Source organism: Actinacidiphila sp. bgisy145 (assembly GCF_057708125.1).
In genome coordinates, this window is record NZ_JBYIRL010000027.1 from 57,298 (window position 1) to 111,573 (window position 54,276).

57 protein-coding genes (2 of these 57 cut by a window edge) are annotated in these 54,276 nt (G+C 73.0%); 35 read left to right on the plus strand and 22 right to left on the minus strand.

Annotation, left to right across the window (positions count from 1 at the left end):
* From AC3ERT_RS23650 to melA, 6 genes are all read left to right on the plus strand, one after another.
* A protein-coding gene (locus tag AC3ERT_RS23650; RefSeq protein ID WP_435134443.1) for an endo alpha-1,4 polygalactosaminidase crosses the window boundary here: on the plus strand, positions 1-735 show its 3' portion. It extends 84 nt beyond the left edge of the window; 735 of the gene's 819 nt are visible here — the last part of the coding sequence; its start codon lies beyond the left edge, outside the window; its stop codon occupies positions 733-735.
* A 374-nt stretch (positions 736-1,109) separates the two neighbouring features.
* Positions 1,110-2,447, plus strand: coding sequence for an ABC transporter substrate-binding protein (locus AC3ERT_RS23655; protein WP_435176642.1), 1,338 nt, complete (start codon positions 1,110-1,112; stop codon positions 2,445-2,447).
* A gap of 9 nt (positions 2,448-2,456) precedes the next feature.
* Entirely contained in the window at positions 2,457-3,419 is a 963-nt protein-coding gene (locus AC3ERT_RS23660; RefSeq protein ID WP_335980397.1) for a carbohydrate ABC transporter permease, read from the plus strand.
* A complete protein-coding gene (locus AC3ERT_RS23665) occupies positions 3,416-4,309 on the plus strand; it encodes a carbohydrate ABC transporter permease (RefSeq protein ID WP_335980395.1) in 894 nt (297 codons plus the stop codon). Before AC3ERT_RS23660 ends, AC3ERT_RS23665 begins: the two co-directional genes overlap by 4 nt.
* A 4-nt stretch (positions 4,310-4,313) precedes the next feature.
* Entirely contained in the window at positions 4,314-5,306 is a 993-nt protein-coding gene (locus tag AC3ERT_RS23670) for a carbohydrate kinase family protein (RefSeq protein WP_435176644.1), read from the plus strand.
* Positions 5,303-6,619: an alpha-glucosidase/alpha-galactosidase gene (gene melA / locus AC3ERT_RS23675; RefSeq protein ID WP_435176646.1), complete on the plus strand. Its 1,317-nt coding sequence runs from the start codon at positions 5,303-5,305 to the stop codon at positions 6,617-6,619. Before AC3ERT_RS23670 ends, melA begins: the two co-directional genes overlap by 4 nt.
* 97 nt (positions 6,620-6,716) lie before the next feature.
* On the opposite strand, the gene AC3ERT_RS23680 is transcribed toward melA, so the two are convergent.
* The 5 genes from AC3ERT_RS23680 to AC3ERT_RS23700 all read right to left on the minus strand — a co-directional run bounded on the left by AC3ERT_RS23680 (position 6,717) and on the right by AC3ERT_RS23700 (position 12,326).
* Positions 6,717-7,673 (minus strand): spherulation-specific family 4 protein, encoded by a 957-nt coding sequence (locus tag AC3ERT_RS23680; protein ID WP_435176648.1) that lies wholly within the window; start codon positions 7,671-7,673, stop codon positions 6,717-6,719.
* A gap of 44 nt (positions 7,674-7,717) precedes the next feature.
* Positions 7,718-8,551 (minus strand): carbohydrate ABC transporter permease, encoded by an 834-nt coding sequence (locus AC3ERT_RS23685; RefSeq protein WP_335980387.1) that lies wholly within the window; start codon positions 8,549-8,551, stop codon positions 7,718-7,720.
* A complete protein-coding gene (locus tag AC3ERT_RS23690; protein ID WP_435134302.1) occupies positions 8,544-9,527 on the minus strand; it encodes a carbohydrate ABC transporter permease in 984 nt (327 codons plus the stop codon). Before AC3ERT_RS23690 ends, AC3ERT_RS23685 begins: the two co-directional genes overlap by 8 nt.
* A 1-nt stretch (position 9,528) precedes the next feature.
* Complete coding sequence (locus AC3ERT_RS23695) at positions 9,529-10,791, minus strand: ABC transporter substrate-binding protein (protein ID WP_435134304.1); 1,263 nt, start codon at positions 10,789-10,791, stop codon at positions 9,529-9,531.
* A gap of 218 nt (positions 10,792-11,009) precedes the next feature.
* Entirely contained in the window at positions 11,010-12,326 is a 1,317-nt protein-coding gene (locus tag AC3ERT_RS23700; RefSeq protein ID WP_435176650.1) for an ROK family transcriptional regulator, read from the minus strand.
* 72 nt (positions 12,327-12,398) lie between these two features.
* Between AC3ERT_RS23700 and AC3ERT_RS23705 the strand changes: the two genes are divergently transcribed.
* Complete coding sequence (locus tag AC3ERT_RS23705) at positions 12,399-13,652, plus strand: Gfo/Idh/MocA family protein (RefSeq protein ID WP_435176652.1); 1,254 nt, start codon at positions 12,399-12,401, stop codon at positions 13,650-13,652.
* A gap of 127 nt (positions 13,653-13,779) precedes the next feature.
* Here AC3ERT_RS23705 and AC3ERT_RS23710 read toward each other — a convergent pair whose 3' ends face one another.
* Positions 13,780-14,556, minus strand: a complete 777-nt coding sequence (locus AC3ERT_RS23710) for an alpha/beta fold hydrolase (protein WP_435134313.1) — start codon at positions 14,554-14,556, stop codon at positions 13,780-13,782.
* A gap of 95 nt (positions 14,557-14,651) precedes the next feature.
* Between AC3ERT_RS23710 and AC3ERT_RS23715 the strand changes: the two genes are divergently transcribed.
* The gene (locus tag AC3ERT_RS23715; protein ID WP_435176654.1) at positions 14,652-15,500 is read left to right on the plus strand and encodes a helix-turn-helix domain-containing protein; all 849 of its coding nucleotides are present in this window, start codon (positions 14,652-14,654) and stop codon (positions 15,498-15,500) included.
* A 15-nt stretch (positions 15,501-15,515) separates the two neighbouring features.
* On the opposite strand, the gene AC3ERT_RS23720 is transcribed toward AC3ERT_RS23715, so the two are convergent.
* The 3 genes from AC3ERT_RS23720 to AC3ERT_RS23730 form a co-directional block, all read right to left on the minus strand.
* Entirely contained in the window at positions 15,516-19,121 is a 3,606-nt protein-coding gene (locus AC3ERT_RS23720) for a hydantoinase B/oxoprolinase family protein (RefSeq protein WP_435176656.1), read from the minus strand.
* Between the two features lie 88 nt (positions 19,122-19,209).
* The gene (locus AC3ERT_RS23725) at positions 19,210-19,728 is read right to left on the minus strand and encodes a DUF2231 domain-containing protein (RefSeq protein ID WP_435176658.1); all 519 of its coding nucleotides are present in this window, start codon (positions 19,726-19,728) and stop codon (positions 19,210-19,212) included.
* A 144-nt stretch (positions 19,729-19,872) separates the two neighbouring features.
* Complete coding sequence (locus AC3ERT_RS23730) at positions 19,873-20,178, minus strand: dsRBD fold-containing protein (RefSeq protein ID WP_435176660.1); 306 nt, start codon at positions 20,176-20,178, stop codon at positions 19,873-19,875.
* A gap of 195 nt (positions 20,179-20,373) precedes the next feature.
* Between AC3ERT_RS23730 and AC3ERT_RS23735 the strand changes: the two genes are divergently transcribed.
* The 5 genes from AC3ERT_RS23735 (at position 20,374) to AC3ERT_RS23755 (ending at position 24,414) form a co-directional block, all read left to right on the plus strand.
* On the plus strand, positions 20,374-21,102 hold the full coding sequence (locus AC3ERT_RS23735; protein WP_435176662.1) for a phosphotransferase family protein: 729 nt from the start codon (positions 20,374-20,376) through the stop codon (positions 21,100-21,102).
* A 121-nt stretch (positions 21,103-21,223) separates the two neighbouring features.
* Positions 21,224-21,442, plus strand: coding sequence for a DUF1918 domain-containing protein (locus tag AC3ERT_RS23740; RefSeq protein ID WP_335980342.1), 219 nt, complete (start codon positions 21,224-21,226; stop codon positions 21,440-21,442).
* Between the two features lie 163 nt (positions 21,443-21,605).
* Positions 21,606-22,052 (plus strand): hypothetical protein, encoded by a 447-nt coding sequence (locus tag AC3ERT_RS23745; protein WP_435176664.1) that lies wholly within the window; start codon positions 21,606-21,608, stop codon positions 22,050-22,052.
* 102 nt (positions 22,053-22,154) lie between these two features.
* Complete coding sequence (locus AC3ERT_RS23750; protein WP_435176666.1) at positions 22,155-23,114, plus strand: hypothetical protein; 960 nt, start codon at positions 22,155-22,157, stop codon at positions 23,112-23,114.
* 142 nt (positions 23,115-23,256) lie between these two features.
* The gene (locus AC3ERT_RS23755; RefSeq protein ID WP_435134359.1) at positions 23,257-24,414 is read left to right on the plus strand and encodes a permease; all 1,158 of its coding nucleotides are present in this window, start codon (positions 23,257-23,259) and stop codon (positions 24,412-24,414) included.
* A gap of 34 nt (positions 24,415-24,448) precedes the next feature.
* Here the strand turns inward: AC3ERT_RS23755 and AC3ERT_RS23760 are convergent, their stop codons facing one another.
* From AC3ERT_RS23760 to AC3ERT_RS23770, 3 genes are all read right to left on the minus strand, one after another.
* Positions 24,449-25,045: an NADPH-dependent F420 reductase gene (locus AC3ERT_RS23760; protein ID WP_435176668.1), complete on the minus strand. Its 597-nt coding sequence runs from the start codon at positions 25,043-25,045 to the stop codon at positions 24,449-24,451.
* Positions 25,046-25,086: 41 nt separating this feature from the next.
* Positions 25,087-25,920: an inositol monophosphatase family protein gene (locus AC3ERT_RS23765; RefSeq protein WP_435176670.1), complete on the minus strand. Its 834-nt coding sequence runs from the start codon at positions 25,918-25,920 to the stop codon at positions 25,087-25,089.
* A gap of 200 nt (positions 25,921-26,120) precedes the next feature.
* A complete protein-coding gene (locus AC3ERT_RS23770) occupies positions 26,121-27,041 on the minus strand; it encodes a LysR family transcriptional regulator (RefSeq protein WP_435176672.1) in 921 nt (306 codons plus the stop codon).
* Positions 27,042-27,327: 286 nt separating this feature from the next.
* Between AC3ERT_RS23770 and AC3ERT_RS23775 the strand changes: the two genes are divergently transcribed.
* From AC3ERT_RS23775 to AC3ERT_RS23820, 10 genes are all read left to right on the plus strand, one after another.
* The gene (locus tag AC3ERT_RS23775) at positions 27,328-27,651 is read left to right on the plus strand and encodes a gas vesicle protein GvpO (RefSeq protein ID WP_435176674.1); all 324 of its coding nucleotides are present in this window, start codon (positions 27,328-27,330) and stop codon (positions 27,649-27,651) included.
* A 73-nt stretch (positions 27,652-27,724) separates the two neighbouring features.
* Positions 27,725-28,216, plus strand: coding sequence for a gas vesicle protein GvpJ (gene gvpJ, locus AC3ERT_RS23780; RefSeq protein ID WP_435134369.1), 492 nt, complete (start codon positions 27,725-27,727; stop codon positions 28,214-28,216).
* Positions 28,217-28,218: 2 nt separating this feature from the next.
* Positions 28,219-28,950, plus strand: a complete 732-nt coding sequence (locus AC3ERT_RS23785; RefSeq protein ID WP_435176676.1) for a GvpL/GvpF family gas vesicle protein — start codon at positions 28,219-28,221, stop codon at positions 28,948-28,950.
* A 1-nt stretch (position 28,951) separates the two neighbouring features.
* Positions 28,952-29,221 (plus strand): gas vesicle protein GvpG, encoded by a 270-nt coding sequence (locus tag AC3ERT_RS23790; RefSeq protein WP_435176678.1) that lies wholly within the window; start codon positions 28,952-28,954, stop codon positions 29,219-29,221.
* The gene (locus AC3ERT_RS23795) at positions 29,218-29,904 is read left to right on the plus strand and encodes a hypothetical protein (RefSeq protein ID WP_435176680.1); all 687 of its coding nucleotides are present in this window, start codon (positions 29,218-29,220) and stop codon (positions 29,902-29,904) included. The genes AC3ERT_RS23790 and AC3ERT_RS23795 overlap by 4 nt, the downstream gene beginning before the upstream one ends.
* Before the next feature lie 6 nt (positions 29,905-29,910).
* The gene (locus AC3ERT_RS23800; protein WP_435176682.1) at positions 29,911-30,942 is read left to right on the plus strand and encodes an SRPBCC family protein; all 1,032 of its coding nucleotides are present in this window, start codon (positions 29,911-29,913) and stop codon (positions 30,940-30,942) included.
* Positions 30,939-31,298, plus strand: a complete 360-nt coding sequence (locus tag AC3ERT_RS23805) for a gas vesicle protein (RefSeq protein WP_335980316.1) — start codon at positions 30,939-30,941, stop codon at positions 31,296-31,298. The genes AC3ERT_RS23800 and AC3ERT_RS23805 overlap by 4 nt, the downstream gene beginning before the upstream one ends.
* Complete coding sequence (locus AC3ERT_RS23810; protein ID WP_435176685.1) at positions 31,295-32,161, plus strand: GvpL/GvpF family gas vesicle protein; 867 nt, start codon at positions 31,295-31,297, stop codon at positions 32,159-32,161. The genes AC3ERT_RS23805 and AC3ERT_RS23810 overlap by 4 nt, the downstream gene beginning before the upstream one ends.
* Positions 32,158-32,388 carry a gas vesicle protein gene (locus AC3ERT_RS23815; RefSeq protein WP_335980312.1) on the plus strand — a complete coding sequence of 77 codons (231 nt, stop codon included), beginning with the start codon at positions 32,158-32,160 and terminating at the stop codon, positions 32,386-32,388. Before AC3ERT_RS23810 ends, AC3ERT_RS23815 begins: the two co-directional genes overlap by 4 nt.
* On the plus strand, positions 32,385-32,669 hold the full coding sequence (locus AC3ERT_RS23820) for a gas vesicle protein K (protein WP_335980310.1): 285 nt from the start codon (positions 32,385-32,387) through the stop codon (positions 32,667-32,669). The genes AC3ERT_RS23815 and AC3ERT_RS23820 overlap by 4 nt, the downstream gene beginning before the upstream one ends.
* 38 nt (positions 32,670-32,707) lie before the next feature.
* Here AC3ERT_RS23820 and AC3ERT_RS23825 read toward each other — a convergent pair whose 3' ends face one another.
* Positions 32,708-33,796, minus strand: a complete 1,089-nt coding sequence (locus AC3ERT_RS23825; protein WP_435176687.1) for an alcohol dehydrogenase catalytic domain-containing protein — start codon at positions 33,794-33,796, stop codon at positions 32,708-32,710.
* 101 nt (positions 33,797-33,897) lie between these two features.
* On the opposite strand from AC3ERT_RS23825, the gene AC3ERT_RS23830 reads away from it, so the two are divergent.
* Entirely contained in the window at positions 33,898-34,791 is an 894-nt protein-coding gene (locus AC3ERT_RS23830; protein WP_435134389.1) for a LysR family transcriptional regulator, read from the plus strand.
* Positions 34,792-34,858: 67 nt separating this feature from the next.
* Here the strand turns inward: AC3ERT_RS23830 and AC3ERT_RS23835 are convergent, their stop codons facing one another.
* Together AC3ERT_RS23835 and AC3ERT_RS23840 are read right to left on the minus strand one after the other, a co-directional pair.
* A complete protein-coding gene (locus AC3ERT_RS23835; RefSeq protein WP_435134391.1) occupies positions 34,859-35,689 on the minus strand; it encodes a YwqG family protein in 831 nt (276 codons plus the stop codon).
* Positions 35,690-35,753: 64 nt separating this feature from the next.
* Entirely contained in the window at positions 35,754-36,737 is a 984-nt protein-coding gene (locus tag AC3ERT_RS23840) for a zinc-dependent alcohol dehydrogenase family protein (protein WP_435176689.1), read from the minus strand.
* Between the two features lie 122 nt (positions 36,738-36,859).
* On the opposite strand from AC3ERT_RS23840, the gene AC3ERT_RS23845 reads away from it, so the two are divergent.
* On the plus strand, positions 36,860-37,267 hold the full coding sequence (locus AC3ERT_RS23845; RefSeq protein ID WP_435134396.1) for a winged helix-turn-helix transcriptional regulator: 408 nt from the start codon (positions 36,860-36,862) through the stop codon (positions 37,265-37,267).
* On the opposite strand, the gene AC3ERT_RS23850 is transcribed toward AC3ERT_RS23845, so the two are convergent.
* Complete coding sequence (locus tag AC3ERT_RS23850) at positions 37,249-38,103, minus strand: amidohydrolase family protein (protein WP_435176691.1); 855 nt, start codon at positions 38,101-38,103, stop codon at positions 37,249-37,251. The two genes, AC3ERT_RS23845 and AC3ERT_RS23850, sit on opposite strands and share 19 nt — an antisense overlap.
* 106 nt (positions 38,104-38,209) lie before the next feature.
* A complete protein-coding gene (locus tag AC3ERT_RS23855; protein WP_435176693.1) occupies positions 38,210-39,187 on the minus strand; it encodes a substrate-binding domain-containing protein in 978 nt (325 codons plus the stop codon).
* Between the two features lie 301 nt (positions 39,188-39,488).
* Between AC3ERT_RS23855 and AC3ERT_RS23860 the strand changes: the two genes are divergently transcribed.
* The 10 genes from AC3ERT_RS23860 to AC3ERT_RS23905 all read left to right on the plus strand — a co-directional run bounded on the left by AC3ERT_RS23860 (position 39,489) and on the right by AC3ERT_RS23905 (position 50,527).
* Positions 39,489-41,180, plus strand: coding sequence for an ABC transporter permease (locus tag AC3ERT_RS23860; RefSeq protein ID WP_335980296.1), 1,692 nt, complete (start codon positions 39,489-39,491; stop codon positions 41,178-41,180).
* Positions 41,181-41,194: 14 nt separating this feature from the next.
* Entirely contained in the window at positions 41,195-42,382 is a 1,188-nt protein-coding gene (locus AC3ERT_RS23865; protein ID WP_435176695.1) for an ABC transporter ATP-binding protein, read from the plus strand.
* Positions 42,383-42,399: 17 nt separating this feature from the next.
* Positions 42,400-43,575: a M24 family metallopeptidase gene (locus tag AC3ERT_RS23870; RefSeq protein ID WP_435134411.1), complete on the plus strand. Its 1,176-nt coding sequence runs from the start codon at positions 42,400-42,402 to the stop codon at positions 43,573-43,575.
* A 2-nt stretch (positions 43,576-43,577) separates the two neighbouring features.
* Positions 43,578-44,660, plus strand: a complete 1,083-nt coding sequence (locus tag AC3ERT_RS23875) for a Gfo/Idh/MocA family protein (RefSeq protein WP_435176697.1) — start codon at positions 43,578-43,580, stop codon at positions 44,658-44,660.
* Positions 44,657-45,679 carry an NAD(P)-dependent oxidoreductase gene (locus AC3ERT_RS23880; RefSeq protein ID WP_435134416.1) on the plus strand — a complete coding sequence of 341 codons (1,023 nt, stop codon included), beginning with the start codon at positions 44,657-44,659 and terminating at the stop codon, positions 45,677-45,679. The genes AC3ERT_RS23875 and AC3ERT_RS23880 overlap by 4 nt, the downstream gene beginning before the upstream one ends.
* Before the next feature lie 21 nt (positions 45,680-45,700).
* Positions 45,701-46,588, plus strand: a complete 888-nt coding sequence (locus tag AC3ERT_RS23885) for a fumarylacetoacetate hydrolase family protein (RefSeq protein WP_435176699.1) — start codon at positions 45,701-45,703, stop codon at positions 46,586-46,588.
* Positions 46,585-47,499: a substrate-binding domain-containing protein gene (locus AC3ERT_RS23890; protein WP_335980278.1), complete on the plus strand. Its 915-nt coding sequence runs from the start codon at positions 46,585-46,587 to the stop codon at positions 47,497-47,499. Before AC3ERT_RS23885 ends, AC3ERT_RS23890 begins: the two co-directional genes overlap by 4 nt.
* 202 nt (positions 47,500-47,701) lie before the next feature.
* Entirely contained in the window at positions 47,702-48,880 is a 1,179-nt protein-coding gene (locus AC3ERT_RS23895) for an ABC transporter substrate-binding protein (protein WP_335980277.1), read from the plus strand.
* Between the two features lie 16 nt (positions 48,881-48,896).
* On the plus strand, positions 48,897-49,634 hold the full coding sequence (locus tag AC3ERT_RS23900; protein WP_335980275.1) for a GntR family transcriptional regulator: 738 nt from the start codon (positions 48,897-48,899) through the stop codon (positions 49,632-49,634).
* A complete protein-coding gene (locus tag AC3ERT_RS23905; protein WP_435176701.1) occupies positions 49,631-50,527 on the plus strand; it encodes an SDR family NAD(P)-dependent oxidoreductase in 897 nt (298 codons plus the stop codon). The genes AC3ERT_RS23900 and AC3ERT_RS23905 overlap by 4 nt, the downstream gene beginning before the upstream one ends.
* Positions 50,528-50,590: 63 nt before the next feature.
* On the opposite strand, the gene ppk2 is transcribed toward AC3ERT_RS23905, so the two are convergent.
* The 5 genes from ppk2 to AC3ERT_RS23930 form a co-directional block, all read right to left on the minus strand.
* Positions 50,591-51,469: a polyphosphate kinase 2 gene (gene ppk2 / locus AC3ERT_RS23910; RefSeq protein ID WP_435134446.1), complete on the minus strand. Its 879-nt coding sequence runs from the start codon at positions 51,467-51,469 to the stop codon at positions 50,591-50,593.
* 210 nt (positions 51,470-51,679) lie between these two features.
* Entirely contained in the window at positions 51,680-51,910 is a 231-nt protein-coding gene (locus tag AC3ERT_RS23915) for a hypothetical protein (protein ID WP_335980270.1), read from the minus strand.
* Positions 51,911-51,983: 73 nt separating this feature from the next.
* Entirely contained in the window at positions 51,984-53,132 is a 1,149-nt protein-coding gene (locus tag AC3ERT_RS23920; protein WP_335980268.1) for an inorganic phosphate transporter, read from the minus strand.
* A gap of 228 nt (positions 53,133-53,360) precedes the next feature.
* Complete coding sequence (locus AC3ERT_RS23925; RefSeq protein WP_435134429.1) at positions 53,361-53,780, minus strand: PPOX class F420-dependent oxidoreductase; 420 nt, start codon at positions 53,778-53,780, stop codon at positions 53,361-53,363.
* 97 nt (positions 53,781-53,877) lie between these two features.
* Positions 53,878-54,276: the 3' portion of a YbhB/YbcL family Raf kinase inhibitor-like protein gene (locus AC3ERT_RS23930; protein WP_435134431.1), read on the minus strand. It continues 174 nt past the right edge of the window; 399 of the gene's 573 nt are visible here — the last part of the coding sequence; its start codon lies off the right edge, out of view; it ends in the stop codon at positions 53,878-53,880.

The window sequence follows — 54,276 nt, forward strand, 5'->3', positions numbered from 1 at the left end:
CAGCAGGCCGGCGCCGCGACCGACTCGGTGGCCCTTCCCCCCACCCACGCCGACTTCGACTACCAGCTCGGCGGCGCGTACACCCCGCCCGCGGGTGTGACCGTGGTCAGCCGCGACCACACCGACGCGCCCGCCGACGGGGTCTACAACATCTGCTACGTCAACGCCTTCCAGGCCCAGCCCGACGCCGAGGACGACTGGGGCTCCGACCTGCTGCTCCACAACGCGGACGGGGACGTCGTCTACGACGAGGACTGGGGCGAGGCCCTGCTCGACACCAGCACGGCGGACAAGCGGCAGCGCATCGCCGCGAAGGTCGACGGCTGGATCGACGACTGCGCCGCCAAGGGGTACCAGGCCGTCGAACCCGACAACTACGACAGCTACAGTCGGTCGGGCAAGCTGCTCACCTCGGCCGAGGCGGAGGCGATGATCACGCTGCTGTCGGCGCACGCGCACGCCGACGGGCTGGCCATCGCGCAGAAGAACACCCCGCAACTGGCCGACGACCGGGCCAAGACCGGGCTGGACTTCGCGGTCGCCGAGGAGTGCGGCTACTACGACGAGTGCGGCGACTACACCGCCGCGTTCGGCGACAACGTGATCGTCATCGAGTACACCGCGAAGGGACTGAAGAAGGCGTGCGCGGGGTGGGGGGACGAGCTGAGCATCGTCCAGCGTGACCTCGACGTCGTGCCGGCCGGCAGCAAGGGCTACGTCCGCAAGACCTGCTGACGGCGCGGTGGGCGGCGCGGGCACCCCGACCCCGCGCCCGCGCCGCCCGCCTCCTCCCGCCGCCACCGCTACCGCCGCACCCGCACCCGCACCGACACCCCGCGACCGCCACCCCCGGACCGGCACCGCGGCACCACCCGCCGCCGCGCCGCGGCCACCCCGCGAAGCGCCCCGGCCCCCGCGCCCCTCCCCACCGGCGCCCCGCTCACCGGCTCCTGAAACGTTTCCTCGCCCCCGGCTCCCGCCGCCTCGCGGCAGGCCCTTCCCCCGTCACACCCGCACGCTCCCCCATATACGCCCTTTGTTCCGTCTGTCCGTCCAGCGATCCGGTGGTGTCCCATGCTCCTGCCCTGTCCGACCCTCAGGAGGTCCCGATGACCGGGCCACAGTCGCCGACCCCGCACGAGCGGCCCTCGCGCCGTGCCCTGCTGCGCGGCGGCGCCGCGGTGGCCGCCGCGGCCGGCGCCGCGCCCCTGCTGGCCGCCTGCGGCGACGGCGCGAACGACGGGGTCGGCAAGGACGGCAAGGTGACCGTGGAGCTGTGGCACGGCCAGACCGACGTCGGCAAGGCCGCGATGGAGACGCTGGTGAAGCAGTTCAACAGCGAGCACCCCAAGATCCGGGTGGACCCCGGCGGGGGTGTGCTGGCGGACTCGATGCTCCAGAAGATCACCGCGGCGCTGGCGTCCGGCTCGTACCCGGACATGGCGTACATCTTCGGTTCCGACCTCGCCAGCGTGGCGCGCAGCCCGCAGGTGGTGGACCTGACCGAGACCGTGAAGCACGCCCCGACGCCGTGGAGCCGCTTCTGGGCGCCGTCGCGGGCCGCCGTCACCGTCAACGGCAAGGTGCGGGCCGCCCCGGCGGTGCTCGACGCGCTCGCCGTGGTGTGCAACCGGAAGATCTTCGCCGCCGCGGGGGTGCCGATCCCCAAGGCGGGCTGGACCTGGCAGGACTTCGTGGAGACCGCGAAGGCGCTCACCGACAAGGGCGCGGGCGTCTTCGGCACCGGCTGGCCCGGCGTCGGCGACGAGGACACCGTCTGGCGGCTGTGGCCGATGGTGTGGGACCTGGGCGGCGAGGTCGTCAACAAGAGCGGCAACGGCATCGGCTTCGCCGACAGCGGCGTCAAGGCGCTGGAGACGGTCGCCGCGCTGGCGAAGGACAAGAGCGTCTACATCGACCCCAAGCCGGGCAGCGAGCAGATGTACCAGGTGTTCCTCTCCGGCCGGATGGCGATGTCCATCACCGGGCCCTGGCAGCTGCCGGACGTCATCCAGGCGAAGGTGGACTACGAAGTGGTGCCGCTGCCCAGCTACAGCGGGCGGCCGATGACCATCTCCGGTCCGGACACCTGGACGCTGTTCGACAACGGCTCGGCCCGGGTGGCGGCCGCCCGCACCTTCGTCACCTGGCTCAACCAGCCCGCGCAGGACGTGCGGTGGGACATCAAGACCGGCTCCCTGCCGCTCAGCCGCGCCACGCAGGCCCTGCCGCAGTGGACCGCGCAGACGAAGAAGACCAAGGGCCTGACCGTCTTCACCACGGCCCTGGACACCGCCCGGGTCCGCCCCAACCACGCCGCCTACCCGCAGATCTCCGCAGCGCTCGGCCAGGCGATCGTCAGCGTGCTGCTCGGCCGCTCCACCCCGGCCAAGGCCATGCACGACTGCGCCCGCCAGTCCAACGCCGCTCTGCTCATCCCGCGCTGAGGAGGACCCATGCCTCGCCTTCCCACCCCGCTCACCCTGCCGGCCGACACACCGACCGACGCCGAGGTGCGGCGCGCCCGACGCCGCCGGCGCCGCGCGGAGACGGGCACCGCGTGGGCGTTCATCATGCCCTCGGTGCTGGTCATCATCGGGCTGAGCGTGCTGCCGGTGATCTGGTCGCTGCTGCTGTCGTTCCAGGCCGACGACCTGGTCACGCCCAGCCGCTGGGTCGGTCTGCAGAACTACCACGCGCTCACCCAGGACCCGAACTTCCGCCAGGCGGTCCGCAACACGCTGATCTACACGGCGCTGTACGTGCCGCTCAGCATGGTGCTCGGCCTGCTGCTGGCGATCGCGCTGAACCGGAGGATCAGGCTGGTCGGCCTGTACCGGACGCTGTTCTTCGTACCGTTCGTGATCTCGGCGGCAGCGCAGGGCGTGCTGTTCTCCTTCATCCTCGACCCGGAGTTCGGCGCGGCCAACTCGGTGCTGCACAAGCTGCACATCCCCGCGCAGGGCTTCCTGACCGACCCCGGCCAGGCGCTGTACGTCCTGGTGGCGATCTCGCTGTGGAGCGGCACCGGCTTCTGCCTGGTGGTCTACCTGGCCGCGCTCCAGGACGTGTCGCCGTCGCTGATCGAGGCGGCGAAGCTGGACGGCGCGGGACGGCTGCACCTGCTGCGGCACGTGGTGCTGCCGGCGCTGACGCCGGTGAACGTCTTCCTGCTGGTGTGGCAGGTGATCCAGTCGCTCCAGGTCTTCGACCTGGTCTACGTCACCACCAAGGGCGGCCCGCTGGGTTCCACCACGGTGATCGTCTACTTCATCTGGGAGATGGCCTTCCAGAACTTCACCGCCGGATACGGGGCCGCGGCCGCGTACGTCCTGGCGGTGGCCCTGCTCGTGATCGGGGCCGGGACCCGGCTGCTGCGCCGCCGGAGCCCGGACCAGCTGGAAGGAGCCACCCGATGACCGCGACCTCGGCGCCCGCCCGCGCCGTACCCGAGTCGGACTCGCCCGCCGCCGCCCCACCCGGCAGGCGCCGCCGGGTGCTGCCGTTCAGCCCCTGGCACCTCGCGCTCGCCCCGCTGGCGCTGCTGTTCGCGATCCCGCTGGTGTGGCTGCTGCTCAGCTCGGTGATGAGCGACGCGCAGATCAACCGCTTCCCGCCGGCGCTGTGGCCCTCGCACATCGACCTGAGCGGCTACCGGTACGTGCTGGGCAACGCGATGTTCCCGCGCTGGTTCGCCAACTCGCTGATCGTGTCGGTCGCGTCGGTCGCCTCCAACCTGGTCTTCGGGGCGCTGGGCGGCTACGCCTTCGCGCGGATGCGCTTCGCCGGGTCGCGGGTGCTGCTGGCCACGATGCTCGCCACGATGGCGATCCCCTTCCAGCTGACGATGATCCCGACGTTCCTGGTGATGAAGAAGCTCGGCCTGATCGACTCGCTCGGCGCGCTGATCGTGCCGTCGCTGGTGACGCCGTTCGCGGTGTTCCTGCTGCGGCAGTTCTTCCTGTCGCTGCCCCGGGAACTGGAGGAGGCTGCGTGGATCGACGGCTGCAACCGGCTGCGGGTGCTGTGGTCGGTGGTGCTGCCGCTGTCCCGGCCGGCGCTGAGCACGGTCGCGGTGCTGACCTTCCTCAGCACCTGGAACGACCTGACCTGGCCGCTGATCGCCATCAACCACGACGCGCACTACACGCTCCAGCTGGGGCTGACCACCTTCCAGGGCCAGCACCACACCAAGTGGTCGGCGGTGATGGCCGGGAACGTCATCACGGTGCTGCCGGTGCTGCTGGCGTTCCTCGGCGCGCAGAAGTCGTTCATCCAGTCCATCACCTCCAGCGGCCTGAAGGGTTGACCCGATGCCCCCCACCTTCGACCTCCTCGTGATCGGGGACGTCAACCCCGACGTCGTCGTCGGCCCGCTGCCCGGGCCGCTCGCCTTCGGGCAGCGCGAGCAGCTGGTGCCCACCGGGCTGCTCACCCTGGGCGGCTCGGCGGCGATCATGGCCTGCGGGGCGGCCCGGCTCGGCCTGAAGGTCGCCTTCGCCGGGCGGATCGGCGACGACGACACCGGCGCGTACGTCCGGGCGGCGCTGGCCGCGCGCGGTGTGCACACCGACGCGCTGCGGGTCGATGGCGACCTGCCGTCGCCGCTGACCGCGGTCCTCAACCGGGCCGCGGACGACGGCGGCGAGAACGGCGACCGGGCCATCCTCACCGCGCCCGGCACGCTGGCGGCGACCAGCGGCGACGACGTGCCGGCCGAACTGCTCGCCGACTGCCGGCACGTGCACGCCGCGTCGTACTTCCTCATGCCGGGGCTCGCCGCGGCGCTGCCGGAGCTGTTCCGCACCGCCCGCGCGCACGGCGCGACCACCTCGCTGGACACCAACGACGACCCGGACGGCCGCTGGGACCCGGCGGGTCTGGCGGCGGTGCTGCCGGTCACCGACTTCCTGCTGCCCAACGCCCAGGAGGCGCGGGCCCTGTCGGGCCACGGCGACCTGGCGGGCGCCGCGGCGGCGCTGGCGGCGTACGGCCCGACCGTCGTCGTCAAGGACGGCGCCGACGGGGCGCTCGCCCACGACGGCTCGGCCGTGCTGCGCACCCCCGCCGTGCCGGTGCGGCCGCTGGACACCGTCGGCGCCGGCGACACCTTCGACGCCGGACTGATCGCCGGGGTGCTGGCCGGGCTGCCGCTGCCGGAGGCGCTCGCGCTCGCCGCGGCCTGCGGCGCGCTGTCCACCCGCGCCTACGGCGGCACCGGCGCGCAGCCCACCTGGGACGAGGCACTGGCCGCGTCCCGCACCACCGCCCCGGGCTCGGGGCAGAACCACGGAGAGAGCACGTGACCACCACCACGACCAAGATCGCGTTCATCGGCGCCGGGAGCGTCGTGTTCACGCAGGGGCTGCTGGCCGACCTGTTCGCGTTCGAGGAGCTGAAGGGCGTGCACATCGCGCTGCACGACATCGACGCGGAGCGGCTGGCGACCGCGGAGGGCGCCGCCCGGCACATCGCCGGGCACCTGGCCGCCTCGCCGCGGATCACCGCGCACGCCGACCGGCGCGAGGCGCTCGAAGGCGCCGCCTTCGTGGTGAACATCGTGCAGGTCGGCATGGGCGAGTCGACCCGGACGGACTTCGAGGTGCCGGCCCGCTACGGGGTGCGGCAGACCATCGGCGACACCCTCGGCGTCGGCGGCATCTTCCGCGCGCTGCGCACCTTCCCGCTGCTCAAGGCGCTCGGGCAGGACATCGCCGAGGTGTGCCCGGACGCCTGGCTGCTGAACTACACCAACCCGATGGCGATGAACGTGCAGTACCTCGCCGAGGCGACCGGGCTGACCCGGGTGGTCGGCCTGTGCCACTCGGTGTACTGGACGATGCACGACCTGTGCGAGCTGCTCCAGGTGCCGCTGGAGGAGGTCAGCTACCAGGCGGCGGGCGTCAACCACCAGGCGTGGGTGCTGCGCTTCGAGCACCAGGGCGAGAGCGTGTACCCGAAGCTGGACGCGCTGATCGCGAGCGACCCGCAGCTGCGCCGCCGGGTGCGGGTGGACATGTACCGGCGGCTGGGCTACTACCCGACCGAGACCAGCGAGCACTCCTCGGAGTACGTGCCGTGGTACCTGGGCCACGAGAGCGAGGTCGAGCGGCTGCGGCTGCCGATCGGCACCTACCTGGACATCGTGGCCGACAACGTCAGGCAGTACGAGCAGACGCGCGACGCGCTGAAGGCCGGCACCCCGCTGACGGTGGCCGGCACGATGGAGTACGCCCCGCAGATCGTGCACAGCATCGTGACGGGCACGCCCCGCACGGTCTACGGCAATGTGACCAACCGCGGCCTGATCGACAACCTGCCCGCGCACGGCACCGTCGAGGTCCCGTGCCTGGTCGACGGGCTGGGGGTGCAGCCGACCCGGATGGGTTCGCTGCCGCCGCAGTGCGCCGCGCTGAACCGCTCGTACCTGAGCATGAACGACCTGGTGGTCAAGGCCGCCGTGGAGGACGACCCGCGACACGTCCGGCAGGCGGCGATGGCCGACCCGGCGACGGCCGCGGCGCTGACGGTGGAGCAGATCTGGGAGCTGTGCGACGACATGGTGCGCGCGCACGGTGAGCTGCTCCAGCCGGGGCTGCGGGCGGTGCTCGGCAGCTGACCCCTCCGGGGACGCGGAAAAGGCGAAGGGCCGCCCGGTCGGGCGGCCCTTCGTCGTCGGTGTCTGCCGGTGTGTGCCGGTGTCTACCGGATGGGGGTCAGGAGTTGCCTGCGGTGTCGCTGAGCTCCTGGGACCAGTAGCTGCCGGTGGGCAGGGTGTCCCAGGGGTTGGGCAGGTCGTCGGGGGTGGCGTAGAGGTAGCCGGCGTTGCGCTGCTTGCTCAGGGTGACGGTGTTGTCGAGGGCGGCCTGGGTGGGCGTGTCGTACACCAGGTGCCAGAACTTGCCGGGGTCGGTGGAGTTCTGCTCCCAGGCGGGCGGGGTCCAGCCGGTGTAGTCGGCGTAGGTGCCCTCGTACATCACGAGGATGTCGGCGGCCGAGGAGTAGCACTGGTCGGCGGGGGCGCCGGGGTTGTCGACGGTCAGGGCGCCGGGGTGGGCCTGCTTGGTGGTGGTGTTGATGCCGGAGTACAGGTCGACGTGGGCGTTGCCGGTGCCGCAGTCGTTGAGGGCGTCGTCGAAGAAGATCCCGGCCAGGCCCGAGGAGCCGTACCAGGAGTACCAGTTGGCGACGTCGGCGTTGATCTGCGCGGTCCAGGCGGCGACGGAGGTCTGTCCGTCGCGGGTGGTGCGGCCGGTGGTGCCGAAGTAGCCGGTGTCCACGTAGCCGATGACCTTGGTGCCGTCCGCGGTGGCGGACTTCACCGCCTTGGCGTAGGCGCTGTTCGCCGCGGTGCCGGGGCCGTTGGAGGGGTTGGCGATGGCGATGCCGACGCCGGGGCCGGACTGCTCCAGCTGGTTCCAGTAGGTGGCGCCGGCGCTGTCGGAGGGGTCGAAGTAGGCGGGTACGGCGACGTGTTGGACGCCGGCCGCGGCGCCGGCCGGGGTGCCGGCGGCGCCCAGGGCGGTGAGGGTGAGGGCGGTGGCCGCGGCGGCGAGCACCGCGGCGCGCGCCCGCCCGGCGGACCGGCCGGAGCCGGTCGCCGGGCGGGCGGGTGCCGCGGTGCGGGGGGAGTTCGCCGGTTCGTCGGACGTCGAGCGGCGGGAGGTGAACACAGGTGCCCCTTTCACGGTGGGGGTGGGGGGGTAGAGCGGGCCGGTCAGCCCTTGACTCCGGTGTGTGCGATTCCCTGCACGAACTGCCGTTGCAGGAAGGCGAAGACGACGATGACCGGCAGCGAGGCGAGCAGCGAGCCCGCCATCAGCACGGGGTAGTCGGTCTGGAACTGCCCCTGGAGGGAGGCGAGTCCGGCCGACAGGGTCATCTTGTCGGGGTCGGTGTTGACCACCAGCGGCCAGAACAGGTCGTTCCAGCTCCACAGCAGCGCGAGCACGCCGAGCGCGACCAGGCCCGGCCGGACCAGCGGCAGCATCACCGACCAGTAGATGCGCAGCGGTCCGGCGCCGTCGATCCGCGCGGCCTCCTCCAGTTCCTTCGGCAGCGACAGGAACGACTGCCGCAGCAGGAAGACGCCGAACGCGCTGAACATGCCCGGCAGGATCAGCGCCTGGAGGCTGTTGAGCCAGCCCAGGTCGGACATGATCTGGTACTGCGGGATGATGAACAGCTGCGGCGGCACCATCAGCACCGACAGGAACAGCCCGAAGAGCACCCCGCGGCCGGGGAAGCGCAGCCGCGCGAAGGCGTAGGCGGCCATCGGGCAGAGCACGACCTGGCCCGCGGTGCGGCCCAGCGCCATCAGCAGCGTGTTGAGGAACTGGTGGCCGAACGGCAGCAGTTGGAAGACCTTGCGGTAGTTCGACCACTGGCCGCCCGGCAGCGGGGACGGCGGTACATGGGTGGCGTCGGTGAGCGATTTCAGCGAGGTGATCGCCTCCCACACGAACGGCGCCACCATCACCAGCGAGGCGGCGATCAGCACCGTGTGGACGCCGAAGTGCGATCCCTTGCGCGGGGAGCGGGCCTCAGCCATAGTGCACCCACCTTTTCTGCATGCGGAACTGGAAGGCCGTCAGGGCGATGATCACCAGCAGCAGCACCATGACGATCGCGGCCGCGTAGCCGCGGTCGTTGGTGACGAACGCCCGGTCGTAGAAGAGCTGCACGACGGTCTCCAGGCGCGGGAACGCCGGGTTGGCGCGGGCCGCGCTGCCGGAGCCGGCCATCACGTAGACCAGGTCGAACAGTTGCAGCGACCCGATCACGGAGATCACCGACACGAAGAACGCGGTGGGCGACAGCAGCGGGATCGTCACGGAGAAGAACTGCCGTACCGGGCCGGCGCCGTCGAGCTGCGCGGCCTCGTAGTACTCCTTCGGGATGGCCTGCATGCCGGCGAGGAAGATCACCAGGTTGTAGCCGATGCTGCTCCACACGCCGACCGCGACCAGCGCGTACAGCGCCACGTGCGGGTCGGCGATCCAGTTGGGGCCGTCGATGCCGACCAGCGACAGCAGGTAGTTGATCAGGCCGTAGTCGCCGTTGTAGAGCCACCGCCAGACCATCGCGATCGCCACCGGCATGGTGACCACCGGCAGGAAGAACAGCGTGCGGTACACGCCGGTGCCGCGCAGCCCGGGCCGGTTGAGCAGGGCGGCGAAGACGATCGCCAGCGGGATGGAGACCAGCCCGAGCGCGGTGTACGCCAGCGTGTTGACCATGGCCTGGCCGAACTCGCTGTCGTGCAGCAGCCGGTGGTAGTTGTCCAGGCCGGACCAGGTGTGGCCGCCGAACGCGCCCCACGCGGTGAACGAGAAGTACGCGGTCTGGACGACCGGCCACAGGTAGAACACCGCCAGGCCCAGGCCGATCGGGGCGATGAAGGCGTAGCCCCACAGCGCCTCGGTGACGCGGTCGCGGCGCTTGCTGCGGCCGGCCCGGGCCGGGCGGCCGCCCTTGGCGGGCGGCTGCTCGGTCCGGGTACCGCCGGGAGTGGACGTGATCGTCATGTCACTCCTTGGCGAGGCTGGCGTTCATCGCGGCGGCGAGGTCCTTGGCCGCCTTGTCGATGGACTCCTGGCCGTTCCACGCCTTGGTGAGGTAGGTCAGCTCCTCCTCGTTCCAGGCCGCGGTGTTCTTGGAGACGGGGAAGGGCACGGCGTAGGACAGCTCGTCGACGAAGGTGCCGAGCTTGAACTGCGGGTGGGCGGCGATCCAGGCGGCCTGGGTGCCGTTGTAGGCGGGCATGGTGCCCTTGGCGCCGAAGATGTCCGCGGCCTGCTTGGAGCCGAGGAACTTCACGAACTGCCAGGCCTGGTCGGAGTGCTTGGTCTTGGCGGAGACCACGTTGGCGACGCCGTGGATGATGGTGGCCTGCTTCTCGCCCTTGGGCAGCGGCGCGACGTCGACGTTCGCCTTGGTGTAGCTGTTGCCGCCGAACTCCGTCGCGTCCCAGGAGCCGCCCCAGTACATGGCGATCTTGCCGGCCTCGAAGAGCTGGAGCGGCGCGGTGTCCGTCATGGTCTTCAGGTCCGGCGACTCCTTCTTCTTGATCAGGTCGGTCCAGAAGCGCAGGCCCTCGATGGTCTTGGGGTTGTCGTATCCGGACTTCTTGCCGTCGGCGGAGATGACCTCGCCGCCGGCCTGGGCGATGGTGTCGTACTGGTACTCCTGGAAGCTGGTCAGCTCCGCGTCGGTGCCGTACTGGCCCTTGCTGGCGTCGGTGAGCTTCGCGGCGGCGTCCTGGAAGTCCGCCCAGGTCCAGCCGGCCTTCGGGTAGGGGACCTTGGCGGCGTCGAAGAGCGCCTTGTTGTACCAGACGCCGACGGTGTCCATGTCCTTCGGCAGGCCGTAGTGCTTGCCCTGGTAGGTGTAGAGGTCGACCAGCTGCTTGGGGTAGTTCGACAGCGAGACCTTGTCCTTGGCGATCTCGTCGTCCAGCGGGCTGATCACGCCGTTGGAGGCGTAGAGCTGGAAGTTGGGGCCGTTCATCCAGAACACGTCGGGCGCCGAGCCGCCGGTCGCGGCGGCCTTCAGCTTGGTCCAGTAGTCGGCCCAGGGCGTGACCTCGACCTTGACCTTGATGTTCGGATGGGTCTTGGTGAACGCCGCGCTGAGCTCCTCCATCGCGGACTTCTGGGTCGCGTCCCACACCCCGTAGGACAAGGTGACCTTGCCGTCGGAAGCCGCCGAGTCACTGCCACCGGACGAGCAGGCGGACGCGGCCAGCACCACCCCCAAGGCCACCGCGGCCCACCGCACCGAGTTACGCATCCCATGTCCTCCCACGGTCGAGAAGCCCTGCTCGCCGACCGGTCGGCTAGGGCATCGAGTTCGCTTAATCATGGAGTCCAGGGAAATTAAGTCAATACCCGAGGCGGTTACGAAGTTGTTGCCTTCGCGTTCCCGGCCGCCCGGCAACCGCCGCGCAGGCCCCGCCACGGGGGCGCCACGGCAGCGCCCGCACGCGCCGCCGTACCCGTTCTACCAGGTCAGCGGCCTGCGCTGAGCACCCGGTGGGCGGCTGACAGCTCCCGCGCGAAGTACTCGGGGCCGCCGAGGTCGACGCGTTCGCGCAGTTCGCGGTCCACGTGGTCCAGGGCCAGCCGCAGCGCGCCCAGCGCCACCCCCTCGTCGCCGAACTCCGACACCCGCACCTCGGGGGTGCGGATGCACCAGCGGTCCAGCTCGCGCCGCAGCGGCTCGACGATCAGGTCCGCGGAGCGCGAGAACCCGCCGCCGATCACCACCAGTTCGGGGTCGAGGGTGAGCACCAGGGCGGCTGCCCCCACGGCGACGTCGCGCACGTACCGGCGCACCACGGCCGCGGCCTTGCGGTCGCCGGCCCGGGCGGCCTCGAAGACCGCCTCGGCGGCGTCGTCCTGGTCGCGCCCGCCCAGGTCAGGGCCGCTGCCCAGGGCGCCTCCCGGCGCGCCTCCCACGCCGCCTCCCGCCGAGGCCGCCGCAGCCGCAGCCGCAGCCGCAGCCGTCGAGCCGGCACCGGGCGAGCGCTCCGGCGGCGGCCAGGACTTCAGGTGCTCCTGCGCCCTGATCCACCCGGAGGCGGGCAGCGCCCCGATCTCGCCGGCGGCGTTGCCGAAGCCGCGGTGCAGCTTGCCGTCGATGATCAGGCCGGCGCCGGTGCGCAGGCCCGCCAGGATCAGTACCACGTCTTTGGCGTAGCGGGCCGCGCCGCGCCAGGACTCGGCGAGCGCGGCGAGCTTGCTGTCGTTCTCGACCAGGACCGCGCCGCCGGCCCGGCGGCGCAGGTGGGCGGCCACGTCCACGCCGGTCCACTCCGGCAGCGCCTCCGAGAGCATCACCCGCCCCGCGCCGTCCACCAGCCCGGTGGTGGCCGCGCCCGCCGCCCAGATGTCGCCCGCGGCCACCCCGGCCCCGGCCAGCGCGTCGGCGACCGCCCGGTCCAGCGCGGCCAGCCGGTCCTTGCGGCCCATCGCCGGGGCGACGGCGACCCGGGCGCTGTGCAGCACGGTGCCGTCCAGGTCCGCGACCAGGGCGAGGATCTTGTGGCCGCCGATGTCGACGCCCAGCACGCGTCCGGCGTCCGCCCGGAAGCGGTAGCGGCGGGCGGGCCGGCCCACGGCGCCGGCCGCGGCGGGCACCTCGGCGAGCCAGCCGCGCTCCAGCAGCCCGCGCGCGACGTCCTCGGTGGACGCCCGGGACAGCCCGGTCCGGCGGGAGATTTCGGTCAGCGTCAGCCCGGGCTCCTCGCGCAACACGCTGATCAGGGCCAGCGAGTTGAGCCGCCGCAGCTGGGAGAGGTCGCCGCCTGGCGCGATCTCGGTCACCGCTCCCCCTTGAGATCGGTTGGCACACTGCTAATAATGAGGGACTCCTTCGTAAGTACGGGAAAGGACCCCATGCCTCCGGTGACTCTAGCTCTCGTCGGCGCCGGGCTGCGCGGCCAGTCGTACGCGCGCCGCGCCCATGCCACCGGTGAGGGCCGGGTGGTGGCGGTCGCCGAGCCCGACGACGCGCGACGCGCCGCCGCGGCCCGCGAGTTCGGGATTCCGGCCGACCGCGTGTACTCCGACTGGACCGAGATCGCCGCGGCCGGGCGCCTTGCCGACGCCGCGATCGTCGCCACGCAGGACCGGCTGCACACCGACCCCACCGTGGCACTGGCCGACCAGGGCTATCACATACTCCTGGAGAAGCCGATGGCCACCGAGGAGGCCGAGGCCGAGGCGATCGCGGCGGCGGCCGAGCGCAACAAGATCACGCTGGCGGTCTGCCATGTGCTGCGCTACACGCCCTACACCCGCGCGCTCAAGCAGCTGCTGGACGACGGGGTGATCGGCCGGCTGGTGAGCGTGCAGCACCTGGAGCCGGTCGGCTGGTGGCACCAGGCGCACTCGTTCGTCCGCGGCAACTGGCGCAACTCCGGCACCTCCGCGCCGATGCTGCTCACCAAGTCCTGCCACGACATCGACTGGCTGCTCTACCTCTTCGGCCGCGCGCCGCAGCGGGTCGGCTCGTTCGGCAGCCTGTCGCACTTCCGCCCCGAGGACGCACCCGAGGGCGCCGCCGCGCGCTGCGTGGAGTGCCCGATCGAGTCCACCTGCGCGTACTCCGCCAAGCGGCTGTACCTGGACTGCCTCGCCGACGCCGACAGCCGGTTCTGGCCGCTGTCGGCGGTCACCGACGACCACACCGAGGAAGGCGTCCTGGCGGCGCTGCGCACCGGCCCGTACGGGCGCTGCGTGTACGCCTGCGACAACGACGTGGTCGACCACCAGGTGGTGTCCATGGAGTTCGAGGACGGCGCGACCTGCTCGTTCACCATGAGCGCGTTCACGCCGATGGAGCACCGGCGGACCCGGCTGATGGGCACCCGCGGCTTCCTGGACGGCGACGGCCGGTCGATCCGCCGGGTGGACTTCCTCACCGGCTCCGACGAGACGTTCGAGGTCGGGGCGGAGGCGGGCGCGTCGGCCGCCGACGGGCACGGCGGCGGCGACGAGGCGCTGACCGACGCCTTCCTGGCCGCCGTCGCGACCGGGGACAGCGCGCAGCTGCGGTCGGACGCGGCCACCAGCCTTGCCGGCCACCGCGTGGTGTGGGCCGCGGAGCGGGCCCGCGCGACCGGCACCGTGGTCGAGGTCGCGCGGTAGGGCGGGCGCTGGGGCCCGGGGGTAGGGCCTGCGGTGGGGCGCGCCCCTTTTGCCCCGGGCCGTCACCGCGCCCGGGGCGGAGCCCTGTGCCGCGCGCGGAGCCTGGGCACAGGGCTCCGCGGGAGCCTCACCGGGCCGGTGCGAAGCCCAGGACGGCCTCGGCCAGTTCGGCCGGCGCCTCCAGCGGGATGAGGTGGCCGGTGCGCGGGATCACCGTGACCTCGGCCCGGGACAGGTACGGCACCAGGTTGGCGCGCAGCACCTCCGGCGGCTCGACCTGGTCCTGCTCCCCCGCGACGACGAGCGCGGGCACCTCGATCCTGCGGGTGCGCGCGGTGATGTCCTCGGCGATGCCGTGCAGCGGCCACTGGGTGCGGGCGGCGTCCGCGCCGGACCGCGAGTCGGCGACGACGCGCGCCCTGACCGGCGCGGGCAGTTCGGTCGCGGTCAGCACGTGGTCCAGGGCCCAGGTGGCGGACGCCTCGGAGTCGTAGGCGTGGGAGAGCTGCTGCCGGTACTCGGGCGTGACGGCGGCGGCGGGCTTCGCCGGGCCGGAGCCGACCAGGACGATGCCGCGCAGCCCGGCGGGCCGGGTCGCCGCGACCAGCTGCGCGACCTTGCCGCCCATCGAGTGCCCGACCAGCACGTGGTCGGTGACGCCCGCCTCCGCGAGCACCGCGAGGGTGTCCTCGGCGAGCCGGTCGAGCGTGTAGGGGCCGGGCAGGCCGCTCGACCGGCGCCACCCGCGGAAGTCGACCGCCAGCACGTCGCGCCCGGTCAGGCGGTCGGCGACCAGGTCCCAGGTGCGGGCGGAGCCGCCCCAGTAGTGGAGCAGGACCAGGGTCGGCCCGGTCCCCTGCCGGTGGTCGTAAGTGGGCAGGTGCTGCTGTCGCGTCGTGGTCATGACGGCCTTCCGGTTCGCTGCGGTGGGGGGATCTCCCCCATGCGTCCATCGAAGCTCTTCCGCCGGGGGCGGGCATCGGCGCGACTGGTCGCGCCATGGTGGAAACTGGACAGGTGCAGGCGATCCGGCAGATGACCTACCAGCCCGCCGGCCGCGGTGCCGCCGGGGTCGAGACGATGACGTTCGCGCGCCTTCGCGCGCGGGGCGACGGCGGCACGCAGCGTGCCGACTTCCATGTCCTCGCCGTCGTCGACGCCGGGCGCGGCGCGGTCACGGTGGACTTCCTGCGGCATCCCCTGGCGGAGCGGTCCGCGGTGTGGGTTCCGCCCGGCGCGGTGCACCGGTGGGACGACATCGCCGCGCTGGCCGGGCACCTCGTGCTGTTCGTGCCGACCGCGCCGGTGACCGGCGCCACCCGCGGGCTCGTCGCGGCCCCGGACCTGGCCGCGCACTGGGGCGTGCCCGACGCCGACTGGCCGTATGTCGACGCCGCGTGCCGCCATCTCGTGCTGGAGGCCGCGGCCCCGCCCGGGGACTTCGCGGCGGAGCTGCCCGGCATCCTGCTCTCCGCGCTCCTCGCCCGGCTGCGGCCGCCGCACGCCGAGAAGCCGTCCGCGCATCCGCTGTTCCCGCTCTTCCGCGCGAGCGTCGAGGCGCACTTCCGGGAGCACCACGACGCCGGCCACTACGCGCGCGCCCTGGGGTACGCGCCCCGCACCCTCTCGCGCGCGGTGCAGCAGGCCACCGGCCGTACGGCGAAGGGGTACATCGTCGACCGGCTCGTCCTGGAGGCCAAGCGCCTGCTCGCGCACGACCGCCTCACCGCGGCCCGCTGCGCCGACGCGCTGGGCTTCCCCGACGCGTCCAACTTCTCGGTGTTCTTCCGCAAGGCGACCGGCATGCGCCCCGGCGCGTGGCAGGCGGCCGCCGACGACGCGCGGTGACGGGGCCCGGCCGGGTCACCCGGGCGGCGTCCCGTATCCCCCGCCGCCGGGGGTCTCGACCACCAGGACGTCCCCGGGGCGCAGGTCGGCGCTGTCGCAGCCGGCGAGCGGCTGGACGCTGCCGTCGGCGCGCTCGACGTGCGCGGCGCCGAGGGCGCCCGGCAGGCCGCCGGCCATCCCGTACGGCGGCACCCGGCGGTGGCCGGCGAGCGTGCTGACCGTCATCGGTTCGAGGAAGCGCAGGCGCCGTACGACGCCGTCGCCGCCGTGCCAGCGCCCCGCTCCCCCGGTGCCGCGCCGTACGGCGAACTCCTCGACGCGCACCGGGTGGCGCCACTCCAGGACCTCGGGGTCGGTCAGCCGGGAGTTGGTCATGTGGGTCTGCACCGCGCTCGCCCCGTGGTAGCCCTTCCCGGCGCCGGAGCCCGACGCGAGGGTCTCGTAGTACTGGTGGCGTGCGTTGCCGAACGTGACGTTGTTCATGGTCCCCGAGCCCTCCGCCTGGACCTCCATCGCCGCGTACAGGGCGCCGATGACGGCCTGTGAGGTCTCCACGTTCCCCGCGACGACGGCGGCGGGGTAGGCGGGGGCGAGCATCGAGCCGCCGGGGACGACCAGGCGCAGCGGGCGCAGGCTGCCGTCGTTGAGGGGGATGTCGTCGGCGACCAGGGTGCGGAAGACGTAGAGCGCGGCGGCGGTGGTCACCGACGCCGGCGCGTTGAAGTTGGTGGCGAGCTGCGGCGAGGTGCCGGTGAAGTCCAGGGTGGCGGTGCGCCGCGCGTGGTCCACGGTGACGCGGACCGCGATGACCGCGCCGGAGTCCGTCTCGTACCGGCACTGCCCGTCGCGCAGCGCGTCGATGACGCGGCGCACGGCCTCCTCGGCGTTGTCCTGCACGTGCCGCATGTACGCCTGCACCACGTCGAGGCCGAAGTGCTCGATCATCGCGCCGACCTCGTCGACGCCCTTGCGGTTGGCGGCGATCTGGGCGCGCAGGTCGGCGAGGTTGGTGTCGGGGTTGCGGGAGGGGTAGGGGCCGGCGGTCAGCAGCCGGCGGGTCGCGTCCTGGAGCAGCCGGCCGTTCTCCACGAGCAGCCAGTTGTCGAAGAGCACGCCCTCCTCCTCGATGCTGCGGCTGTCCGCGGGCATGGAGCCCGGGCTGCTGCCGCCGATCTCGGCGTGGTGGCCGCGGGAGGCGACGAAGAAGAGGATGCGGGGCCGGCCGGTCTGTTCGGTGTCGAACACCGGCGTGATCACGGTGACGTCGGGCAGGTGGGTGCCGCCGTGGTAGGGGTCGTTGACGGCGTAGCTGTCGCCGGGCTTCATCGTGTCGGCGCGGCGCCGGATGACCTCCTTGACGCCGGCGCCCATGGACCCCAGGTGCACGGGGATGTGCGGGGCGTTGGCGACGAGGTCGCCGTCGTCGTCGAAGAGCGCGCAGGAGAAGTCGAGCCGCTCCTTGATGTTCACCGACTGCGCGGTGGACTCCAGGCGCGCGCCCATCTGTTCGGCGATCGACATGAAGAGGTTGTTGAAGACCTCCAGCATGACCGGGTCGGCCTGGCTGCCGACGTCGGCCCGGTCCGGCTCGGCGGTGCGGCGCAGGACCAGGTGCCCTTCGGGCGCCATCGCCGCCTGCCAGCCCTCGTCGACGACCGTGGTGGAGTTCGTCTCCGTGATGACGGCCGGGCCGGCGACGGACTCCCCCGGACGCATGGACTCCCTTGCGCGCAGCGGCACTTCGCGCCATGCGCCTTGGGTGTACAGGGCCGCGGTCGCGTCCTGCGCCGCCGGTGGCGCCTGCGCGGGCCGCGGTGTCAGGTCCGGCTGCTCGGTCAGGCCGACCGCTTCGGTCGACAGCGACTCCACCACGATCGGGCGGTCCATCAGGAAGGAGTACCTGGCTTCGTGGCCGGCCTCGAAGGCGGCCCTCATGGCGCCGGGTTCCGCGAGGTCCACCGGCACGGTGGTGTCGGTGCCGTCGTAGCGCAGCCGGGCGCGGCAGGTGATCCGGATGCTCTGCGCCGGGACGTCCTCGTCGAGCAGTTCGCGGCGGGCCTGCTCCTCCAGTTCCCGGGCCACCGCCCGGACGCGGTCCATGGCGGCCGGCTCCAGCGGGACCTCCACGGACTGCTCGCGCATCGTGGTGGTGTCGGCCATGCCCATCCCGAGCGCGGAGAGCACCCCGGCCATGGGCGGGACCAGCACAGTGCGCACGCCGAGCGAGTCGGCGACCGCGCAGGCGTGCTGGCCGCCCGCGCCGCCGAACGTGGTCAGCGCGTACTGCGTGATGTCGTGGCCCTTCTGCACCGAGATGCGCTTGACGGCGCCCGCGATGCCGGCGACCGCGACCTGGAGGTAGCCCTCGGCGACCTGCTCCGGTGTGCGCGTGTCGCCCGTCGCCGCGCCGATCCGCCCGGCGAGGTCGGCGAACCGCCGCCGTACGGTCCGCGCGTCCAGCCGCTGGTCCCCGTCCGGCCCGAACACGGCCGGGAAGTGGCCGGGTTGGACGCGGCCGAGCATCACATTGGCGTCGGTCACGGTGAGGGGGCCGCCCTTGCGGTAGCAGGCGGGTCCGGGGTCGGCGCCGGCGGAGTCCGGGCCGACGCGGTAGCGGGTTCCGTCGAAGTGCAGCACCGAGCCGCCCCCGGCGGCCACGGTGTGGATGTCGAGCATCGGCGCCCGCAGGCGTACGCCCGCCACCTGGGCGTCGAGCACCCGCTCGTAGGCTCCGGCGTAGTGCGAGACGTCGGTGGAGGTGCCGCCCATGTCGAAGCCGATGACCCGGTCGTGGCCGGCCGCGCGTGACATGCGCGCCATCCCGACGATGCCGCCGGCCGGACCGGACAGGATCGCGTCCTTGCCGCGGAAGTGCCCGGCCTCGGCCAGCCCGCCGTTGGACTGCATGAACATCAGCCGCACACCGCGGAGTTGCCCGGCGACCTGGTGTACGTAGCGGCGCAGCACCGGCGAGAGGTACGCGTCGACGACCGCGGTGTCCCCGCGCGGGACCACCTTCATCAGCGGGCTGACCTCGCTGGAGAGCGACACCTGCGGGAACCCGAGGCGTTCGGCCAGGGCGCCGACGGCCTGCTCGTGCCGCGGGTGCAGGTGGCTGTGCAGGCAGACGACCGCCACCGCCCGGATGCCGTCGCCGTGGGCGGCGCGCAGGTCGGCCGCCAGCCGCTCCAGGTCGGGGGCGCGCAGGACGGTCCCGTCGGCCGCGATCCGCTCGTCCACCTCGATGACCCGCTCGTAGAGCTGCTCGGGCAGGGCGATCTCGCGCGCGAAGAGGTGCGGCCGGTTCTGGTAGCCGATGCGCAGGGCGTCGGCGAAGCCGCGGGTGATGACGAGGGCGACCCGGTCGCCCTTGCGTTCCAGCAGCGCGTTGGTCGCCACCGTGGTGCCCATCCGGACGCTGTCGACCAGCGCGGCGGGCACGGCCTGGTCCTCGGTCAGGTCCAGCAGGTGCCGGATGCCGGCCACCGCGGCGTCCTGGTAGGCCGCGGGGTTCTCCGACAGCAGCTTGTACGACAGCAGCCGCCCGTCCGGCCGCTGGGCGACCACGTCGGTGAAGGTGCCGCCCCGGTCGACCCAGAAGCGCCAGCCCCGGTTCGCCATGGGCACCAGTATCCGGCCGCCCGCGACCCCGGGCAAAAGTTCCCTTTCACCGTGAAAGGAACGCTCCGGCCGGTCGGCGCCGCGGCGGTCAGCGGTGCTGGCTGGATGCCGGGCTCTTGGAGAAGTTGCCGGTCCAGGCGGCCTTCGCGCCGGAGTCCCCGATCCGGTACACCTGCACGACGGCGCCGGCGGCCACGACCGCGCACACCACGGCCGCGGCGACGCGCAGCGGCATCGCGGCCGCCGCCGCGCCCGTGCCGCCCCCGGCCGGGCCCGCCTGGGCTCGGCGGTGCCACCACCACAGCGCCACGGCGAGGACGAACAGGCCCGCGGCCCAGGGCAGCAGGCCGTCCCCGAGTTCGGCGTGCCTGCGTATGAGCGGGGTGCTGGCGGTGTGCCGCTCCAGCCACTCCCCGGCGTGGGTGGTGAGCGGCACGCTCGCCAGCGTCACCAGCGCCAGGAGCGGCAGCACCAGGCCCATCCGCCGCATCCAGCTCGGCCACACCGCGCAGCCGATGAGCGCGATCCCGGTGAGGGGGACGAGTACGACGACCACGTGCACCAGCAGGATGTGCGCGGGCAGGCCGTTGATCTGGGTGGGACCCACGGAGGGGACCTCCTCGGGGAGGGACTTGGGGAGCGACAACCTACTACAAGCATGTAGACGTTCGTGCGGGCCGGTCCCGCCGCCGGCCTCCCGGGCCGGTCCGCTGTCGCTCGCCTTCGCTCCCGCCGGTCCCGTCTGCGCAGGTCAGCGCCCCCGTGGGTGGTCGCTCCGCCCGTGGGCGTTCTCCTCGGCGTCGAGCGCGCCGAGGTCCATGAGCCGCTGGCCCATCTCCCGCAGGGCGCGGCCGGCGGCGTACTCGTCACCGATCTCGGGCACGAGCCGCTCACCCGGGTGGCAGTGGGCGCTCGCCCACCGGTCCAGCCGGTTGTCGCCGGTGTCGAGCACCACGTGCGCGGTGGTGTCGCCCTCCTTGTCGTCCTCGAAGAGGTCGAGGCGAACGTTCCACGACCTGGTGTGATCCGGTGTGCTCGGCTTGGTCTGCCCCGTCATGAGCGCGCTCCTCTCCGTGGCCGGCACCGTTTCTAGGTGCACCTCTCCTTCCACGCGAACACACCCGGCCGCCGCCCCGGCAGGGCCCTTCGGGCCGTCGCACCGGGACCACCGGCCCACCTGCCTACCGGACGACCGCGACCTGCCCGACCCTTGGAAGCGACATCCCTCCCCGGCCCGGCAAGGAATCCCCTCATGCCCCAAGAGCAGGAACTGCGCGGCGGTTTCATCGGCACGACCGTCCTCGTCGACGGCACGGTCCGCCGCACGCCCACCTCCCCCTACGTACGGCAGGTGCTCGGCCACTTCGCCGACCAGGACTGGCCGGGTGCGCCGCGCTGCCTCGGGTCCGACGCGCAGGGGCGGGACATGTTCACCTTCGTCCCCGGCCTCGTGCCCTGGGAGTACGACGAACGCGTCGCCGCCGTCGGCAGCCTGACGGAGCTGGCCCGTCTGGTCCGCGCCGCGCACGACCTCACCGCCGGCCACCGCCTGGCCGCCGGCGCGGAGGTGGTGTGCCACAACGACCTGTCGTACCGGAACACCGTCTACCGCGACGAGGGCCGCCTGCTGCGCCCGGTCGCGCTCATCGACTGGGACCTGGCGGGACCCGGCCGCCGGGTCCACGACGTGGCCCACCTGTGCTGGCAGTTCCTGCGGCTGGGCCCCGGCCGCGAGACGGACTGGGCCGGGCCGCGGATGCGGGCCGTCGCGGACGCCTACGGGCTGGCCGGCACCGACCGCGCCGACCTGGTGGCAACCGTGCTGTGGTGGCAGGACCGCTGCCGGCAGGGCATCGAGCAGGGCGCGGCCGCAGGCGACCCCGCCATGGTCGGCCTCTGCCGGCGGGGCGTCCCCCAGGAGGTGCGCGCCGCCCACAGCTGGACGGCCGCGCGGCAGCAGGAGCTGACCGCCTTCCTCTGAGGCTCCGCGCCGCGGGGCTCGCGAACTCGGCGCCGCGGGGCTCGCGGGAAGGCGCGCCGGTGCTCCTATTCTGGAGAGGGGGGCGCGGGGAAGCCGCACAGCAGACGGAGGGAGGCGCGGGATGCGTGCTCACGTCGGGGACTGGATCGTCGTGGAGTCCGTGCATGTGGACGGCCACCGCCGCCGCGGCCGGGTCGTCGGCCTGGAGCATCCGGACGGCACACCGCCGTACACCGTGCGCTGGACGGAGGACCACCGGGAGACGCTGTTCTCCCCCGGGCCGGAGGCCCATGTCGAGGCCGAGGGCGAACACACCGGGCGCGGGGGCGGCGGCCGCTGACCGGCCGGGCGCGGCTGGACGGGCGTTCGCTGCCTGACGCCGGGTCAGGGAGGTGCGCCTGGCCGCGTGCCGCACGGCCTTCGGATACCCGGGTGGGGTATCCTCGCAGCGGCTGCGCCGGGAGGCGTGTGCCCAGGCGCGTTGCGAACGGAGGGGTCCGGCGGTGGCGGGCAGGCGGCAGGTCGGCGGGCGGGGCGCTGCCCGGCTGCTGCTGGCGTGCGCGGTCCTGGCCGGCCTGTTCCTGATGCACGGTTCTCCGTTCGGCGCGGCCGAAGGGTGCCATGGCACGGCGGCCGCGCCTGCGGGCATGAGCGTCCCGGCCGCCGCCGCGATGGCGCCGAACGGCCCCGCGGCGGCGGCACACCAGCGCCCCGGCAGCGCGCGGACCGGGGCCGTGCCGGCGATGCGCGGGCAACTGTGCGTGTCGACCCCGGCCCGCCCCCGCCTTGTGCTGCCCGCCGGCGGGCCGCTCCTCGCCGTCGCCGTGCCGGCGGCCGCCCTCCTGGCCTTCGGCCGGCTGCTGGGCAGGCCGCACCGGGCGAGGCGGCGCGGGCCGCCGCCACGGGGCGGGCGCCCGCTCCTGCTCCAGGTGTGTGTCGCGCGGACCTGACCGGGCCGCGCCGGGCCGGCAGTTCCTGCCGAGATCCGGTGAGGTGCCCTGATGACGTCCGCGCACCCGGTGCGGGTGCGCCCACCCGGAAAGACCCCACCCATGTCTGCTTCTTCCCGCATCAGTACCGCCATGCGCCGCCGCGCCCTCGCGGCTGCCGCCGCGGCCGTACTCGCGACCACCCTGGCCGCGTGCGGCTCCAGCGGCTCCGGCGGCCACGGCGCCATGCCCGGCACGCACCACGGCGCGATGCCGTCGGCCACCGGCGCCGCCGCAGCCACTGCCACTGCCACCGCCACGTCAGGTATGCCCGGCATGCCCGGCATGGGCGCCACCGCGGGCGGCGACGGCCTGTCCGACCACGCGGACGGCTACCGCCTCACCAGCGCCGCCACCACGCTGCCCGCCGGCACCCCCGCCCCCTACCGCTTCACCGTCGTTGGCCCGGACGGCAGGCCGGTCACCGCGTTCCGGGTCGACCAGACCAAGCGGCTGCACTTCTACGCGATCCGCTCGGACCTGACCGGCTTCCAGCACCTGCACCCGGTCATGGCCCAGGACGGCACCTGGACCGCGCGCCCGGCCGCCCTCGCGCCCGGCTCCTGGCGGATGTTCGCCGCTTTCACCCCGGCGGCCGGGCCGGGCGCGGGCACCGCGTTCGTGCTGTCCCGTCCGGTCACCGTCCCCGGCGCCGCCACCGCGACCCCGCTGCCCGCCGCGTCGGCCACGGCCACCGCCGACGGCTACACCGTCACCGTCAAGGGCGACCTGATGGCGGGCATGGAGCACCCGCTGACCGTGCACCTCGCCACGTCGAAGGACGGCCGGCCCGTCACCGGCCTCCAGCCGTACCTGGACAGCTACGCGCACCTGACCGCCTTCCACGAGGGCGACGCCGCCTTCGCGCACCTGCACCCCACCACGGCGGCCGACGGCGGCCACGGCGGCCCGGACCTGTCCTTCCACGCCGAGCTGCCGAAGCCGGGGAACTGGCGGATGTTCCTCCAGTTCCGGGCCGCCGGAGCCCTGCACACCGCGGCGCTGACCCTGCGCGTGAGCTGACCGTGAGCTGACCCCGTCCGAAGGGGGTCCGAAGGGGGCGCCGACCGGCAGCGGCGCCCCCACCACCCGATCGGCCGGGCCGCCCCGCGCCTGCGCGCGGCGCCGCGCGGTCCCGCTCCCTCCACGGGGAAGGCTGTGACGTATGCACGCGATCCTGCACGCCCTGTCGATCACCGGCTCGATGGCCTGGGAGATCACCTGGGCCCTGATCCTGGGCTTCGCCCTGTCCGCCGTCGTGCAGGCGGTCGTCCGCACCTCCACCGTCGTGGCGCTCCTGGGCGACGACCGCCCCCGCACTTTGGCGCTCTCCGCCGGTCTGGGCGCGGCCTCGTCGTCCTGCTCCTACGCGGCGGTGGCGCTGGCGCGCTCGCTGTTCCGCCGGGGCGCCGACTTCACCGCGGCGATGGCGTTCGAGATCGCCTCCACCAACCTTGTCGCCGAACTCGGCGTCATCCTCGCGCTGTTGATGGGGTGGCAGTTCACGCTCGCGGAGTTCACCGGCGGCCCGATCATGATCGTCGTCCTGGCGGTGCTGTTCCGGCTGCTGCTGCGCGACCGGTTGCTGCGCACGGCCCGGGCGCAGGCCGAACGCGGCGTGGCCGGTGCCATGGAGGGCCATGCCGCGATGGACATGTCCGTACGGGGCGAGGGCTCCTTCGCCCGGCGCCTGCTGTCGCCCGACGGGTTCACCGCGACCTCGCACGTGTTCGTCATGGAGTGGGCGGCGATCCTGCGGGACCTGGTGGTCGGCCTGTTCGTCGCGGGCGCCATTGCCGCCTGGGTGCCCGACGCGTTCTGGCGCGCGTTCTTCTTCGACGGCCACCCGCTGGCGTCCAAGTTCTGGGGTCCGCTGATCGGCCCGCTGGTCGCGATCGCCTCGTTCGTCTGCTCCATCGGGAACGTGCCGCTCGCGGTCGTGCTGTGGAAGGGCGGGATCAGTTTCGGCGGGGTCGTCGCGTTCGTCTTCGCCGACCTGATCATCCTGCCGATCCTGAGCATCTACCGGAAGTACTACGGCGCCCGTATGGCCCTCTTCCTGCTCGGCACCTTCTACGCGGCCGCCGTCGTCGCCGGATACGCCGTCGAGCTGGTATTCGGCGGCCTCGGCCTCGTCCCCGACCAGGCCGACGCCACCATCCCCGCCGAAGGCGTCACCTGGAACTACACCACCGTCCTCAACATCGCCTTCCTCCTCCTGGCCGCCGCGCTCCTGACCCGCTTCCTGCGCACCGGCGGCCTCGGCATGCTCCGCATGATGGGCGGCGCCCCCAGCACGGACAGCGACCACTCCCACCACTAGGGTCCGTCCCGCCGATCACCGTCGCCCCAGGCTCTCAGCGGACGACCGAGACCGCGAAGGGGGCGAACCCGCTGGAGCGGATCACGTGGTGCACGAACAGGATCGCGGCCTCGGTGGCGCGGGCGGTCCCGATCCCGCCGAGGTCCGTGATCCACTCCTGCTGCCAGCCGAGGTCGGTGAGCAGTTCACGGACGGTCTGCTTGGCCTGCGGGTCCTCGCCGGAGAGGAAGGCGGTCGGCGCCTGGGCGAGCGCGCCGGGCGCGGTCATCACGGGGAAGAGCATCGTGTTGAGCGTCTTGACGACGCGCGTTTCCGGGAGTGCCTCCTGGAGTTGCTCGGCCAGGCTCGAACCGGGGTAGAGCAGGTCGGCGGGCAGCCCGTCCGGTCCGTCGACGGTGGCGTTGGAGACGTCGACGAGGATCTTGCCGCGCAGTTCGTCGCGCAGTGCGGTGAGCCGCTCCAGCGAGCCGGCGCCCGGGGTGGCGTTGACGACGATCCGCGCCTCCTCGGCGGCGTCGGCGGCGGCGCCCGGCGCGCGGCCCACCGCCGTCACCCGGTGGCCTGCGCGGGTGAGGGCCTGGGCGAGGTTGCCGCCGACGCGGCCGTTGCCGAGGACTGCGATGGTGGTCATGGTGTTCTGTTCCTTCGGTGGGTGCGGGTCGTGGTGGGTGGTCAGCGGGAGAGCGTGGTGACGGCCCGGGCGTGGACGCCGGGCGCGGCGGCCAGGAAGCTCGCGCTCTGCGGGGTCCAGGGGCGGCCCTCGGCGTCGGTGATCCGTCCGCCGGCCTCGGTGACGAGCAGGGCTCCGGGGAGCAGGTCCGCGCGGGCGCCGGCGAACTGCCAGAAGGCGTCGAGCCGGCCGGCGGCCACGTCCAGCAGGTGCAGGGTCGCGGGGACGGCGACGCGGACGACGAGCGCGTCGAGGAGCATCGCGGTGATCGAGGAGCCGATGCGCCGCACGACCTTCTCGTCCTCGTCCGGCCGGGCCTGGCTGGTGGCGACCAGGCTCAAGCCGAGGTCCGCGGTCGGGGACACGTGCAGGGGCCGGCCGTCGAGGTGGGCGCCGGCGCCGGCGAGCGCGGTGTAGGTCCGGCCGGTCAGCGGCTGGTGGACCGCGGTGAGCACCGGCCGGTTGTCGCGCACGAGAGTGGCGGTAACCGCCCATTCGGGCAGGGCGTGCAGGTGGTTGACGTTGCCCTCGGCCGGGTCCACGACCCACCACTCGCCGGACGGCAGCGCCCCGCCGTCCAGTTCGTTCTCCACCCAGCCGGCGTCCGGGCGCAGGCGCGTCAGGCGGGGGCGCAGGACGGCGAGGGCCGCGTCGTCGTTGGCGGCGAGCACACCCATCAGCTCTTCACGGGTCCGAGGAGCGGCCACGTCCCCGAAGCGCTCCCGCAGCACCGAACCCGCCGCGCGTACGGCGTCGGCGGTCCGCGCGAGCAGGTCGGTGTCGGACGCGGAGTCGGCGGGCGCGGCGATTTCGGCGGTGCGGATCGATTCGGACATGGTGGTGCTCCCATCGGAGGAGGGGGTGGTCGAGCAGACCGGGCGAAACCGCGTTCCGTTCGCGCCTGCCCTTCGAAAGTAGAGCGGCCGATCATTAACCTCAAGTGCATGTCACGCACTACTGAGATGACTCCCGCGCAATTGGATCTGCTCCCCTCCCGCAGCGCCCGCGAAGCCCGTCGAGATGCCCCGACGGGACGCTACTGGTCAGCAGCGTCCGGAGCGGTGAACAGGCCCTGGAGGGTCTGGGTCGCCAGGTCGAGCAGCCAGGTGTGGGCGGGGTCGTCGTCGTAGCGCTGGTGCCAGAGCAGATAGAGCGGCACGGGTGGCAGGTCGAAGGGCAACGGCAGTGTGGTCAGGCCCAGTTGGTCGCGGGCGGAGCGGGTGACCGCGTCGGGGAGGGTGACCACGACGTCGGCGTCACGGGCGAGTTGCAGGGCGGTGTCCGTCGCGGGGGCGGAGACGATGACACGGCGCTCGTGGCCGAGGGCGGCGACGGCGTCGTCCACCCGGTTGCGCAGGCTCCCCCGCCGGGAGACGGTCACGTGATCGGCCGCGGCGTACCTCTCGACCGTCACCGGCCCGTCGGTGAGCGGATGGCCCGCCCGGACCGCGAGGATGATCCGGTCCTGGCCGATGAGGCGGTGACGGATGTCGGGCTGGGGCGGGGGTCCGGCGCTGGAGGCCACATCGACCTCTCCGCGACGCAGCTCTGGGGTGTCGTGGCCGGGCTCGACCGTGAGGCGCATCTTCACCTTCGGGGCCTGGCGGTGCACCGCGGCGACCAGGGCAGTCCCGCAGGCGGTGGTGAGGGCGTCGTGCAGGCGAACGGTGAACACCCGCTCCAGGTCCGCCAGGTCGAGGTCCGTACGGGAGGACAGCAACTGGTGGGCCTGCTGCACCAGGACGTGGACCTCGGTGCGCATGGCCAGTGCGCGGGGGGTGGGCGTCATGTGGCGTCCGGTGCGGACCAGGATCTGGTCGCCGGTGGCTTTGCGGATGCGGCCCAGCGAGCGGCTCATCGCCGGCGCGGTGACATGGAGCCGGTCCGCGGCTCCGGCCACGCTGCCCTCTTCCAGCAGCGCGTCCAGGGCGGTGAGCAGATTCAAGTCCAGTTGCATGGCAGTAACTATATGAATGAAGAGCATGCACTTGCTGTTAGGCGGTATTCCTGGTGATCACGCGCGGAACCGGATGACGAGTGCCGGGCCGGACAGGTGGCGGAACGTGCCGGGTCCCGGCGGAGCACCGGTCGGCCACCGTGTTGGCGGTAGCGGGCACCCTGATGCCGCAGCGGCGGTGCCGCGGACGCCGACGGCCCTGCGGCAGCGGTCACTTGGCCGCCGCGGCGCTCCGGATGGTCCTGCTCCGCGTGCACACGTGTCCGGGCGCCCGCAGGGTGAGGTCATGGCAGAGACACGTGCCCGACAGTCCCGTGTGCCGTCCCACCGGTCCGGCTCCCGCAGCGGGCATCCGAAGGACGCGCACGACGCGGCCGAGCGGGCCGCCCACCTCCTCGGCGAGCTGATCCGGCGTCCGACCGAGGGCTGCTCCGCGGTCGCGCCGCTGGAGGAGGGCGGCTGGCGCGTCGGCGTGGACGTGGTCGAGGTCGCCCGTATCCCGGACACCACGAGCCTGCTGGCGACGTACGAGGTCGAGCTGGCCGAGGACGGCGCACTGCGCAGCTACCGCCGCGTCCACCGCTACCGGCGCGGCGCCGTCGACGAGTGACCCGCCGACCACTGAGCCGTCGCCGCTCCAGCCGCCCTGTCCCCCGGGGCCCACCCGAAAGATTGGTACCGCCGTGACCGTCATCACCGATGGAGTCGTGTGCCCCCCGCGTGCGGGCACGCTCTACGACGTTCTGGACCTCATCCTCGACCGGGGCATGGTCATCGACGTGTTCGTCCGGGTGTCCCTGGTCGGCATCGAGATCCTCAAGATCGACGCGCGCATCGTCGTGGCCAGCGTGGACACGTACCTGCGCTTCGCCGAGGCGTGCAACCGCCTGGACCTGGAGAACGACTCCACCAGCCGCACCGTCCCGGAGCTGTTCGGCGGGGCCTCCGCCGCCATAGGCAAGACCGGCGCCAAGCGGGCCGCCCGGTCGGTGGGCGACAAGGTCAAGGACGCCATCGGCGTCGGAGGCGACGGGGACGACGAGGACGAGGGCGACGAGGAGGAGCAGGAGCGGCCGCGGCGCAAGAGCTCGGCCCGCCGCTCCGGCAGTTCCTCCGGGAGCCGTTCCAGCTCTCGTTCCGGCAGCCGGTCCCGGCGTCACGACGAGGAGGACTGACCGTGGGGAGCACTTACGTCTACGGGGTGACCGCGGCGGACGTCGTCCTGCCCCGCCAGGTGCATGGCATCGGTGATCCGCCGGCCCGGCTGCGCACGCTGGTCGCGGGCCCGCTGGCCGCCGTGGTCAGCGCCGCCCCGCAGCGGCTGCGCGCCTACCGCCGGGACCTGCACGCGCACCAGAACGTCCTGCTGTCGCTGTCCGGCAGCGGCCCGGTGCTCCCGGCCCGGTTCGGCGTGGTGGCCGACGACGAGGACGCCCTGCTCGCTCAGCTGCGGACCGGCGCCGACGGCTACCGGGCCGCGCTGGCCCGGATCTCCGGCCGCGTCGAGCTGAACCTCAAGGTCTCCCCGGTCGAGGCCGGCCTCGCGGACCTCACCCGCACCGACCCGCAGGTGCGGCGGCTGCGGGAGGAGGTACGGCGGCGGCCCGGCTACGACACGAGCGTGCGGCTCGGCGAGGCCGTCGCCGCGGGCCTGCGCCGGCGCGCGGAGGAGGTGGGGCGGCAGGCGGCTGCCGCGCTGGCGGCGCTCGCCGAGGAGACGGCTCCCGGCCCGGACGTTCCCGGCTGCGTGCTGAACGCGTCCTTCCTCGTCGCCGCCGACCGCACGGACGACTGCCGCGCCGCGGTGGACACGCTCGCCGCCCGGAACGTCTTCGGCGCCGGGCTGCGGCTGACCGGTCCGCTGCCGTGCTACAGCTTCTCCGACGTACCGGCCCTCGCGGGGACCTGACATGTGCCTCTTCACCGGTCTGCTGCTCCTGCCGCTCGCGCCGGTCCGCGGTGTGGGCTGGCTCGCCGACGTGCTGCTGGAGACGGCGGAGAACGAGATCGACGACCCGGCGGTGCTCCGTGCCCGGCTCGCCGAGCTCCACCGGGCCCTGGACGACGGCGAGATCGACCCCGAGCGGTTCGCGGCGGAGGAAGAACGGCTGCTGGACCAGCTCGAACACGGCACACTCCGGCGGCAGCGCGCCGCCCACCAGTCAGGAGACGTTCGGTGACGGACAGTTCGTGCAAGACCGCGATCGCCGCGGCGGTGGCCGGCGGCTACCTCCTCGGCCGTACCCGCAAGGCGAAGACGGCCATCGTCATCGGCACCTTCCTCGCCGGGCGCCGGTTCCCCCTCTCCCCGGCGGGGCTCGCCGCGGAGGGCCTGCGCCGGCTGCGGGAGCATCCCCAACTGGACGAGCTGCGCGCGCAGATCAAGGACGAGCTGTACATGGCCGCGAGCAAGGCCGCGTCCTCGTCCGCCGACCGGGGCTTCTCCTCCCTCGCCGGAGCGCTCCGCGAGCGGGGCGCCCGCCGCCCGCAGGAGGAACCCGGAGAAGCCGGAGAAGCCGAAGACCGGGAGGACGGTGCGGAGGAGGACGAGCAGGGCCCGGAAGACGACGACCGCGGCGGCGCGGAAGGCGCCGACGACGCGGAGGAGCCCGAGTCCCCCCGGCACGCGCCCCACCGGCACGACGGGCCGGCGGGCAGGAAAGCGGCGAAGCACGCGGCTCCGCCGAAGAAGGCCGCGGCCGCCAAGAAGACGGCAGCCAAGAAGGCGGCGGCCAGGAAGCCCGCGGCGAAGAAGGCCGCGCACAAGAGCGCGGCCGCCAAGTCCGCGTCCCGCCAGGGCGAGACGGCCCGGCGGAAGACCACGGGCCGGGCGGATTCCACGACCAACCGGCGCGGGAGGTAGACGGCGATGGCCAGGCAGAACGAGAAGTCCGACCGCCCCACCGGGCTGGAGGAACTGCGCGAGGAGTTCGGTCACTTCCTCAGCGGAATGACGCAGGGGTGGATCGACAAGGCCGGCGGCAAGGTGTCCGACCTGACCGACCGGCTGTCCGACATCGGCGAGGGCGAGGGCGGCATGCTCGGCGTGGGCAGCCGCGTCCTCCAGGGCGAGTCACCGTTCAAGGCGATGGCCGGACAGAAAGCCAAGGACGCCAAGGAGAAGGTCATGGGCACGGTCAAGAACGCCGTCGGGGGCGGCGGCGGTGGCGGCGGTGGCGGGGGCAAGGGGGACAACGTCAAGGCGGTGAACATCGTCGAGACGCTGGACGTCGGCGTCCCCCTGCGCACGGCGTACGACCACTGGACGCAGTTCGAGGACTTCAGCGGCTTCACCAAGGGCGTCCAAGGCGTCTCGCAGGAGGACGACGTCACGACCGAGTGGAACGTCAAGGTCGGCCCGTCCAAACGGAACTGGAAGGCAACGATCCAGGAGCAGATCCCGGACGAGCGGATCGTGTGGACGTCCGAGGGGCCCAAGGGCACCACGGCGGGCGCCGTCAGCTTCCACGACCTCGGCCCCACCCTGACGCGCATCCTCGTGGTGGTGGAGTACACCCCCGCCGGGTTCTTCGAGAAGACCGGCAACCTCTGGCGCGCCCAGGGCCGGCGGCTCCGCCTCGACCTCAAGCACTTCAGCCGCCACGTCACGCTGCACGCCGACGACGAGATCGAGGGCTGGCGCGGCGAGATCCGCGACGGCGAGGTCGTGCGCTCCCACGAGGAGGGCCTGGAGGACGACGAGGACGGCGAGGACAACGAGGGCGCGGAGGGCGCCGAGGACGAGGAGGAGTTCGACGAGGACGAAGCGGACCAGGGCGAAGACGAGGACGAGGACTGGGACGAGGAGGAGGACGAGGAAGAGGAAGCCGAGGACCAGGATGAGGACGAGGACGAGGACGAGGACGAGCGTCCTCGGCGGCGCGGCCGGAGCCGGCGGTGACGGCACCGCTCGACTTCCCCACCGCCGACGACCCCTACCGCCACTCCCCCTCGACGTCCAACCTCGCCGACATCCTCGAACGCATCCTGGACAAGGGCATCGTGATCGCCGGCGACATCAAGATCGATCTCCTGGACATCGAACTCCTCACCATCCGGCTCCGGTTGTTCATCTCGTCGGTCGAGACGGCCAAGAAGGCCGGCATCGACTGGTGGGAGACCGATCCGGCCCTGTCCTCCCGCGCCGCCGAGCGCGCCCTCGCGCAGGAGAACGAGGAACTGCGCTCCCGGGTGGCCGAGTTGGAGGACCGGGAGGACGTCCCCGCCCGCAGCGCACCGTCCAGGGCGCGGACATGACGGCCCCCACCGACCGCGGTCCCGCGCCGGTCGGGCCGAGCACGCCGGCCGGGCCGGCCGACGGGATGACGGCGACCTGCGTCTTCGCCGTCCGGCGCGGCGGCGATCCCGGCAGTCTGGCGGGCCGGAGCGGGCACACGGGCGGCGGGCCGTTGCGCCTGCTGCCGCTGGCCGGCTCCCTGCGGGCGGTCGTGCAGAGCGTCCCGGCGGCGGACTTCACGCAGGAGGCCCTGCGCCGGCGGCTGTCGGACCCGGTCGCCTTGGAGCGCTGCGCCCGCGGCCACCACGACGTGGTCGTGGCCGCCGCCGCGGACGGCCCGGTCGTTCCGCTGCCGCTGGCGACCCTCTTCACCGACGACCGGCGGGCCGCCGAAGCCCTCGACCACCAGCGGCAGTTGTTCCTCGGCACGCTGGACCGGTTGGCGGGGCGCGCCGAGTGGTCCGTCAAGGTCCACCTCGGCCGGTCGGCCGGCACCGCCCCGGCCCCGGCCGCTTCCCGGACCGCGGGCACCGCGAGGGCGGCCGCTCCCGGGGCGGGCGCGGCCTACCTGTCCCGGGTGCGGGGCCGCGAGCGCGACCGCCAGTCCTGGCAGGACGCGGCGCTGCACGTGGCCCAGCGGGTCCACGACACCGCGGCCGCCCTGGCCGTGGCCGCGGTGCGCCGCCGTCCGCACGGCCCCGAGGTCACCGGGCGGGACCGGCACCAAGTGCTCAACGCCGCCTTCCTCGTCGACAACGCCCGGTCCGCGGAGCTGGCCGCGGCGGTGCACGCCCTCCGGGGCTCCTTCACCGGTCTCGAGGTGCACATCGACGTCACCGGCCCGTGGGTGCCCTACTCCTTCACCGGCGGGGTCCACCCGTGACCGCCGCGACCGACACCGTCAGCTGGGTGGGGCCCGACAGCGGCGCGCCGCTGGGCGTCCCGCTCGTCGACCTGCTCGACCGCGTCCTGGCGACCGGCGTCGTCATCAGCGGCGACCTCGTCATCGCCATCGCCGAGGTGCCGCTGATCCGGCTCTCCCTGCACGCCCTGCTCGCGTCCGTCAGCGAGCGGGTGCCCGCCCCCTGGAGCGACGGAGGGCCCCTGTGACCGCCCCGACGGTGCGCCTCGACCCGGACAACGCCGCCCGGGACCTCGTCTCCCTCGTCCTCACCCTGGTCGAGCTGGTCCGCCAGCTCCTGGAACGCCAGGCCGTGCGCCGCCTGGACCAGGAGGACCTCACCGCGGACCAGGAGGAGCGGCTCGGCCTCGCCCTCATGCGGCTCGACGAGGCGATGACCGAGCTCTGCGCGCACCACGGACTCAGCCGCGACGACCTCAACCTCGACCTCGGCCCCTTGGGCCCCCTCCTCGCGGACAGCTGGCGCTGACCGCCGGGGCCCTGGCCGGGGCCGCCGCCGGGCCCTGGTCAGCGGGTCGGCGGGGTCAGGACGGTGCGGTCGAAGGGGCCGGGGTGGGCGGCGGCGTGGGCGACCGCTTCGTTGACCGCGTCGAGGCCGAAGCAGCGGACCTGCTCGGGGGCGAGGTCGAGGGCGCCCGAGGCGATCAGGCGGATGATGCCGGTGTTCGCCTCACGCGGGTACATCCACTGGCCGCGCACGGTGACCGAGTTGCGCATGATCCAGGGGTACGGCAGGGCGAAGTCGTCGCCGCCGAGCATGCCGACGCCGCCCATGAGGACCACGCGGCCGTACTCGCGCACGGTCATGGCGGCGGTGCGCGCCACCGAGCTGGGCGCGCTCGGCGGGAGCAGGTCCAGCACCATGTCGATCGGGCCGTGCGCCGCGGCGGCCATCGCGGCGGAGTCGACGGCGCTGTCGCCGGTCAGCGGGACGGGCCGCACCCGGGTCCCGAAGCGGTCGGCGAGGAGGTCGAGCGCGGCCTGGTTGCGGCCCGGGGCGACCACGCACCCCGCCCCCATGGCCAGGGCGAGGGCGACGGCGCTGCTGCCGAGGTTGCCGGTGGCGCCGCTGACGAGCAGCGTCTCGCCGGCCGCGAGCCGGCCGGCCAGCAGCCCGCCGTAGGGGATGACGTGGCAGCCGACCGCGGACCAGCGCGCCGGGTCGTCGGCAGCCGCGGCGGGCAGCGGGTAGACGTTCTCCGTGGGGACCCGCATGAGCTGGGCGAACGACCCGTCGTGCAGGTGTCGGGCCAGCCGGGCGCCGCCCTCGCCGCGGGAGCTCCAGCCCTGGAGGGTGATGTCGGGGGTGAGGGCGTCGTCCCGCGAGCGGACCGTGCAGTCGCACCACACGAGGTCGCCGGGCCGCAGGCGGGTGGCGTCCGGGCCGACCCGGACGACCCGCCCGATGCCGCCGATGCCGGGCACGACGGGCGGGACCAGCGGGTACTTCCGCGCACCGCTGAAGACCTCGGCCGCGTACGGCGCCACGCAGGTGGCGAGCACCTCGACCAGCACCTCGCCGCCGCCGGCCACCGGGTCGGGTTCTTCCCGCACCGCCAGCGGGCTGCCGAACCGGGTGAGAACTGCTGCGTACACGTGGGGCCTCCGTGATCGTTCCGGGCTGTCGTGATCGACCGTAGGAGTCCGGCCGCCCTGCGGGAAGCGACGATCCGGCATCCGTGGTATGCGTAGGCCGCATGGACATCTCCAGCACCGGCCTGCGGGTCCTGCGGCAGATCGCCGAGTCCGGCAGCTTCACCGCGGCCGCCGACCGGCTCGGCTACACCCAGTCGGCGGTCTCGCGCCAGGCCGCCGCCCTCGAACGCAGCGCGGGCGCGGTCCTGTTCGAGCGGCGCCCCGACGGGGTCCGGCTGACGGCCGCGGGCCTGACGCTGCTGCGCCACGCCCGTACGATCCTGGACACGCTGGCGGCGGCAGAACACGATCTCACCGGCACCGCCCCGCGCACCGAACGGGTGCGGCTCGGGCTGTTCCTGAGCGCGGGCGCCGCCCTCCTGCCGCCCTCGCTCGCGCGCCTGGCGGCGAGCGACCCGCACGTCACCGTGACGACCACCGAGGGCACCACGCCCACCCTGGTCCGGGCGCTGCGCGCGGGTTCGATCGACCTCGCGGTGCTCAGCTCCCGCCCGCCGCACCGGCCCGTGGACGGCGAGTCGCCGCGCCTGTCGGTGGAGACCGTCGCGGACACCGAGCTGGTGGTGGCGGTGGCGTCGACCGGGGAGTTCGCCGGGCGCGACGCGGTGCACGTCGACGAACTGGTCGGCGCGCCGTGGATCGCCACCCCGTCGTCCGGGTCCGAGCCGCTGCTCGGGGTCTGGCCCGGTCTGCCCGGACGGCCGCGGATCGTGCACAGCGCGCGTGACTGGCTGACCAAGCTGCTGCTGGTCGCGGGCGGCTTCGGGGTGACGACGGTGCCCGCGGGGCTGTCCGGGGTGCTGCCGCCGAAGGTGAGCCTGGTGCGGGTGGAAGGCGCGCCGCCCGAGATCCGGCGGATTCTCGTGGCGCGCCTGCCCGGGCGGCGGTCGCCCGCGCTCGCGGCCGTCACCCGGGCGCTGACGGCGGGCGCCTGACCGGCGCGCCCGCCGCCGTACGGCCGCAGGATTCCCCGCGTTCGGGGTCTCAGGGGTGGTCCGGCGCTCAGGGGTTCCAGAAGATGGTGGCGGCCGCCTGGTCGAAGCGGCCTGCGGCGAGGTCCGGCAGGCGGATCGGCCAGTGCACGGTGAGGCCCTCGCGGCCCTCCAGCCCCGGGTGCCAGTCGGCGAGCAGCACCCAGTCCCTGGGGTTCTGCCCGTCGGGCGACTCGCGGTGGAAGCCCTCGCCGCCGTACTCGTCCGAGGGGTATCCGCCGAGCTGGAGCGGACCGCCGCCGGGGATGCGCCACCCCACCTCGTCCCACACCTCGCTCATCTGCTCGGCGCGGGGGTGGTCGCGCACCAGCGCGGTCCAGAAGTGGTCGGGGACGTCCGGGTCGCTGTACGACGGCAGGAGGACGTCCCGGCTCAGCCGCATCTCGCCCTGCGGGTACTGCTCCAGCAGCCGCAGCACCTGCTCCTGCGTCTTCGCGTCGTCGCTGAAGTCCGTGGCCCCGTCGCGCACTTCGCGTTCCTCGACGGCGGTGCCGGGCGGCAGGTACAGCGCCTCGCCCCCGCCTCCCCTGCCGTACGGGTCGTCGGCGTGCGCGAACAGCAGCAGGTGGCCGCCGGCGGGGAGTTGGAGGTCGGTCGCGTCGGCGGGGAGCGCCGCGAGGTCGATGGTGGCGATCAACGGGTAGTAGGGGTCGGGGAGTTCGGGCGGCAGCAGGAGCGGGCCGCCGAAGTGCCCCACGACCGGGCCGTCCCCGTCCGTCGACAGCGACGCGCAGGGGCGGGCGGCCGCGGCTGTCCACCGCTCCACCTCGGCGAGGGGTATGCCCTGTTCCACCGCCTCGTCGCGGAACGGGGCCAGCCGGTCGAGCAACTCTTTGTCCATACCAGGACCTTAGCCAGTCGGTCGGACAGCGCCGCCCCGCGCCCGGGCCCGGGGCGGCGGCCGTTCAGACCGTGACGACGACCTTCTTCCCGCCGTGCCGGCCCTCCTCGACATGGCGGTGGGCCTCGGCGACGTCGTCGAGGGCGAACACCTCGCCGATGGCGGGCTGGAACGCGCCGTGGCTGAGGCCCGCGCTGAGGAAGGCGGCCATGCGCCGCACCACGACGGGGTCGAAGAGGAGGTCGAAGCCGCGGTAGCTGAAGGACGTGAGCGAGGGGCCCGCCGGGAAGGGGGTCGGCCGGGGGTCCAGGAAGCCCGCGGCGACCAGGGTCGCGCCCGGGCGGACCGCCTGCACGAGGGCCTGCTGGCCCGGGCCCCGCACCAGGTCGAGGACGAGGTCGGCGCCGGCCCCGCCGGTGTGGCGGCGGACGGCCTCGGCGACGTCCTCGCGGTCGGTGGCGATGACCGCTTCGGCGCCGGCGGCGAGCAGGTCGTCCGTGCGTGCGGTGTGCCGGGTGACGGCCAGGGGCACCGCGCCGAGGTAGCGGGCGATCTGCATCGCCGCCCGGCCGACGGCGCCGGACGCGGCGGTGATCAGGAGGTGGTCGCCGGGCCGGATCTTCGCCCGCTCCACGAGTGCGCCGTAGGCGGTGGAGTACGCGACCCAGACCGCCGCCGCCTGCGTGGTCCCGAGCCCGGCCGGGCGGGGGATGACCCGGCCGGCCGGGACGGTGGTGTACTCGGCGTAGCTGCCGCGGACGACCGCGTCCGGAACGGCCGTGAGCAGGACCGGGTCGCCGACCGCCAGTCCGGTGGTGTCCGGGCCCAGCGCGTCCACGACGCCGGTCCCCTCGACGCCCAGGCGCGCGTGCGGCAGGGGGACGGGCGCCGGCGAGGCGCCGGCACGCATCATCAGATCCAGCGGGTTGACCGCGAACGCCTCGATTCTGACCCGTACCTCGCCGGCGGCCGGCTCGGGCACCGGCTCCTCGACGATCCGCATGACCTCCGGCCCGCCGAACGCGTCGAACACGACGACTCGTGGCATGGTGACTCCTCCGCATCTCGCTGTGCTGATCACTGCTGCCGATCGCTGCTGCTGAGCGCTGCTGCTGATCTCTGTGCACGACGTTACGGAGCCGCCCGTTACCTCTTGGTACCTTCGATGGTATGCAGAACGCGGCCGGACCGGTCTTCCTCACGGACTGCCCCACGCGGCTGGCGGTCGAGATCCTCTCCGACAAGTGGGCGGTGCTCGTGCTGTACGCGCTCGGCCGCCGCCCCCGCCGGCACGGCGAGATCGTCGACGCCATCGGCGGTGTCTCGCGCAAGGTCCTCACCCACACGCTGCGCCGGCTCCAGCAGTACGGCCTGGTCGAGCACCGCACCGAGGCGCGGCAGGCCGAATACCGGCTCACCGACCTCGGCCGGACCCTCGTCGAACCCATCGAGGTGCTCAACGACTGGGCGAAGCAGTACGGCGGGGCCGTCGCCGACTTCCAGGAGGCGGCGCAGGCCCGGCCGCACACCGACGGCCGTCCCCCGAACGGCCGCACCGGTCAGGTGAGGGCGGGGTAGAGCCGGCGGGCGGTACTGGAGAGGATGGCGGCGCGGTCGGCCTCGGGGAGCACCGACAGCGCCGCGTGCGCCAGGCGGAGGAGCTCGGGCAGCGGCTGCTCGGCCGCAGGGAAGTTGGACCCCCATGCGATGCGGTCGGAGCCGAACGCGTCGAGCAGCGGCACCAGGAACCGGCCGGCGTCGGCGGTCTCGAGCGGCACGGTGTTGCGCATGGTGAGCTTCAGGAACACCTGCGGGTACTTCGCCAACGGCTCGATCTCGCCGAACGCGGCCTCCTCCCGGCCGGGGGCGATGGCGGGGTAGGCCATGTGGTCCAGCACCACCGTCACCCCCGGGAAGCGCTCGAGGACGTCGACGAGCTGCGGTATCCCCGCGATCCGCATCTGCACGCAGACCGGCAGCCCCGCCTCCTGCACCGCCGACCAGAACGGATGGGTGCTCTCGTCGCTCAGCCAGCCTGCCTGGCCGGGCATGGTGCTGCCCGTGGTGAACAGCCGGATGCCGGCGAACCGCGGAGTGCGCGCGGCGGTCCGGACCGTTCCGGCCGCGTCGGGCGCGAGCGGGTCCACGCAGCCGACGGCCACGAAACGGTCGGGGTGGCGCGCGGAGCTGTCGAGCACGTACCGGTTGTCATACCCGTAGGCGGTCGACGCCTGGACCAGGGCGGCCTTGGCGATGCCGGCCTCGTCCATGGCGGCCAGCAGCTGCTCGGCGGTGACCGGCCGGCCGGCGGCCCAGCCGGAGACCTTGCCTCCCACCGGGGCGAGCGGATAGGCGGTGGGGTCGTCGGACAGGATGTGCGGGTGGATGTCGATGATCTCGGGTGGCTGGGTCATGCGGATCTCCGGTCTCGGTTCGGACAGCGGACGACGGACGGCAGACAGCTGGCGGGGGGCGGGGGGGCGGGCGAGCGGGCATCAGGCTTCAGGCGCTGAAGGGGCGTCAGGCCGTCGGATAGTCGCCGGGCGCGAAGATCTCCTCGACCGACACCGCCGTGTCGAGCAGGTGCTGCTCGCCGGCGTAGCGGATGAGCGCTTCGAGGGACCGCGCGTTCGGCTCGATGCCGTACGGGATCGGGTCCTCGTCCTCCGGTATGGCCGCGCCCGCGGCGAGCCCGGCGACCAGTTCGGCGCGCCCCGCGCCGGCGTCCCGCTTCGCGGCGGCGAAGGCCGCGTACAGGTCGGTGGCGAGCCGGGGGTATTCGCGCGCGAGCTCCTCGCGCAGCACGATCACGCCGTGGATCGGGTAGATGCCGGTGCGGCGGTACCAGTCCCGCTCCAGCGGTTCGGGCGTGCCGAACAGCGAGTACGGCGGCTCGGCGGCCGGCTGCGGCGCGGCGTTCCCGTCCGTCCAGCCGTCCCTGGGCGCGCCCTTGCGGCCGACCCCGGCGTTGCCGGTCAGCGCGGCGTCGATCCGGCCCTGGTCGAGCAGGTCCACCAGGCTCTCGCCGGGCGCCACGGCTGACACGTTCGGCGGGGCGACGTAGCTCGCGACGTGCTCCTCGTCGTCGGTGACCCAGCGGACCGACGCCGGATCGACGCCGAAATCGTCGGACAGCAGGCCCCGCACCCACACACCGGTGGTCACCGAGTAGGCGCGGACACCGACCGTGCGGCCGACGAGGTCGCCGGGCACGCGGATGCCCGAGGTGGCGTGGCAGCGGATGTGGCCGTGGTGGAAAAGGCGCTTGGTGAAGACCGGTACGGCGATGACCGGTACCCCCGCCGCACGCGCCATCAGATACGTGGTCGGCGCCAACTCGCAGATGTCGTAGGCGAGTTCCCGGACCATCTCGCGGTAGGCCCGGATGATCGGCTTCGTCGGGACGAACTGGAGCGGGCCGCCGGGCAGCTCGACGCGGCCCTCGGCGAGCGCCCGGGTGTGCGGATAGACGGTGAACGTCGACTTCAGCGAGGACACGGCTCTCAACTCCCTGTCACGGACCTGGCACAGCCATTGCGATTTGGATTGTCAGACAATGAATCTCGCATCGTCAAGCAATTTGACACGATGGACGCGTGGGGCATCCCGTGCCTACAGGCCGTATTGCCAGTACATGGGGCGTTTTGCTCCACCCTCAAGCAGCCCGCGTCCAAGTTAACCTCGTCGTAACGCTTGACAATCAACAACAGACCGTCTGACGATCTCGTCCATGGCCTCTGTGATGGAACCCACATCCCGCACTCCTGAGGCGGCACCGCCACGCAGCCGACGCGCTCTCGTGCGGTTCACTCCGGAGCGCATCGCGCTCACGCTGTTCACCCTGGCCGTGGTCGTACTGATCGCGGCACCGCTGGTGGAAGTCGTCATCCGCTCGCTCGAGAAGCAGACCGGTCTGACCAGCCACGTGTGGTCCGGTGCGAACTACCAGCAACTCAAGGCGTCGGAGATCCTGAGCTCCGCCCGCAACAGTGTGGTCATCGCCCTCGGGTCGATGGTGCTGGCCACCGTCATCGGCGTCGGACTGTCGTGGCTGGTCACCCGGACCGACCTGCCGCTGCGGCGGGCGTTCGAGATCCTCAACCTGATCCCGTTCTTCCTGTCGCCGCTGATCGGCTCGATCGCCTGGACCTACCTGGCCGACCCGAGGACCGGGTTCATCAACCGGGTGGCACGCAGCGCGGGGATCAGCCACGGCGCGATCTTCAACGTCTACTCGACGTTCGGCATCATCGTCGTGCTCGGCCTGTTCCTGGTGCCGTTCGTCATCCTGCTCACCGGCGCCGCCTTCCGGCAGATGGACTCCTCGCTTGAGCACGCGGCAGCCGCCTGCGGCGCCTCCGGCTGGCGGACGGCGCTCCGCGTGACGCTGCCGCTGGCCGGCCCGGCGATCACGGCGGCGGCGATCCTGACGTTCGTCATGGCGATCGAGGACCTGTCGGTGCCGCTCGTGCTGGGGTACGGCAACGGCATCCAGACGCTGTCCACCCGCATCTACGACGCGGTCCAGACGTTCCCGCCGAACTACAACTTCGGCGCCGCCCTCGGCTGCGTGATGATGCTGATCACCGCGGTGTGCCTGTACTTCCAGCGCCGGGCGATGCGGGACCGCGGCTATGTCACGGTCACCGGCAAGGGCTCGCGGGCCGAACCGCTGCGGCTGGGGAAGCTCCGGTGGTGGGCCTTCGCGGCCGAACTGCTCTACCTGCTGTTCGCCGCGCTGCTGCCGATCGGCATCCTCACGCTGATCGCGTTCTCCAAGCGCTGGACCGGCAGGATCGACTTCGACGACCTGACCCTGGACAACTTCCACGCGCTCTTCGGGAAGGGGTCGATCGTCAAGACCGCCTTCCTCAACAGCCTGGAACTGTCCGCGCTGTGCGCCTGCGTGGTCGTCGCGCTCAGCGTCGTACTGGTCTACGCGATCGAACGGGCCAGGATCACCGGGCGCCGGCTGTTCGAGGTCTGCCTGACGGTCCCCGTCGCGGTGCCGGGCCTGGTGCTGGGTGTCGGCCTGCTCACCCTGCTGCTGAAGACCTCGCTGTTCGGCACGCTGTGGATCATCGGCGTCGCCTACATCGTGCGGTTCCTGCCGTTCGCCCAGCGCTCGGTGTCCGCGGCGTTCCTGTCGGTGCACACCGAACTGGAGGAGGCCGCCCGCACCAGCGGGGCGTCCCTGACCCGCTACGTCTTCCGCGTACTGCTGCCCCTGGTCCGCCCCGGACTGGTGGCCGGGTGGCTGCTGGTGTTCCTCACCTTCATGCGGGAGCTGCCGATGTCGGCGCTGCTCCAGACGACCGGGACCCAGACGCTCTCGGTGGCCCTGCTCAACAGCCGGTCGTTCGACTCCCCCGGCGTGACGGCCGCGTTCACCCTGCTGCAGGCGGCCGTCCTGCTGGTGGCCGCGGCGGTCTTCTGGACGATCACCACGCGCCGCGACGGCGCCTCCTCCGACATGGCGGCCGGACTCTGATGGGTAGGAAGACCATGAAGACAACCACCGACGGGCGGACCGCGCCCATGCCGGCCCGCACGGCCCCGCTGCCGGAGCGCACCGGACACCTGGAGGTCACCGGGCTCACCCGGGACTTCGGCTCCGGCGGGGTGCGCGACGCCTCGTTCTCCGTCGAGCGCGGGCAGCTGATCACCCTGCTCGGGCCGTCGGGCTGCGGCAAGACGACCACGCTGCGCTGCCTGGCCGGCATCGAGGTCCCCGACGCCGGCCGGGTCAGGCTCGGCGACACGACGATGACCTCGACGGCCGAGCGGATACACCTGCGGCCGGCCAAGCGCGACATCGGCATGGTCTTCCAGTCCTACGCGCTGTGGCCGCACATGACCGTCTTCGAGAACGTCGCCTTCCCGTTGCGCACCCGCGGCGAGCGCACCACCGCCATCCGCCCCCGGGTCGAGGAGATGCTCGACCTGGTCGGCCTCGAGGGCATGGGCGGGCGCCGGCCCAGCCAGCTCAGCGGCGGCCAGCAGCAGCGTGTGGCCCTGGCCCGCTCCCTGGTCTACCGGCCCGGCCTGCTGCTGCTGGACGAACCGCTCAGCAACCTCGACGCGGCGCGCCGGGACGCGGTCCGCCGCGACATCGGCCGCCTGCAGCGGGAACTGTCCATCACCGCCGTCTACGTCACCCACGACCAGGACGAGGCGATGACCCTTTCCGACCGCATCGTGGTGATGCGCGACGGCAGGATCGTCCAGAACGGGACGCCGGCCGAACTGCTCGCCGCGCCCCAGTCCCTGTTCGTCGCCGGTCTGCTCGGCCAGATCAACATCCTCGAGGGTGTCCTGGCCGCCGAGCACACCCGAACCGGCCCGAACGGCACCGAACGCGTCGGCGGGGTGGACATCGCCCTGCCCGACGGCACGACCCGGCTGACCGCCCGCATCGTCGGCGAGGCCGAGGTCGGCACGAAGGTCTCGATCGTGTGGCGCCCCGGCGACATCGCGATCGAGCGCGCGGACGACCCGTCGGACCCGGGCCGGGAGAACGCGCTGCCCGGCACCGTCACCGCGGTCCGCGTCGGCAGCTCGGTCACCGAGTACGACATCGACACCGGGATCACGACCCTGCGGGCCATCGGCCTGGGACGCGCTGCCGCGTCCGTCGGCTCCCGTGTCCGCGTGTCCTGTCCGGTGGACAGGTCCATATCCCTCAACCACTGAAGTCTGGAGACCCCTTCATGACCCTCGACAGCACGATCGTGCGATCCGCGAGCACCTTCGGCCCCATGCAGACCGACTGGGAGACCCGCATCGACATGGAGCGGCTGCGCACCGAGCGGCTGGCCAGGACCCGCGCGGCCATGGCGGCCGCCGACGTCGACTTCCTGATCGAACTGCGCGCCGAGAACGCCCGGTACAGCACCGGCATCAAGCGGCTGTACTGGCCGACCATCCAGCTGGGCGGCGGGCCGCTGGCCGTCCTGGCCGCCGAGGGCGACTCGGCGATCTGGATCATCGACCCGGACTACGCCGCCAAGAACATCCCCTGGGTGCCGGACGACCGGTTCCACACGCCGTACCAGATGGACCTGACGCAGGACGTCAACTCCTTCGTCGACGACCTGTACCACTACTTCGGCTCGAAGATCGAGAAGGCCCGCATCGCGGTGGACATCTGGTCCCCGTCGATGTTCGACGTGCTCACCAAGCGGCTGCCCAACGCCACCTTCGTCAACGGGCAGGAGCTGATGATCGGCGCCCGCCAGATCAAGACCGCGGACGAGATCAAGGCCCTGAAGATCGCCTACGCCATCTCCGAGGCCGGCATGCAGGCCGCGGTCGACATCCTCAAGCCGGGCGTGCGCGAGTGCGAACTGGTCGGCGAGTGCTTCCGCGCCATGTGGGACCTGGGCACCGAGACCACGCAGTGCTCGGAGGTCGTCAACTCCGGCCCGGGCGCGCACCCCTACCGCCGTTTCCACAGCGACCGGATCGTGCAGCACGGCGACCTGGTCAACATGGACTTCGGCGGCTGCTTCTCCGGCTACTTCGGCGACTTCTGCCGCGCGTTCGTCTGCGGCGACCGGCCCACCCCGGCACAGGTGGACCTGCTCAAGCGGGCCCACGAGTTGCAGTACGAGCAGCTCAACGCGCTCGGCCCCGGCGTCAGCCCGGCCGACATCTGCGCCAAGCTCGGCCGCAGGACCCTCGGCCACGGGATCGGCATCTCCGCCTTCGAGGGCCCCCACCTGCGCGCCCAGGACGACTACGAGCTCAAGCCCGGCATGACCTTCTCCGTCACCAGCCCGCCCATCGGCGAGGAGGGTGTCGGCGGCGTCCACCTGGAGGACGAGATCGTCATCACCGAGACCGGCATCGACCTGTACTCGACCTACCCGTACACGCTGGGCTGACCTTGTCCGGCAACCGTACGCCGGCCGCCGGCTGGCTCGTCGTGGGCGTGGGCCGCCATGTGGACCGCTTCGGTCTGCCGGCGCTCGCCCGCGCCCGGGGGTCCGCGGCGGTCGCCCTGTGCGGCACCGACCCTGTCCGCACCGCCGACCTGGCGGAGCGGTACGGGGTCGGCCGGCGGGGCTCGGCGGTCGAGGACCTGCTCGGGGACCCCGGTGTCACCCACGTGTACGTCTGCTCGCGCAACGAGCAGCACGAGCGGCACGTCACGCTGGCGGCCGCGGCCGGCAAGCACGTCCTGTGCGAGAAGCCGCTCGCGCAGGACCCGGCCGCCGCCCACCGCGCGATCGCGGCCTGCGCCGGGTACGGCGTCGTCCTCGGCACCGGGTTCCACCTGCGGCACAACGCCGCCCACCGCGAGGCGCGGCGGCTGCTGGCCGAGGGCGCGATCGGCCGGCCGCTGTGGGTGGACGTCACCTACCTCCACCGGCTCGGGCACGGCGACTCCCCGGTGCGGCTGGCCGGTTCACGCCAGGTCACCACCGCCAGCAAGGGGGCGATGTCGGGGACGGGGGCGCACGCCGTCGACCTCGCCCAGTGGCTGGCCGGCGACCGTATCGTCCGGCTGTCGGCGACGATCGCCGAACTCGACCCGACACCGGCCGGACCCCAGCGGGTGGTCCAGGTCAGCGCGACCACCCGCGGCGGGGTGCTGGTCACCTTCGCCGCGGGACGCGCCACCCACCCGGCCAACGGGCTGACCGTGGTCGGCGAGGCCGGGCGGCTGACGGTGTCGGACTCGATCGGGAACACCGGCGGCGGCACCCTGTCGCTCCGGTCGGCGCGGGGCAGCTCGGACACCGTCTTCCCCCCGCACGACGTCTACGCGGCCCAGTTCGAGGCGTTCACCGCCGCCACGGCCGGCGCCGCCGACGCGGGTCCGTTCGGCGCGTCCGGCGACGACGGCCTGTCGGCGCTGCGCGTCGCCGAGACCGTCGACCGGGCCCTGTCCGAACCATCAGCTCCGCAGGCCGTCGATCCGCAGGCCGTCGATCCGCCGGCCCGCCTGACACGAGGAACGTCGTGACCGTTGTGAACACCGTCATCACCAAGAAACTGGGCTACCTCGCCACCACCGAGCGGATGCTCGCCGGGCTCGGTCCCGTCGTCTACTGCCCGGACCAGCAGCCGGAGACGGTGCGCCGGCACCTCGCCGACGCGCGAATCGTCGTGGCCACCAAGGGCGTCACGATCGACGACTCCGTCCTGGACGGAGCACCGCACGTGCGGCTGATCGCCGCGCCCACCGCGGGCTTCGACTGGATCGACGTCGAGGCGGCGACCCGCCGCGGAATCCCGGTCGTCGCCAACACCGGCGCCGCGGCCGACGCGGTCGCCGAGTTCGCGCTCGGCGCCGTCCTGGCGCTGACCCGCCGGATCGTGGCGGCTGACCGCGACCTGCACGGCGGCACCGACTGGGGCCTGGTGCGCGACCGCTACTCCCGGGCCGACCAGCAGATCGGCTCCGACCTGACCAGCAGCACGGTGGCGATCGTCGGCCTGGGCCACATCGGGCTCAAGACCGCCGAGAAGCTGGCCGTGCTGCGTCCGCAGTCCGTCATCGGGTACGACCCGTTCGTCTCGGCCGAGCGGGCCCGCCAGGCCGGTGTCGAGGTGGTCGGCGACCTGGACGAACTGGCCGCGCGGGCCGACATCGTGCTGCTGCACGTACCGCTGACGCCGCAGACCACCGGGCTGGTGGACGCCGCCTTCCTGGCGAAGCTGCGGCCGTCCGCCCTGCTGGTCAACCCCTCGCGCGGTGAGGTGGTCGACGAGCCCGCGCTGGTCGCCGCGCTGCGCGAGGGCCGCCTGCGGGGCGCCGCACTCGACGTGTTCGCGCAGGAGCCGCTGCCCGCGGACTCGCCGCTGCGCGAGCTGGACAACGTCGTGCTCACCCCGCACATCGGCGGTGTCACGGCCCAGTCGGACGAGACCCGGGCCCGGGAGATCGCCGAACGCGTCCTGGCCTGCGTCGCCGGCACGGCCCCGGTGGGCCTGGTGAACCCCGAGGTCTGGGACACCCGGCTCGCCGTCACCACTGACTGACCCGGAAGGAACGAACTACTCATGATCTTCTGCTTCTACGACAAGGGCACCCTCGGCGTGGTGCGCGACGGCCGGGTGGCCCCGGTCCCCACCGACGTGGTGCCGGCCGCGGCCACCCCGCAGCAGCGCCTCGTGGCCCTCATCGAGGGCTACGAGGCGGCCAAGCCCGGGCTGGAGACGGCCGCCGCGCACGCCGCCTCCCACGGCACGCCGCTGCCGCAGGTCGCTCTGGAGGCGCCGGTGCCCGCACCCACGCAGCTGCTGTGCGCGGTGAAGAACTACACCGACGACCGGCAGGCCGTCGAGGCCGACTTCTTCCTGAAGTCGGTGCTGTCGATCGTGCCGACCGGCAGCACCGTCAGCCTGCCGCCGGCCGCCGCGCGCGTCTTCCACCACGAGCCCGAGCTCGCCGCCGTCATCGGCGTGGGCGGCACCGACATCCCGGCAGCCGACGCCATGCCGCACGTCTTCGGCTACACCGGCTTCCTCGACCTGTCCGCGCGCGACCTCGGCACCACCTACTACATGAAGAAGTCGCCGCGCGGCTTCGGCCCGATGGGCCCGGTGCTGGTGACCGCCGACGAGTTCGCCGACCCGCACGACCTCACCGTCGAGCTGTCGGTCAACGGCAAGTTGCGGCAGCGCTACTCCACCGGCCAGATGGCCAACCGGATCGACCGGCTGATCGAGGTGGCCTCGTCCGTCAGCGGACTGGTGCCCGGCGACGTGATCGCCACCGGGACGTACCACATCGGCATGGGCCCGATCCAGGACGGCGACCACGTCAGCATGACGATCCAGGGCATCGGTGAGCTGACCGTCGACGTCGTCGACCCGAGCGGGCGCGAGTGGGACGTCAGCGGGCTCAAGGTCGTCACCGACTCCGCGCCGGCCGGGGCGGCGAAGTGACCGTCTCCGCCGTCTTCGGCTCGAAGTCCGCGCTCGCCGCCCTGCGGGCGCACCGGTGGGCGTCGACCACCGACACCTTCGAGTTCGCCGACATCGCGCCGGTGCACCGTGCGTTCCCCGGCGTGGTCCAGGGGGCGTACGACGTGGCCGAACTCGCCCTGGTCACCTTCCTGCAGGCACTGGACAACGGCCGGCCGGTGACGCTGCTGCCGGTCACCCTGCTCGGGCGCTTCCAGCACCACTGCCTGGTCACCGCCCGGGAACCCGGCAGCATCGCGGTCGACTCGCTGGCCGGCAAACGGATCGGCGTGCGGGCCTGGACCCAGACCACCGGGGTGTGGGTGCGCGGCTTCCTGCGCGACGACCACGGCGTGGACGTCGGCGACGTCGAGTGGGTCGTCTACGAGGGCGGGCACGTGGACGGGTTCGCCGACCCGCCCTACGCCACCCGCTCCACCAGCGGCAACACCCTGCCGGTCGACTTCCTCGCCGGCGCGGTGGACGCGGCGATCCTCGGCAACGAACTGCCCGACGACCCGCGGGCCAGGACGCTGCTGCCCGACCCGGCCCGCGCCGCCGCCGCGTGGTACGGCAGGTCCGGCGCGATCCCGGTCAACCACGTGGTCGTGGCGAGCGACGACTTCGCTCGGACAGGCGCCGGGTTGCTCACCGAGATGTGCCAGGTGCTCGCCGCGAGCGTGCCGCACCCACCGGCGGTCAGCTCCTCGCCGGACTTCCATCCGCACGGGTTCGACGCGCTCCAGCCGTCGCTGGACCTGGCCGGCCGCTACGCCTACGAGCAGGGCATCATCTCCCGGCCGATCAGCGCCGCCGAAGTGCGGGCCAGGACCGAGGAACTGACCGGCGTCGACTTCGGACGGCTCGCCGCCCCCGCCCGCCGCGCCGGCTGAGCACCGCGTGGTGAACCGGCCGCCGCCCGCGGCCGGTTCACCCCCGAGCACCACGAGGAGAAGCACCCGGACCGAGGTACGTGCCCGGGACCGGCAAGGACATCGGCGTCCTGCTGCAAGGCGCCGGAACCCGGGTGGACCTGCGAACCCCCCACACGACAGTCGCCCGCCACGTCATGACATGGCCGAAGGAGCCCTTGGTATGAACGCAACAGTGGTAGCACCCAGACGTCGCTTCCGTGTCCGCGCCCTGGTCGCGGCAGGTTGCGCCACAGCGCTGGCCGCACTGGCGGCGTGCAGTTCCAACAGCAGCGGCGGCGCGGGGGGTGGCGGCGCCTCGGTGGACATCTCCACCGTCAAGGCCCCGATCCTCACCGGCCTCAGCGGGGCCGAGCGGACCCGGGTGGCCACCCTGATCGCCCAGGCCAGGAGCGAGAAGTCGTTCACCTGGGTCGACTCGGTGGTCGCCCCGGCCACCGCGTCCGCGATGATCAGCGAGTTCCAGAAGCAGTACGGCCTCACCTTCAAGCCGACGTTCGAGCGGCTGACCTCGGGCGACCTGTCGACCCGCATCCAGCAGGAGGTCACCGCCCAGAACTTCAAGACCGACTTCTTCGGTGTCGCCTCGCCCCGGCTGTTCTCCACCCTGAAGCAGGCCGGAGCGCTGCTGGAGTACCGGTCGCCGGAGTCGTCGCACTACACGTACGCGTCGAAGTACGTCAGCCAGCAACCCGGGTACTGGATCGCGCCGGTGGCCTACTCCTTCGGCGTGATCGTGAACCCGGCGCTCTACAAGACCCCGATCACGAGCTGGAAGCAGCTGTCCGACCCCGCCCTCAAGGGCAAGTGGGACGTCGCCAACGTCAGTGCGAACGAAGGGTCGTTGTACTGGTACTACGGCCTGAAGCAGGTGCTGCCGCAGTCCACGTTCGCCAGTTGGGCGGCCAACAGCCCCACCACCTCCTCGGGCAGCTCCGCGCAGGAGGCGCAGAAGGTCGCCGAGAAGCAGGTCGACGCGACCGTCACCAGCGGTTTCCGGGCCTCGCAGATCGCGGCCCAGACGAAGGTCCCGCTCAAGGTCTACTACCCGAGCGAAGGCACGGTCCTGAACGGGCAGAGCTACGCGATCCCTTCGGGCGCGCCCGACCAGGCCATCGCGAAGCTCTTCGACGACTTCCTGCTGAGCAGGGCGGGCGAGCAGATCTACGTCGACAAGGAGGGGATAGCCTCCTTCTACCAGGGGGTGACCGCCCCGGCGGCCGACCTGCAGTACCAGCCGTCCATCGCGTCGATGAAGATCCTTCCGGTCAACACGGACAAGATCAGCACGAGCCAGCTGGACGACGCCAGGAACAGCTGGAAGAGCATCTTCTCCCGGTAGCGGGCCGCCTGATTCCATGACTACCGCACGCCGGTACGACGACCTGATTGAGGAGGGGTTCACGTTGACCTCGGAAGCCGGAGAGGACCGCTCGGAGTCCGGGAGGCTGCTGCGGGCACGCCGGGAACTCGCCCTGGCGATCCGCCGGGGCGAGTACCAGCCCAACCAGCGGCTGCCGGAGACCGAGCTCGCCGCCACCCTCGGCATCTCCCGGCCCACTCTGCGCTCGGTGTTCGTGGCGCTCGAGCAGGAGAACTACATCTCGCTCGAACGCAACCGGGGTGCCCGGGTGCGGCAGTTCTCACCGGTGGAGGCGATCGAGATCCTGCACACCCGCGAGATCCTCGAGTCCGCCGCCGCGGGGCTGGCCGCCGCGAGGATCACGCCCGAGGAGTGCGAACGGCTCGAAGCCCTCCTGGAGAAAATGGTCCCCGCCGCCGTGGAGCACGACTCGCCGGCCTACTCGTCGGCGAACCGCGAGTTCCACGGCTTGGTGATCAACGCGTCCCGGCAGCCGACACTGATCCGGTTCATCCGCTCGACGCCCTACCCGCTGGTGATGAGCCAGTACCGCGACCCGAAGACGCCCCACCCGCGGACCGAGTCGCTGCGCGAGCACAAGGCGATCCTCGCGGCACTGTGGACCGGCGACTCAGCGGCCACGGAGGCGGCGATGCGGTTCCACCTCGCCGCCACGCGCCGGGCGCTCATGCTCGGTTCGACCGAGGCGGGCGGCGCGAGGGAGGGGTCGTGACCGGCCACGGCGTCGAGGGCAGGGCCGTCGTCGTGACCGGGTCGGGCCGCGGGCTCGGACTCAGCTACGCCCGGCACCTGCTGGCCGGCGGGGCGCGGGTGGTCCTCAACGACCTCGACGCGGAGTACGTGCGCGCCGTCGCCGGGGAACTCGACGCGGGCGACGCCGTCGCGTGGTGCGCGGGGTCGGTCGGCGATCCGCGCACCGCCGATGCCCTGGTGGAGACGTGCCTGCGGCGCTTCGGCCGCATCGACGGGCTGGTCAACAACGCCGGGGTGCGCCCGGAGGGGCTGAGCTGGGAGGAGGACCCCGAGACCACCCGCCGGGCGGTCGAGGTGAACCTGCTGGGCACGCTCTACTGCGGGGCCGCAGCGCTGCGCGTGTTCCAGCGGCAAGGCAGCGGTTCGGTGGTCAACGTGTCCTCGCGGGCCCAGACCGGCGTCGAGCAGAGCGCCACCTATGCGGCGACGAAGGGCGCCGTCGCGTCACTGACCTACTCCTGGGCGCTGGACGCGCCGCCCGGGGTCCGGGTCAACGCAATCGCACCTCAGGCGCGGGGCACGGGGACCCGGCGGGCGGGCTGGGTCTCCCGGCCGGAGGAGCCGGACCCGGACGACATGGCGCCGCTGGTGACCTTCCTGCTCAGCGACGCCGCCCGCGGTGTCCAGGGCCAGGTCGTCCGCCTGATCGGCACGCCCGACGGTCTGGCCCTGGGGCTGGTCCACCACCCGCGCGGCGGGCGGCTGCTGGCCGACCCGCGCGGGTGGACCGTCGAGCGCATCGCCGCCGCGTTCGACGCCGAGTTGGGCCGCGAACAGGACCCGGTCGGCGCCCTTCCCCGCCCCGTGGCCTACCTGCGGCTGGACGAGGAGTTCCTCAGGGTGCACCAGTGAGTACGCCACCGCGGCGGCGCAGGCCCAGCCGCATACCGGCGGCCGGCCGTAGGAGCGGCACCGTCAGGGGGTCAGGAGGGAGCGGGCGGCGGCGTCCTCGCCGGCCTCCAGGAGGTTCGCGGCGGCGCCCACGATCAGGGGGTCCGGCTCCCCCACCACCGCGTCGTCACGGTCGGTGTACGGGAAGCGGGCCAGCACACTGCGCATCGCCTCGACCCGGGCGCGCTTCTTGTCGTTGCTCTTCACCACCGTCCAGGGCGCGTACGCGGTGTCCGTCTCGTGGAACATCGCGACCTTCGCCTCGGTGTACCGGTCCCACCGGTCGAGCGAGGCCAGGTCCATCGGGCTGAGTTTCCACTGCCGCACGGGGTCGACCTGGCGGATGGTGAACCGGGTGCGCTGCTCGTTGCGGGACACGGAGAACCAGAACTTCACCAGCTGGATGCCGTCGTCCACGAGCATCCGCTCGAACGCGGGCGCCTGGCGCATGAAGCGGTGGTACTCGTCGTCGGAGCAGAAGCCCATCACCCGCTCCACGCCCGCGCGGTTGTACCAGGAGCGGTCGAAGAGCACGATCTCTCCCGCGGTGGGCAGGTGGGCGACGTAGCGCTGGAAGTACCACTGACCGCTCTCGCGCTCGGTGGGCTTCTCCAGCGCGACCACGCGGGCGCCGCGCGGGTTGAGGTGCTCGATGAACCGCTTGATGGTGCCGCCCTTGCCGGCGGCGTCGCGGCCCTCGAAGACGATGACGAGGCGCTGCCCGGTCTCCTTCACCCAGCGCTGGAGCTTCAGCAGCTCGATCTGCTGGAGCCGCTTGTGGCGCTCGTACTCCGGCCGCTCCATCCGCCGGTCGTACGGGTAGTTCTCCCGCCAGGTGTCCACTGTGCTGCCGTCCGCGCGGACCAGCACAGGGTCGTCCTGGTCGGTGTAGTCGACGGTCATCCCCGCCAGCAGGTCGCCGGTCGCGGTGTCGGTGTGCTGCACGGTGTGCCACCCGTCCTTCCGTGCACGGCCGACGCGCCCCCGCACGGGGCGCGGCAGCGCCGTGGGTGTCTGTCGCTGGTGTGGTCCGCCGGACCGTCCGCCCGGGCGGGGCGCCGGGCCGGGTCCGGCACATCCCGTCTGCCCCGCCGTTCGTGCGGGAGACGCGGCCTAATGGAACTGCGGGATGATCAGGTAGAGGCCGTAGAGGACCGCGCAGGCGCACAGGACGAAGCAGGCGCTCGCGGCGACCGCCTGCGCGGTGCCGCCGCTCCCGCTCGCGCGCTGCTCGTCGCGGGCGGACAGCGCCCACACGCCGATCGCGAAGACCACCACGACGCCGACGGTGGTGCCGAGGCTGACCACGGCCACCTCCGCCAGCGAACCCCATTTCACGTCCATGCCGCCGCCCTCCAGCCGTCGTGACCGTCGTATCCGTCGATGCCCCCGCTGCCCCGGCCGCCCCGGTCGCCGTTCACACGCCGGCCTTGGCGCTCGCCGCGGCCTGGACCGGGGGCCGGTGGCCGTCGTTGACGTTCTTCGCGTCGACCGGGTTGCGGCGGGACAGCAGCACGATCACCGCGGCCACCACGACCGCCGCCAGCGCGATCAGTACGGTGCCCAGCGTGCCGCCGTGCACCACCGCGCTCGCCGCGACCGCGCCGACGGCCGCGGCCGCCGGCAGCGTCACCAGCCAGGCCAGCGCCATCTGGCCCGCGGTGCCCCAGCGCACCTCGGCGAGCCTGCGGCCGACGCCCGCGCCGAGGATGCCGCCGGAGCAGACCTGCGTGGTGGACAGCGCGAAGCCGAGGTTGGCGGAGGTCAGGATGACCGCGGTCGACGCGGACTCCGCGGCGAAGCCCTGCGGCGACTCGATGTCCACCAGCCCCTTGCCCATGGTGCGGATGATCCGCCAGCCGCCGATGTAGGTGCCTGCCGCGATGGACAGGCCCGCGGTGAGGACCACCCACACCGGCGGGCCCGAACCCGCGCCCAGGGCGCCGCAGGAGATCAGGGCGAGCGTGATGACGCCCATGGTCTTCTGCGCGTCATTGGTGCCGTGGGCGAGCGAGACCAGTGACGCGGACGCGATCTGCCCGGTCCTGAACCCCTTGGACACGGTGTCGGACGAGGCGCGCCGGGTGATCCGGTAGGCGAGGTACGTCGCGCCCAGCGCCGCGAGCCCGGCCACGAAGGGTGAGGCGACCGCGGGGATCAGGATCTTCTCGACCACCTGGTCGAAGTTGACCCCGTGCCGCCCGGCGCCCACCCACACCGCGCCGATCAGCCCGCCGAACAGCGCGTGCGAGGAGCTGGAGGGCAGGCCCAGCAGCCATGTCACCAGGTTCCACACGATCGCCCCGACCAGCCCGGCGAAGATCATGCCCGGCGTGACGAGCTGGTCGTTGACGATGCCGCCGGAGATGGTTCGGGCCACCTCGGTCGACACGAACGCCCCGACGAGGTTGAGCACCCCGCTGATCGCGACCGCCACCTTCGGGCGCAGCGCGCCCGTCGCGATCGAGGTCGCCATGGCGTTCGCGGTGTCGTGAAAACCATTGGTGAAGTCGAACGCCAACGCGGTGACGATCACCATTGCCACAAGGAAGTTTATGTGGTCCACGTCACCAGGAGAGCATTACTTGGCGTACTCAGCGAGACATGGGCGTGAAGGTCCGGTACATGCGGGCGACGGGGTGTGACAGCGCTGTCGCGGGGCACTCGGCGGGCATCGGGTGCGTGTGCCGGCGGCCGGTGGGCGGGGCGCCGCGAGCGGGTCGCGTACGGCCCGGCCCCGGTAAGAGGGGGCCGGACCGCGCGGGTTGGGGGTCGCTCGGCGCCGGAGCCGCGGTCAGCCGACCTGGCTGCTGTCCTTGTGCGCGCCCCAGCCGTGCCAGCGCTCGACCTCGATCCAGGCGCTGACCCGGGCGCGGTCGCGGCGGGAGTACGGCTTGCCGGTGTACTGCCGGGCGAGCCGGTCGATGTCGGCGAGTCCCTCGTCGGGGACCAGCCCGGTGATCCGGCCGACCACGCTGACGTGCGTGTACCAGCCGTCCTTGTCCAGCACGGTGAGCGTGACGCGGGGGTCGTTGCGCAGGTGGTCCACCCGCTTGCGGCCCTCGTCCATGTTGATCAGCACCCGGCCGTCCTCCCAGAGGTACCAGGTCGCGGTGGACACCGGCTGGCCGTCCGGGCGCAGCGTGGTGATCACGGCGGGGTTCGCCTTTTCGAGCATGGCGACGGCGTCGGCGGGCAGCGGCGGCTTGGACATCTGCGTCCTCCAGGACGTGCGGTTGCGGCGTTCTTGATCTTCGCTATTCTGCAACGCCCGCCCCGCGCCAACCACCCGGCCACGCCCCTGGCGGTGTTCAGCGCTCGTAGCTGCCGGTCAGGCGGGCGCGGGCGAGCACGGCGGCGGTGATCCCGGACAGCAGGGCGCGGGGGCGGGCTTGTTGCGGGGGCGGCGCGCCGGGGCCGCTGCCCAGGGGTGCGGACAGCGCGAAGAGCTGGAAGACGTAGTGGTGCGGCCCGTGGCCCTTGATGGGGCCGGGGCCGCGGTAGCCGCGCCCGACGGTGCCGCGCAACGGCTGGACTCCGGTGGCCGGTTGGCGTGCGTTCAGGCCGCCGGGCGCCAGCTGTTCCACGGCGGGGTCCACCAACGCCACGCAGTGCACGGCGGGTTTGGCGAGGGGGACGTCGATGTCCTCGATGACGAGCAGGAGTTGTGCGGTGCCGGGCGGCGGCGCGGTCCACTCCAGCGGCGGGGA

Bases quoted from the DNA above. Each gene is read 5' to 3' on its own strand.
- AC3ERT_RS23900 (WP_335980275.1), top strand. From the start codon at position 48,897: ATGACTACCGCACGCCGGTACGACGACCTGATTGAGGAGGGGTTCACG.
- AC3ERT_RS23800 (WP_435176682.1), top strand. From the start codon at position 29,911: ATGGCCAGGCAGAACGAGAAGTCCGACCGCCCCACCGGGCTGGAGGAA.
- AC3ERT_RS23710 (WP_435134313.1), bottom strand. From the start codon at position 14,556: ATGACCACGACGCGACAGCAGCACCTGCCCACTTACGACCACCGGCAG.
- AC3ERT_RS23830 (WP_435134389.1), top strand. From the start codon at position 33,898: ATGGACATCTCCAGCACCGGCCTGCGGGTCCTGCGGCAGATCGCCGAG.
- AC3ERT_RS23850 (WP_435176691.1), bottom strand. From the start codon at position 38,103: ATGACCCAGCCACCCGAGATCATCGACATCCACCCGCACATCCTGTCC.
- AC3ERT_RS23695 (WP_435134304.1), bottom strand. From the start codon at position 10,791: ATGCGTAACTCGGTGCGGTGGGCCGCGGTGGCCTTGGGGGTGGTGCTG.
- AC3ERT_RS23885 (WP_435176699.1), top strand. From the start codon at position 45,701: ATGATCTTCTGCTTCTACGACAAGGGCACCCTCGGCGTGGTGCGCGAC.
- ppk2 (WP_435134446.1), bottom strand. From the start codon at position 51,469: ATGACCGTCGACTACACCGACCAGGACGACCCTGTGCTGGTCCGCGCG.
- AC3ERT_RS23810 (WP_435176685.1), top strand. From the start codon at position 31,295: ATGACGGCCCCCACCGACCGCGGTCCCGCGCCGGTCGGGCCGAGCACG.
- AC3ERT_RS23755 (WP_435134359.1), top strand. From the start codon at position 23,257: ATGCACGCGATCCTGCACGCCCTGTCGATCACCGGCTCGATGGCCTGG.
- AC3ERT_RS23845 (WP_435134396.1), top strand. From the start codon at position 36,860: ATGCAGAACGCGGCCGGACCGGTCTTCCTCACGGACTGCCCCACGCGG.
- AC3ERT_RS23740 (WP_335980342.1), top strand. From the start codon at position 21,224: ATGCGTGCTCACGTCGGGGACTGGATCGTCGTGGAGTCCGTGCATGTG.
- AC3ERT_RS23735 (WP_435176662.1), top strand. From the start codon at position 20,374: ATGCCCCAAGAGCAGGAACTGCGCGGCGGTTTCATCGGCACGACCGTC.
- AC3ERT_RS23840 (WP_435176689.1), bottom strand. From the start codon at position 36,737: ATGCCACGAGTCGTCGTGTTCGACGCGTTCGGCGGGCCGGAGGTCATG.
- AC3ERT_RS23925 (WP_435134429.1), bottom strand. From the start codon at position 53,780: ATGTCCAAGCCGCCGCTGCCCGCCGACGCCGTCGCCATGCTCGAAAAG.
- AC3ERT_RS23775 (WP_435176674.1), top strand. From the start codon at position 27,328: ATGGCAGAGACACGTGCCCGACAGTCCCGTGTGCCGTCCCACCGGTCC.
- AC3ERT_RS23655 (WP_435176642.1), top strand. From the start codon at position 1,110: ATGACCGGGCCACAGTCGCCGACCCCGCACGAGCGGCCCTCGCGCCGT.
- AC3ERT_RS23685 (WP_335980387.1), bottom strand. From the start codon at position 8,551: ATGGCTGAGGCCCGCTCCCCGCGCAAGGGATCGCACTTCGGCGTCCAC.
- AC3ERT_RS23750 (WP_435176666.1), top strand. From the start codon at position 22,155: ATGTCTGCTTCTTCCCGCATCAGTACCGCCATGCGCCGCCGCGCCCTC.
- AC3ERT_RS23705 (WP_435176652.1), top strand. From the start codon at position 12,399: ATGCCTCCGGTGACTCTAGCTCTCGTCGGCGCCGGGCTGCGCGGCCAG.
- AC3ERT_RS23765 (WP_435176670.1), bottom strand. From the start codon at position 25,920: ATGTCCGAATCGATCCGCACCGCCGAAATCGCCGCGCCCGCCGACTCC.
- AC3ERT_RS23790 (WP_435176678.1), top strand. From the start codon at position 28,952: ATGTGCCTCTTCACCGGTCTGCTGCTCCTGCCGCTCGCGCCGGTCCGC.
- AC3ERT_RS23690 (WP_435134302.1), bottom strand. From the start codon at position 9,527: ATGACGATCACGTCCACTCCCGGCGGTACCCGGACCGAGCAGCCGCCC.
- AC3ERT_RS23835 (WP_435134391.1), bottom strand. From the start codon at position 35,689: ATGGACAAAGAGTTGCTCGACCGGCTGGCCCCGTTCCGCGACGAGGCG.
- AC3ERT_RS23665 (WP_335980395.1), top strand. From the start codon at position 3,416: ATGACCGCGACCTCGGCGCCCGCCCGCGCCGTACCCGAGTCGGACTCG.
- AC3ERT_RS23915 (WP_335980270.1), bottom strand. From the start codon at position 51,910: ATGGACGTGAAATGGGGTTCGCTGGCGGAGGTGGCCGTGGTCAGCCTC.
- AC3ERT_RS23715 (WP_435176654.1), top strand. From the start codon at position 14,652: ATGGTGGAAACTGGACAGGTGCAGGCGATCCGGCAGATGACCTACCAG.
- AC3ERT_RS23670 (WP_435176644.1), top strand. From the start codon at position 4,314: ATGCCCCCCACCTTCGACCTCCTCGTGATCGGGGACGTCAACCCCGAC.
- AC3ERT_RS23730 (WP_435176660.1), bottom strand. From the start codon at position 20,178: ATGACGGGGCAGACCAAGCCGAGCACACCGGATCACACCAGGTCGTGG.
- AC3ERT_RS23720 (WP_435176656.1), bottom strand. From the start codon at position 19,121: ATGGCGAACCGGGGCTGGCGCTTCTGGGTCGACCGGGGCGGCACCTTC.
- AC3ERT_RS23865 (WP_435176695.1), top strand. From the start codon at position 41,195: ATGAAGACAACCACCGACGGGCGGACCGCGCCCATGCCGGCCCGCACG.
- AC3ERT_RS23895 (WP_335980277.1), top strand. From the start codon at position 47,702: ATGAACGCAACAGTGGTAGCACCCAGACGTCGCTTCCGTGTCCGCGCC.
- AC3ERT_RS23760 (WP_435176668.1), bottom strand. From the start codon at position 25,045: ATGACCACCATCGCAGTCCTCGGCAACGGCCGCGTCGGCGGCAACCTC.
- AC3ERT_RS23870 (WP_435134411.1), top strand. From the start codon at position 42,400: ATGACCCTCGACAGCACGATCGTGCGATCCGCGAGCACCTTCGGCCCC.
- AC3ERT_RS23660 (WP_335980397.1), top strand. From the start codon at position 2,457: ATGCCTCGCCTTCCCACCCCGCTCACCCTGCCGGCCGACACACCGACC.
- AC3ERT_RS23770 (WP_435176672.1), bottom strand. From the start codon at position 27,041: ATGCAACTGGACTTGAATCTGCTCACCGCCCTGGACGCGCTGCTGGAA.